General features: G+C 39.5%; 53 protein-coding genes and 1 tRNA gene (1 of these 54 running past the window's edge). 13 read left to right on the forward strand and 41 right to left on the reverse strand.

The window, feature by feature from the left end:
• The first annotated feature begins 311 nt into the window (after positions 1–311).
• Positions 312–1,724 (forward strand): hypothetical protein, encoded by a 1,413-nt coding sequence (locus EHQ52_RS00005; protein WP_135613192.1) that lies wholly within the window; start codon positions 312–314, stop codon positions 1,722–1,724.
• A gap of 17 nt (positions 1,725–1,741) precedes the next feature.
• Here the strand turns inward: EHQ52_RS00005 and EHQ52_RS00010 are convergent, their stop codons facing one another.
• From EHQ52_RS00010 to EHQ52_RS00045, 8 genes are all read right to left on the reverse strand, one after another.
• Positions 1,742–2,554 carry an NADH-quinone oxidoreductase subunit B family protein gene (locus EHQ52_RS00010; RefSeq protein ID WP_135613193.1) on the reverse strand — a complete coding sequence of 271 codons (813 nt, stop codon included), beginning with the start codon at positions 2,552–2,554 and terminating at the stop codon, positions 1,742–1,744.
• Entirely contained in the window at positions 2,551–3,969 is a 1,419-nt protein-coding gene (locus tag EHQ52_RS00015; RefSeq protein WP_135613195.1) for a hydrogenase large subunit, read from the reverse strand. Before EHQ52_RS00015 ends, EHQ52_RS00010 begins: the two co-directional genes overlap by 4 nt.
• Positions 3,966–5,189: a proton-conducting transporter transmembrane domain-containing protein gene (locus EHQ52_RS00020; RefSeq protein ID WP_135613196.1), complete on the reverse strand. Its 1,224-nt coding sequence runs from the start codon at positions 5,187–5,189 to the stop codon at positions 3,966–3,968. The genes EHQ52_RS00015 and EHQ52_RS00020 overlap by 4 nt, the downstream gene beginning before the upstream one ends.
• Positions 5,186–5,797, reverse strand: coding sequence for a formate hydrogenase (locus tag EHQ52_RS00025; RefSeq protein WP_135613198.1), 612 nt, complete (start codon positions 5,795–5,797; stop codon positions 5,186–5,188). The genes EHQ52_RS00020 and EHQ52_RS00025 overlap by 4 nt, the downstream gene beginning before the upstream one ends.
• Positions 5,798–5,799: 2 nt before the next feature.
• Complete coding sequence (locus EHQ52_RS00030; RefSeq protein WP_100711716.1) at positions 5,800–6,690, reverse strand: NADH-quinone oxidoreductase subunit H; 891 nt, start codon at positions 6,688–6,690, stop codon at positions 5,800–5,802.
• Positions 6,657–8,378 (reverse strand): proton-conducting transporter transmembrane domain-containing protein, encoded by a 1,722-nt coding sequence (locus EHQ52_RS00035; RefSeq protein WP_135613200.1) that lies wholly within the window; start codon positions 8,376–8,378, stop codon positions 6,657–6,659. Before EHQ52_RS00035 ends, EHQ52_RS00030 begins: the two co-directional genes overlap by 34 nt.
• A 13-nt stretch (positions 8,379–8,391) precedes the next feature.
• Positions 8,392–10,323 carry an alginate export family protein gene (locus tag EHQ52_RS00040; RefSeq protein ID WP_135613202.1) on the reverse strand — a complete coding sequence of 644 codons (1,932 nt, stop codon included), beginning with the start codon at positions 10,321–10,323 and terminating at the stop codon, positions 8,392–8,394.
• Positions 10,324–10,494: 171 nt separating this feature from the next.
• Entirely contained in the window at positions 10,495–11,466 is a 972-nt protein-coding gene (locus EHQ52_RS00045; RefSeq protein ID WP_135613204.1) for a sodium-dependent bicarbonate transport family permease, read from the reverse strand.
• A gap of 523 nt (positions 11,467–11,989) precedes the next feature.
• Between EHQ52_RS00045 and EHQ52_RS00050 the strand changes: the two genes are divergently transcribed.
• The gene (locus EHQ52_RS00050; protein ID WP_135613205.1) at positions 11,990–13,627 is read left to right on the forward strand and encodes a helix-turn-helix domain-containing protein; all 1,638 of its coding nucleotides are present in this window, start codon (positions 11,990–11,992) and stop codon (positions 13,625–13,627) included.
• Here the strand turns inward: EHQ52_RS00050 and ychF are convergent.
• The 3 genes from ychF to EHQ52_RS00065 all read right to left on the reverse strand — a co-directional run bounded on the left by ychF (position 13,624) and on the right by EHQ52_RS00065 (position 16,537).
• Positions 13,624–14,721 carry a redox-regulated ATPase YchF gene (gene ychF / locus EHQ52_RS00055; protein WP_135613207.1) on the reverse strand — a complete coding sequence of 366 codons (1,098 nt, stop codon included), beginning with the start codon at positions 14,719–14,721 and terminating at the stop codon, positions 13,624–13,626. The two genes, EHQ52_RS00050 and ychF, sit on opposite strands and share 4 nt — an antisense overlap.
• 68 nt (positions 14,722–14,789) lie before the next feature.
• Positions 14,790–15,872, reverse strand: coding sequence for an LIC11612 family fibronectin-binding protein (locus EHQ52_RS00060; protein WP_135613210.1), 1,083 nt, complete (start codon positions 15,870–15,872; stop codon positions 14,790–14,792).
• Complete coding sequence (locus EHQ52_RS00065; protein ID WP_135613212.1) at positions 15,869–16,537, reverse strand: hypothetical protein; 669 nt, start codon at positions 16,535–16,537, stop codon at positions 15,869–15,871. Before EHQ52_RS00065 ends, EHQ52_RS00060 begins: the two co-directional genes overlap by 4 nt.
• Positions 16,538–16,638: 101 nt before the next feature.
• Here EHQ52_RS00065 and EHQ52_RS00070 point away from each other — a divergent pair, with 101 nt between their 5' ends.
• Positions 16,639–17,547 carry a UbiA-like polyprenyltransferase gene (locus tag EHQ52_RS00070; protein ID WP_135613214.1) on the forward strand — a complete coding sequence of 303 codons (909 nt, stop codon included), beginning with the start codon at positions 16,639–16,641 and terminating at the stop codon, positions 17,545–17,547.
• Position 17,548: 1 nt separating this feature from the next.
• Positions 17,549–18,163 (forward strand): UbiX family flavin prenyltransferase, encoded by a 615-nt coding sequence (locus EHQ52_RS00075; RefSeq protein ID WP_135613216.1) that lies wholly within the window; start codon positions 17,549–17,551, stop codon positions 18,161–18,163.
• 6 nt (positions 18,164–18,169) lie between these two features.
• On the opposite strand, the gene EHQ52_RS00080 is transcribed toward EHQ52_RS00075, so the two are convergent.
• From EHQ52_RS00080 to EHQ52_RS00105, 6 genes are all read right to left on the reverse strand, one after another.
• Entirely contained in the window at positions 18,170–18,568 is a 399-nt protein-coding gene (locus EHQ52_RS00080) for a DUF3703 domain-containing protein (RefSeq protein ID WP_135613218.1), read from the reverse strand.
• Between the two features lie 66 nt (positions 18,569–18,634).
• Entirely contained in the window at positions 18,635–19,393 is a 759-nt protein-coding gene (locus EHQ52_RS00085) for a helix-turn-helix domain-containing protein (protein WP_135613220.1), read from the reverse strand.
• An 81-nt stretch (positions 19,394–19,474) separates the two neighbouring features.
• Positions 19,475–20,164: a hypothetical protein gene (locus EHQ52_RS00090; protein WP_135613221.1), complete on the reverse strand. Its 690-nt coding sequence runs from the start codon at positions 20,162–20,164 to the stop codon at positions 19,475–19,477.
• 40 nt (positions 20,165–20,204) lie between these two features.
• The gene (locus EHQ52_RS00095; protein ID WP_135613223.1) at positions 20,205–21,251 is read right to left on the reverse strand and encodes an Mrp/NBP35 family ATP-binding protein; all 1,047 of its coding nucleotides are present in this window, start codon (positions 21,249–21,251) and stop codon (positions 20,205–20,207) included.
• The gene (locus tag EHQ52_RS00100; protein WP_135613225.1) at positions 21,241–22,143 is read right to left on the reverse strand and encodes a metallophosphoesterase family protein; all 903 of its coding nucleotides are present in this window, start codon (positions 22,141–22,143) and stop codon (positions 21,241–21,243) included. Before EHQ52_RS00100 ends, EHQ52_RS00095 begins: the two co-directional genes overlap by 11 nt.
• Positions 22,140–22,400 carry a lipoyl domain-containing protein gene (locus EHQ52_RS00105; protein ID WP_135613227.1) on the reverse strand — a complete coding sequence of 87 codons (261 nt, stop codon included), beginning with the start codon at positions 22,398–22,400 and terminating at the stop codon, positions 22,140–22,142. The genes EHQ52_RS00100 and EHQ52_RS00105 overlap by 4 nt, the downstream gene beginning before the upstream one ends.
• Positions 22,401–22,469: 69 nt before the next feature.
• On the opposite strand from EHQ52_RS00105, the gene EHQ52_RS00110 reads away from it, so the two are divergent.
• Positions 22,470–23,303, forward strand: a complete 834-nt coding sequence (locus tag EHQ52_RS00110) for a hypothetical protein (RefSeq protein ID WP_135613229.1) — start codon at positions 22,470–22,472, stop codon at positions 23,301–23,303.
• A 52-nt stretch (positions 23,304–23,355) separates the two neighbouring features.
• Here EHQ52_RS00110 and hslU read toward each other — a convergent pair whose 3' ends face one another.
• From hslU to EHQ52_RS00140, 6 genes are read right to left on the reverse strand one after another with little or no spacing between them, the layout of a single operon-like run.
• On the reverse strand, positions 23,356–24,792 hold the full coding sequence (gene hslU, locus EHQ52_RS00115; protein WP_135613231.1) for an ATP-dependent protease ATPase subunit HslU: 1,437 nt from the start codon (positions 24,790–24,792) through the stop codon (positions 23,356–23,358).
• On the reverse strand, positions 24,789–25,346 hold the full coding sequence (gene hslV, locus EHQ52_RS00120) for an ATP-dependent protease subunit HslV (RefSeq protein ID WP_425269081.1): 558 nt from the start codon (positions 25,344–25,346) through the stop codon (positions 24,789–24,791). The genes hslU and hslV overlap by 4 nt, the downstream gene beginning before the upstream one ends.
• A complete protein-coding gene (locus tag EHQ52_RS00125; protein ID WP_135613233.1) occupies positions 25,321–26,274 on the reverse strand; it encodes a tyrosine recombinase XerC in 954 nt (317 codons plus the stop codon). Before EHQ52_RS00125 ends, hslV begins: the two co-directional genes overlap by 26 nt.
• A 49-nt stretch (positions 26,275–26,323) precedes the next feature.
• Entirely contained in the window at positions 26,324–26,893 is a 570-nt protein-coding gene (gene pth, locus EHQ52_RS00130; protein ID WP_135613235.1) for an aminoacyl-tRNA hydrolase, read from the reverse strand.
• Complete coding sequence (gene cimA / locus EHQ52_RS00135; protein WP_135613237.1) at positions 26,881–28,431, reverse strand: (R)-citramalate synthase CimA; 1,551 nt, start codon at positions 28,429–28,431, stop codon at positions 26,881–26,883. The genes pth and cimA overlap by 13 nt, the downstream gene beginning before the upstream one ends.
• Positions 28,432–28,749: a Smr/MutS family protein gene (locus tag EHQ52_RS00140; protein ID WP_135613239.1), complete on the reverse strand. Its 318-nt coding sequence runs from the start codon at positions 28,747–28,749 to the stop codon at positions 28,432–28,434. It lies immediately after the preceding gene.
• 125 nt (positions 28,750–28,874) lie between these two features.
• Between EHQ52_RS00140 and EHQ52_RS00145 the strand changes: the two genes are divergently transcribed.
• Complete coding sequence (locus tag EHQ52_RS00145; protein ID WP_135613241.1) at positions 28,875–30,416, forward strand: phosphatase domain-containing protein; 1,542 nt, start codon at positions 28,875–28,877, stop codon at positions 30,414–30,416.
• Here EHQ52_RS00145 and EHQ52_RS00150 read toward each other — a convergent pair.
• Positions 30,413–31,057 (reverse strand): DedA family protein, encoded by a 645-nt coding sequence (locus tag EHQ52_RS00150; protein ID WP_135613243.1) that lies wholly within the window; start codon positions 31,055–31,057, stop codon positions 30,413–30,415. The genes EHQ52_RS00145 and EHQ52_RS00150 overlap by 4 nt on opposite strands.
• Before the next feature lie 137 nt (positions 31,058–31,194).
• Here EHQ52_RS00150 and EHQ52_RS00155 point away from each other — a divergent pair, with 137 nt between their 5' ends.
• Genes EHQ52_RS00155 through EHQ52_RS00170 form a run of 4 tightly spaced genes read left to right on the forward strand, consistent with a single transcriptional unit; the run spans position 31,195 to position 34,303 of the window.
• Entirely contained in the window at positions 31,195–31,623 is a 429-nt protein-coding gene (locus tag EHQ52_RS00155; RefSeq protein WP_244244756.1) for a hypothetical protein, read from the forward strand.
• Positions 31,623–32,735 (forward strand): AI-2E family transporter, encoded by a 1,113-nt coding sequence (locus EHQ52_RS00160; RefSeq protein ID WP_135613249.1) that lies wholly within the window; start codon positions 31,623–31,625, stop codon positions 32,733–32,735. Before EHQ52_RS00155 ends, EHQ52_RS00160 begins: the two co-directional genes overlap by 1 nt.
• Positions 32,736–32,741: 6 nt before the next feature.
• Positions 32,742–34,019, forward strand: coding sequence for an exodeoxyribonuclease VII large subunit (gene xseA, locus EHQ52_RS00165; RefSeq protein WP_135613252.1), 1,278 nt, complete (start codon positions 32,742–32,744; stop codon positions 34,017–34,019).
• Positions 34,016–34,303 carry an exodeoxyribonuclease VII small subunit gene (locus EHQ52_RS00170; protein ID WP_135613255.1) on the forward strand — a complete coding sequence of 96 codons (288 nt, stop codon included), beginning with the start codon at positions 34,016–34,018 and terminating at the stop codon, positions 34,301–34,303. Before xseA ends, EHQ52_RS00170 begins: the two co-directional genes overlap by 4 nt.
• A gap of 60 nt (positions 34,304–34,363) precedes the next feature.
• On the opposite strand, the gene EHQ52_RS00175 is transcribed toward EHQ52_RS00170, so the two are convergent.
• The 4 genes from EHQ52_RS00175 to EHQ52_RS00190 all read right to left on the reverse strand — a co-directional run bounded on the left by EHQ52_RS00175 (position 34,364) and on the right by EHQ52_RS00190 (position 38,445).
• Positions 34,364–34,981, reverse strand: a complete 618-nt coding sequence (locus tag EHQ52_RS00175) for a hypothetical protein (protein ID WP_135613257.1) — start codon at positions 34,979–34,981, stop codon at positions 34,364–34,366.
• An 87-nt stretch (positions 34,982–35,068) separates the two neighbouring features.
• Positions 35,069–35,545 carry a hypothetical protein gene (locus tag EHQ52_RS00180; protein WP_135613259.1) on the reverse strand — a complete coding sequence of 159 codons (477 nt, stop codon included), beginning with the start codon at positions 35,543–35,545 and terminating at the stop codon, positions 35,069–35,071.
• 118 nt (positions 35,546–35,663) lie between these two features.
• Positions 35,664–37,883 (reverse strand): membrane dipeptidase, encoded by a 2,220-nt coding sequence (locus EHQ52_RS00185; protein WP_135613260.1) that lies wholly within the window; start codon positions 37,881–37,883, stop codon positions 35,664–35,666.
• Between the two features lie 16 nt (positions 37,884–37,899).
• Positions 37,900–38,445, reverse strand: coding sequence for a hypothetical protein (locus tag EHQ52_RS00190; RefSeq protein ID WP_135613262.1), 546 nt, complete (start codon positions 38,443–38,445; stop codon positions 37,900–37,902).
• Between the two features lie 332 nt (positions 38,446–38,777).
• Between EHQ52_RS00190 and EHQ52_RS00195 the strand changes: the two genes are divergently transcribed.
• On the forward strand, positions 38,778–40,163 hold the full coding sequence (locus EHQ52_RS00195; protein ID WP_244244757.1) for a sensor histidine kinase: 1,386 nt from the start codon (positions 38,778–38,780) through the stop codon (positions 40,161–40,163).
• Between the two features lie 33 nt (positions 40,164–40,196).
• Positions 40,197–40,904: a LytR/AlgR family response regulator transcription factor gene (locus tag EHQ52_RS00200; protein ID WP_100711685.1), complete on the forward strand. Its 708-nt coding sequence runs from the start codon at positions 40,197–40,199 to the stop codon at positions 40,902–40,904.
• A gap of 120 nt (positions 40,905–41,024) precedes the next feature.
• Here EHQ52_RS00200 and EHQ52_RS00205 read toward each other — a convergent pair whose 3' ends face one another.
• The 3 genes from EHQ52_RS00205 to EHQ52_RS00215 form a co-directional block, all read right to left on the reverse strand.
• On the reverse strand, positions 41,025–43,244 hold the full coding sequence (locus EHQ52_RS00205; RefSeq protein WP_135613266.1) for a membrane dipeptidase: 2,220 nt from the start codon (positions 43,242–43,244) through the stop codon (positions 41,025–41,027).
• Positions 43,245–43,258: 14 nt separating this feature from the next.
• Positions 43,259–43,810, reverse strand: coding sequence for a hypothetical protein (locus EHQ52_RS00210; RefSeq protein ID WP_135613268.1), 552 nt, complete (start codon positions 43,808–43,810; stop codon positions 43,259–43,261).
• Positions 43,811–44,354: 544 nt separating this feature from the next.
• Positions 44,355–44,430, reverse strand: a tRNA-Asn gene (locus tag EHQ52_RS00215).
• Positions 44,431–44,646: 216 nt separating this feature from the next.
• On the opposite strand from EHQ52_RS00215, the gene EHQ52_RS00220 reads away from it, so the two are divergent.
• Positions 44,647–48,243 carry a vitamin B12-dependent ribonucleotide reductase gene (locus EHQ52_RS00220; RefSeq protein WP_135613270.1) on the forward strand — a complete coding sequence of 1,199 codons (3,597 nt, stop codon included), beginning with the start codon at positions 44,647–44,649 and terminating at the stop codon, positions 48,241–48,243.
• A 95-nt stretch (positions 48,244–48,338) separates the two neighbouring features.
• Here EHQ52_RS00220 and gspN read toward each other — a convergent pair whose 3' ends face one another.
• The 10 genes in view from gspN to gspE are tightly spaced (at most 23 nt apart) and all read right to left on the reverse strand, a layout consistent with a single transcriptional unit that may run on beyond the window.
• The gene (gene gspN / locus EHQ52_RS00225) at positions 48,339–49,295 is read right to left on the reverse strand and encodes a type II secretion system protein GspN (RefSeq protein ID WP_135613272.1); all 957 of its coding nucleotides are present in this window, start codon (positions 49,293–49,295) and stop codon (positions 48,339–48,341) included.
• A gap of 1 nt (position 49,296) precedes the next feature.
• Positions 49,297–49,827, reverse strand: a complete 531-nt coding sequence (locus EHQ52_RS00230) for a hypothetical protein (protein WP_135613274.1) — start codon at positions 49,825–49,827, stop codon at positions 49,297–49,299.
• A 12-nt stretch (positions 49,828–49,839) separates the two neighbouring features.
• Positions 49,840–51,456, reverse strand: a complete 1,617-nt coding sequence (locus tag EHQ52_RS00235; protein WP_135613276.1) for a cell division FtsA domain-containing protein — start codon at positions 51,454–51,456, stop codon at positions 49,840–49,842.
• The gene (locus tag EHQ52_RS00240) at positions 51,456–52,586 is read right to left on the reverse strand and encodes a type II secretion system minor pseudopilin (RefSeq protein ID WP_135613278.1); all 1,131 of its coding nucleotides are present in this window, start codon (positions 52,584–52,586) and stop codon (positions 51,456–51,458) included. Before EHQ52_RS00240 ends, EHQ52_RS00235 begins: the two co-directional genes overlap by 1 nt.
• Positions 52,583–53,278, reverse strand: coding sequence for a type II secretion system protein GspJ (locus EHQ52_RS00245; protein ID WP_135613280.1), 696 nt, complete (start codon positions 53,276–53,278; stop codon positions 52,583–52,585). Before EHQ52_RS00245 ends, EHQ52_RS00240 begins: the two co-directional genes overlap by 4 nt.
• Before the next feature lies 1 nt (position 53,279).
• Complete coding sequence (locus tag EHQ52_RS00250) at positions 53,280–53,828, reverse strand: prepilin-type cleavage/methylation domain-containing protein (RefSeq protein WP_135613282.1); 549 nt, start codon at positions 53,826–53,828, stop codon at positions 53,280–53,282.
• Complete coding sequence (locus tag EHQ52_RS00255) at positions 53,809–54,378, reverse strand: type II secretion system protein (protein ID WP_135613284.1); 570 nt, start codon at positions 54,376–54,378, stop codon at positions 53,809–53,811. The genes EHQ52_RS00250 and EHQ52_RS00255 overlap by 20 nt, the downstream gene beginning before the upstream one ends.
• Positions 54,379–54,383: 5 nt before the next feature.
• Positions 54,384–54,863, reverse strand: a complete 480-nt coding sequence (gene gspG, locus EHQ52_RS00260) for a type II secretion system major pseudopilin GspG (RefSeq protein WP_086448692.1) — start codon at positions 54,861–54,863, stop codon at positions 54,384–54,386.
• A gap of 23 nt (positions 54,864–54,886) precedes the next feature.
• Positions 54,887–56,113 (reverse strand): type II secretion system F family protein, encoded by a 1,227-nt coding sequence (locus EHQ52_RS00265; RefSeq protein ID WP_135613285.1) that lies wholly within the window; start codon positions 56,111–56,113, stop codon positions 54,887–54,889.
• An 11-nt stretch (positions 56,114–56,124) separates the two neighbouring features.
• On the reverse strand, positions 56,125–57,671 hold the 3' portion of the coding sequence (gene gspE / locus EHQ52_RS00270) for a type II secretion system ATPase GspE (RefSeq protein WP_135613286.1). 127 nt of this gene lie beyond the right edge of the window; the window shows 1,547 of its 1,674 coding nt (coding positions 128–1,674); the start codon falls outside the window, past its right edge — the gene reads right to left on this strand; its stop codon occupies positions 56,125–56,127.

Here is a 57,671-nt window from a genome sequence, read left to right on the forward strand (position 1 = left end):
CCGGGCGATATCCTTCAGGCGTAAAAACCATATTAATTACGTCGCCCAACCGGTCAAACCTCTTTTGTATTTATTTCTCTGAGTTTTTATCTTTTTTTCAAACTTTTTAGGCTTAGATTTTGGATGTAAATAGGCTGAACATAAGATGAAAAACTCTAAATGCAGAGTTTACCTTTTATTCAACTTATGACCATTCTTCTGTCGCATAAATGGATTTCCAAGAGATGAGTATTTAATTATTCTGAAAATTATAAAGAGAAGTTTGCTGGATTGGGAAAGTATTCTACGGACTTAAAGATAGGAGAATTCAATTGGGACCGGCAAAAGAATACATAGATCAATATTTAAAAGAAAACATTCTACAATCGGAAACGATCCACAGAATGAAACATGTGATCCGTGAATTTAGTTTAAGAACTCCTAAAGTATTAGTCACTAAGTGTATAGACGGAAGAGTTCACGGAAGTAAGTTAAAAGGATATCCTGTTACTACGATACGTTTTGGCAGAACAGATGGAAACATTGTTTCTACTAACTTGAATAACTTTTGGTTTTGGAATCGTATTGATAGAGTCGTAAATGACGCGTTATGCAACACACCTGGGATGCCTGCGTTATTCATTGCATATATGCATAGATCCGATATTCCGGGACTCGGTTGTGCGGCACACGGTGGAAATGAAGAAGCTGCCCGTGCTGCAATCAAATCCCAAACAGAAGCAGTTCGGAAAGTTTTTCCTAAAGAACAACTTTATGTGATCGAAGGTATCACAAATACAGACATGATGTCTGAAACTCTGATATTTGATGATGGAACTATTATAGATTCTCAAGAAATAGTCGCAAATTTTGGTTTTAATGAACCTTCTGAAATATTTCATTCTGCTTTTTTAAAGTATCAAATTAAGGATCCTGCAATTTCTAAAAATGTTGGATTTAAGACTCCAGAAGAGCTGTTTTCAGGAAAGGTCCCAGATTTTTATGCGGATTTTCAAACTTCTCTTTCTCTTAAATCATTCTTGATCCGAGAAATTTCTGCGATCATTTCTGCCGGGGAAATAGAGATCCAGAAATTGATACAACCGGATCTATTCCATGCGGTTTATCAGAAACTTTCCGGGATCAAGGATCTGCCTTCTACGCTTCTTCCTAGTTTATTGTACCAGATCATCTGGAATGTGGCTTATACTCTAAACCAAAAACGTAAACTTTCTAAATTAGCTGCGGAAGAACGTTGGAAACATTTGGATCATGCAGAAGAGCTGATCTGTTATGGAGAAGGTTTCGAACTATTACAAAGAAATAAAGCGGTTCTTGTAAAAACGGGAAGAGGGGACGATACAGATGCCCTACTAGTTGCCAAAAAAGTTTTGGATAAGAATAGGCAGAATGATCCGAAGCCCTACCCTTCTATCATTCATTTGAATGTGGAGATTTCAGGAGAACTTAGAACCTGGGAAGATTTTAACGAAAATGTTTCTTCTCGAGTAAATACGATGGTTCGTAATTTGGAAACAGTATTTCAGGATCAAGAAGTGGTTATTTTGACTACTTATTCGTATTTGGATCAGAAAAGATTTTATCCGATCCATACAAAATTGGATCCAAGGATCTCTTATCCTACTGATGTGATCTCCGATATAAACGGAGAAGATAAATTTTCAGGAATTGGTTTAAAAACGAAGGAAGCGTTTTACGCAGGTGAGATGATTACTTCTACGTAAAAGCTTCCGGATGAGATTTAAGATTTAGAACGTCGTTCCGAAATGAATTTGGAGAGTTCTTCTCTAAAGGAGAACTTCTTCCTGCCCATCAAATAACGGAATGCGCTTACGATTACATCTGGTCTTGGAGGATCTCCTCCAATAAACAAATCTGGTTCTTTTGGTAATTTTCCTCTCTGGAATAATCCGCCTGAAACAGCTTCCGTTCCGCAAGCAATAAGTGCTTTCGGTCCTGGAGTTGTGTCCCAAGCAACTTGGAGAGGAATTTCCATATTTGGTCCCACAGGTCCTGCGAATACAACTGCATCTGAATGTTTTGGAGAAGCTACCACTCTTACCATACTTGCTTCACTGTCAAAAACTGCGTTAAAGCTAGCGTTGATCTCTGCTTCTGTTGCGTTATTGCCGCTTGCAGCTACTTCTCTATATTGAAAGCCAGTGTTTTTTGTGATCTTACGGAATTGTTTTACGTTTTCGGAAACTTCTTCCTCGTAAGTTGCTGGAACTCCATCTATATAACGTACTTTTAATGCTTCTCTATCTACTGAATATACGTGAATGAATCCCGAGTTTTCCAATTGCCCTGCAGAAGCTTCTACACAATGGCCGCATTGTAAACATGCACCGTAATCAAATGTCACTTCTTTAGAAGAGGAAACTTTTAATCCTCCAGTTGGACAGACCTTCTCTATAGATTTGTCTAGATGAAATCCTTTTTTGGAAGATGGAACAGGGATACCTCTTGCATTTGGATTGGTCGGTCCCATCTTCTCAAAATTTAGATTTTTTGCCGGACGGAATATATTAATGATTTCCTGGATTTGTTTCATAGATCTACTCCCACATAACTGAGGTTGAAAGATTTATTATTCAGAGGAAAATCCCCGATATTCTCCCCTCTAACTGCAAGCTCTAATGCATGCCAGTTCAGAACGGAAGGATCTCTTACATAAGCCTCTGAAATATCTCCAGAAGAATTAAGAGAGAAAGACGCTAAAACTGGACCTCTCCATCCTTCTGCAATGCCGAAATACACTCCAGATTTTGCTTTAGAGATTTTCGTTTTTTCTAAACTTTCGTATGCTTTATGAAAATTCTTTAATACTGGAATTGCTTTAGCCAACCAACGTCCGCTATTCTTCAATTCTTCATAACGAAGATAGAATCTTGCCCAAGCATCTCCTTTCATTTGGCCAGCATCTAGATCCAAATTAATGGATTCTCCAGCAAGAGAATAGCTGGTATCATGGTGGCGAAGATCTCTAGAAATACCTGTACATTTTTCGACCATTCCTACAAATCCTAGATCTTTGAGTTGTTTATGTGTAATCACTCCACAGAGCTGTAATCTTTCTCTATTTGTAGATTTGTTCGCAGCTCTTTCAAAATGACCAGCCACATCGGAAGTAACATCTTGGATCCTTTTTGCTAGATCGTTTAGGACGGATTCAGTAAGTTCTTTTTTAAGTCTTACTTTTCCAGGACTTAATGCGCCTCTTCCGAAACGAGAACCAGTTAGGGCTTCCATTACTCCGAGTGGAACTCCTCTTTGCATAGCGCATACACCCTGGAGAGGATAATAACCTACATCACCCGCAATTGCTCCCATGTCCCCAATATGGATCGCGATCCTTTCTATCTCCAGAAGAACAGTTCTTGCGAAGTTTACTTCTTCCGGAACTTGGATACCATGAGCTTCTTCGAATGCTTTACTGAATGCGATTGCATAGGCAACTGTAGAATCACCTGATATCGCTTCTGCATAAGGAGAGATAGAATCTTTGTTTAGACCTTTCATTTTTTCCAGAAGGCCTCTCTTCTGAAATCCAAGGCGAATATCCAAGTTTTGGATCTCTTCTCCTTCTACTATAAAACGAAAATGTCCAGGCTCGATCACACCCGCATGGATCGGTCCAACTGCATGTGAATAAAAAGAATTTGGAATAGGAACATTGATCCCTCTATAAACCAAATCTTTGATCCCAGATTTAGTAAGGAATTTTTCGAGAAGATGTTTTCTATCTTGCGATAGATACTTCTCGTAATCCATAGAAGAATAATCTTCTGCTCCTTGGTCAGTGCCCAAGCTATGTCTAAGGACCCAAATTGGATTGGAATGATCCTCATATAAACTTTTTTCTGCGGTTTTAGAAAGAGTTTCCTTCTCTATTCCTTCTCGAGTCAGCCAGAAACGATGAGTTTGTTTCGTTTCCGAAGTGTGAAAAATTCCGGTAACGTTTTTCATAATACACCTTGTAATAACAGGTAAAATCCCCAGCAGCCAGTGCTAAGAAGAAGTAGAAGTAGGAAAAATCCGTTGGTCATTCTGATCCTAAGAATGGTAGAAAGATCCTTTGAAAATGGTCTTCCTTTGATATTCAATAGAGGCGCGAGTTTATACAACATCACTCCGAAAAATACGATCCCAAGGATTGGAACCAAGATCACGAATGATTTTCCGCCTATTTGTCCAGCCTTGATCAGAATTATATCTGTTACGAAGATTGGGGATCCAGGCATCACAAATGCTAAGAAGAGCGCTAAGATGAATAGAGACAAGGCAGGTTTATTGATTGAATCTGCTTGTATTATTTTATGAAGTTCTCGTTTGCCGGCATCCATTCTCACGATTCCCATGCTGATGAATAAAAGTGATTTCACCACCAAGTTAGTCGCCATCATGAATAAGAAAGCGGTATCGCTTAAGTCCATCCAAAGGAAAACAGCCAAGGCTCCTGTATGGAAAAGAGCAACTTTTGCAGAAATCCTTCTGATATCGTCTCGATCATATACTGCAAAAATACTTAAGAAAATCGTTAATATTCCTAAGACTAATAGTCCATCTGCTCCGCTGAATGTATGTGGAAAAAGTTGGTGATCTAAATGAACGAAAGGTCTAAGTGCAAAACAAACCGAAACAGGAATGAATGCAGAAAGTAAGGAGGAAACCTGTGTAGGACTTTCTCCATACGTATCTTCTATCCAAACGTGATTTGGAAAAAGTCCGAGTTTGGCTGTATATCCGAAGATCGCGAGCCAAAGGCCTATCTCTACCCAGATGATCTCAGGATGAGAAGAAGAATTAGCTGCTAAAAATTCAATCGGCTGATTGATTACATGCAAAGAAGAGCGGATAAGAATGATACCTAAGAATGCAATACCGAGTCCAAAAGAGTTGATCAGCAAAAATTTCCAAGCGATTGGGAATGATTTTGCTGTTCTACTAGAAGAGATGAGCAAAGCACCTACGAATGTAGTCGCTTCTATCAAAACCCATTGTAACGTAGTGCCTTCTTCATTCCAGTCTCGGATAATCCAGACTGCAAAATTGATCGCGGCACAGATAACGAGTAATACCGACCAGAAAAGTAAGTTTGTCTGGTTCTTTGTAGGAGCTAAAACATAAGTTAGGAAAATTAAAACGAAGACTGCTGCTCCGATCCCTAAAAGAATATCGAAGTTCATCTGGAAATATCCCCCTTATATTGTTCGCTATTGATCCTAAGGGCAGCACCTGCTCCGAGAATCAAAACAGCATCCAAGAAGGATCCGAATTCGCTTCCAATCGGAACTCCTGATTTTAGAAGTAGAGTAAGTAAAAATGTTCCGTTCTCAAAAATACTGAAACATGCAATTACGCCAATCCAGTTCCTTCTAACAATAAATCCGATCACTCCGATGTATATTAGAAGAAGGACATATAATAATCCGTATTGATGGGACTTCCCGAAAAATGCAGAAACCATATCCATGAAGAAGTAACAAGCCGCTGCACCCGCGAACAAAAGTGCGAGTGTAGGAAGATAACCTACTTTTGGAAAAGTTGATTCTGGAGAATGTATCCTTCTTGCTGTCCAAAAAAGAATGATAGGGGTTAAGATCCCTTTGAACACGATCACCATTGCCGCTAAAAAGATAGAATGGAAACCGTCTCCGCTTTCTTCTTGGTATAAAGGAAGAAGTAAAAGAAAACCTTGGATACCTAAAAGGATAACTACCCTCTTAAGCCTGTTTTCTAAAAGAATGACCACGCCGGTCAGTAGAATAATAAGATAACTAACATCTGCGCTCATATTTATTTACCTAGCTTCAGAAGAATTCCCAGGATCAGCATGAAGATAAAATTCAGTCCGAGTAATTCAGGGATCCAAATCCATTTTCTTCTGGTGCTGTTTGCTTCCCAATAACCGATTAATGCGGAGAGAAGAATGGCTCCTCCGAAGGAGGCTAATTCTTTCCAGATGGGAACAGAAGAAACTCCTAAGAAAACTTCCACATGTTCTAATCCAAGTTTGGTAAGAAGAAGGAACAAAGATGCAGTTTTGAATTGGTGAGCCAGCTCGAAAAATGCTCTAGTTCTTCCGGAAGCTTCGAGTAACATTGCTTCGTGAACCATTGTGAGTTCTAAGTGAGTTCTTGGATCGTCAAATGGTGGTTTGGCGAGTTCAGAAAGAACGATCAATGTTGCCCCCAAGAAGAACAAGATCGCAAAAGAAATATGTGCGAAGTTTTCGTGGAATACAACATTAGATTCTAATACTACAAGCACTAGGATCAGGATTGGTTCCCCAAAGATGAAAAGAAGAGTTTCTCTTGCTGCTCCCATTCCACCGAAAGAAGTTCCGTTCTCTACTGCATATGCAACAGTCGCAAATCGGATCATTCCTATCAAAAATGGGATTAGTAATAAGGAAGCCCATTCAAAAGAAACCAAGGACCATAAAACGAGTCCGAAAGCAAAAGCGAATATCGCAGAACTTTCTGAGAAAAATCCAGAGAAAGGACCGTCTATCGGACTTTTTTTGATCATTCGAACGGTATCATAAAGTATCTGTAGAACAGGTGCCCCTCTTCTACCTTGGGCATAAGCCCTGATCTTCTGGAGGATACCTCCGCATAAGAAAGGAAGAGATATAAAGGCTAAAATCTGGATCAGAATGCCCAATAAGAAAGTAGCTGTGACCATATGTCTCCCTCCGCAAGACGAACGATGATGATTACGATCAAAATTGTTAATACAGTGAAAGAAGAATAAGTTAAGTCTACAGAGATGGATTCATCATCCGCTCCTCTGATCTTAGCTTTCAAAGAGGAAAGAATTCTTAATAAAATCTTAATGAACCCTTTGTCTAATCTGGAATTGCCTGCTTCATCGGCAAAATATCTGCCTAACGGAGCGGCTAGCGGATCGGAAAGAGCCGAACTTGCGATCGCTACCTCCGATCCGCCGAATAAGCCGCCACAATCCCACAGTTTTCTCTCTTTGATCTTATGTCTGAGTCCTAACAACCCTACGCTTAACAGTATAACAAGACCGATTACATTTAAGATCCCAATCCCTCTAAACCAAGAGAAATCCAACCAGTCCACTCTCACTGCATAATAGTTTGTGAGACTTAGGATGATTAAAGGTGAGATCAGTACCAAAGCGCCAGTCAAAAATAAAGAAACATTGATCGTTGTATTCTTTCCATGATCTTCGAAATTTGTGCGAGGCCTGGAAAGAACAAGTCCAAGGAAAAGTTTTAAGTGAGCAGCAGCTCCTACCGCTAAACCTGTGCAAACTAAAATGAGAAGCGGAAGAACAAGTGCTGCACTTGTATCAGTAACTTCTAAAACAGCGGATAATAATTTGATAAATGTGGATTCGGATAAGAAGCCTGTGGTACCTGGAATTGCAAGAAAACTCATGGTCCCGATCGCAGCTAAGAATGTAGGAATTCCGCTGATCCTTCCCACGCCCGTGTTTTCATCTGATGCGGATTTTCCTGATAATTTAGTAAGATATCCGAAAAATAAGAACTGAAATGTTTTGCTGATACTATGATGAACCAAAGAGATCAGGAAAAGTACTCCGAATGCCTTGCTGAGCATTCTTAAACTTTCTTGCTCACTGGATTGCCAATACGCAGAAATAAGTAAACTCAACCACAAAAAGTTCATATTCTCCACAGTGCTGTATGCAATGGACTTTTTAACTTCTCTACTGAATAATGCAGTGATACCAGCCCATAATACTCCGATTCCGGCTAACGGTATTAGAATAGTTGCATAATGGGTTCCAGGTAAAAGTGGAAGAGCAAATTTAGAAAATAATACAAGAGGTAAATTAACTAATAATCCGGAATACGCCGCAGAAGCATGAGCAGGTGCACCTGCGTGAGCTTCCGGCAGCCAGAAATGAACTCCGAAAAATGCAGATTTGATCAAAAGCCCCAGGATCAGGAAAAATAATCCAGATCTTGGATCATTCGAAAAGATCCAGAACGTAAAACAGAAGGCACCGATCCCGCCTGCAGCGACTAATGCCACAAAACTTCGGATGGAGGCGTCATTCCATTTGCCTCCGATATAAAGTAGAAAGGCGCTTATTGTGGACAATTCCCAGAAAAGGACCAGCCACAAACTTTTTCCAACCAGGTAACAAATGCCTGTGCTCAGAAAAAAAATGGCGTAGCCAAAAATGACCAACGCCTTTCTTTCTTTTTCATAACCGTATACATATACGGCTATAAAACTACCTAGTATCGCTTGGAGAGATAACCCAAGACCGATCGAACTATCTTTCCCGAAAAAATCTACTCCGAGCACATTTCCAATTAGGAAAGGTGCAAGCAGAGAAGTTATGACGGATAGATAAGCCAATACTGTCATACGTATTCCTTTTTTAGAAGCCTGCGTTTACTTGGAAGAAGAACATATGAGCCATAGAGGCCGTTCCGTTCGCTCCTGTCGCAACTCCTGTGTTTAAATGAAGACCTGCAGATTCTGTTCCAACGGCCTGAAGATTGTAATGATAGAGAGCGTTTCTCTGATTCTTAACAGCATTACCCGCAGTCAAGATACCACCACCGATCCAGATGGAAACGTAATCGTTTACAACGTACATCCAGGTGAAGTCGAACTCGTTGTATAAATTTCTTCCTGTTCCACCTACTGCTATTGTGGTTTGTCCAACACCATTACTTTCAGTAGAAGCTCCAGTGTTTGCAGAACCATTGATCGCATACCAAGCATCCTGAGTTTGAACCTTGTTATTTACGATATACGCAGCGTAGAATGTTCCGTAATGGTCAGTTTTATACGAAAAATTGAGATTATAAGAACTTAAGTTTTTAGTATCAATATTTTCAGAAAGACCAGACACGTTATTCCAATAAGGAAATACTCCGAAACGAGGCCCAGGAAGAGTTTGGAAAGTTCCGCTACTTCCATCCGTACGATTATTATCTCCGGAAGCGTAAGTGTATTGAAAACCAGCTCTTAATTTTTCGAAGAAGGTGTAACCTGCCTGTAAAACGTGGAAGGAACCGGAATATCTTTGTGCTTGTGTGCCGTAACTGTGACCGGAAAGTCCCGCAACATTATTCTGCACATAAGAATCCAAAAGTGGATCTTTTGCGGTTCTTTCTCCAGTAGCTCCAGTCTGCCATGCGCTTTCTATCGCCCAATCTAAAGCTCCCCAGAATCCATCTTTAGGAAGGTTGTTATTTGCAGTTCTGTTAGTAAGTCTGAATCCTGTTGTGATCAGATCACTTTGTTGTTTTGCCCAAGAGTTATTATAAAGATCTAAATCTGATTTAGCTCCAGCTATTGCAGTCTTTTTTGTTAAAAGTCCGATGGAGTAAACGTCTAGAGTAAACCAGTCTTTTGCAGTTACTGAGTTATAAGTACCTACAATGTACTGATCAGGTTGCCCAGGATTTACTACTGTAGCTTTTTTAGTAACTGGGTCAGTAATAGTCACCGGTGCATTAGCCGAAACTACTCCGTTCACGCCGTTTTGGTTGGCTGCAATTTTAGTTCCAAAAAAATGGATCTTATAATTGTCCTGGTCGAACATGATCCTAGCTCCGTCGTAGGCGAGACCGTTGATCGTCCAGTTGGCACCACCCAACATTCTTTGGTCTCCGTATGCTAGAATTTGCCTTCCGACTTGGACTTTAGCATCCAATGGAAGTTTCTTTAACATTATGAAGGCTTCCCTGATAGTAGTTTGGCTGGGGATCGTAGTGCCTGAAGCAGCTGCCGGATTACTCGTGCTGGTAGTTCCTACTGCGTCGAATGTATTCGCACGAACGTCTCCTACACTCGCAGGAGTTTCTCCTCCCCATACTCTTGCATCTTGGAAGGTAACTTTTGCAGAAAAATAAGGACTTGGATCGATAATGAAAAATACCTGAGAGGTTTGCATTGCTCTGGAGGTATAACCTTTATTCGATTTATCGAATGCTAGGTTGTATCTGTCTTCATATCTAGGACGAACATAGGCTCCAACCCTGATCCAATCGTTCAACCATGCTTTTTTATGGTTCGCGACTTTTTTCCCCAATTCAGGCTCGAAGAACATACTTCTAGTGTAATCAGGGGTCAGGCCGCTAGTCTTCATGGGAGAAACATAACTGTCTTCTTCCTCTGCTGCCGACTTTTGTGGAGTCGCAGTGACAGGTGCTGGACTAGGTTCTGCTGTTACTGTGCCTTTGTTTGGGGCTTGAGCAAATACGCTTGGGGAACCTACGGTCAAAAATAGTAGAACTAGACTAAATTTACCAATCGGTCGGATTTGGTGGATTGTTTTAAAAAATCGAAACACTTTCATATTGGTACTCCGTGTTTTAGTAGATTCGAATATTAGGAAATTCTCCTAAAATTAGAAACCGGATACAAAAATCCGAAGTTTCGGTTCGGATTTTGTCCAAAGAATTTTACATTTTTTTATATTAAGCAAAAATAATCCCTCCGAGATTTCGTCCCGGAGGGGGAAAATACCCTACATGATAGCTTTAACTAAGTAGTGATACAATGGGATCCCGAGGATGATATTGATCGGGAATACGATGGATAATGCCACCGTAAGATAGATACTCGGATTTGCTTCCGGGATCATATCCTTCATTGCCGCAGGAACTGCGATATAAGAAGCGGAAGCGCAAAGAACTACGAACATCAATGCATCCCCTTCTGGCATATGAATTACTTTAGTAAGTAATAATCCGATACCTGCGTTGATCACCATTAATATGATTGCTGCAGCGATTAGGAAGAAACCTACGTGAGTAAGTTCTTTGAATCTTTTTGCTGCAGAGATTCCCATATCTAAAAGGAAGAATGTTAGGATTCCTTTGAATAAGTCTTCAGTAAACGGTTTCTCAGCATTCCAGCCGCTGTCTCCAGTCAAGTAACCTACGATCAAGGCACCTACTAAAAGATAGATAGAAGATCCAAATAATGCTTCATGAAGAAGAGCTTTCCAGTTGATAGATCCGCCGCCGTTTGCTTTGTTCTTAGAAAGTCTGTCTAGGATAACTGCGATTACAATCGCTGGGGATTCCATAAGAGCCATACCAGCTACGATAAAACCACCATATTCAATGTTTAGATTATGAAGATACGCGCCTGCAGTTACAAAGGTTACTGCGCTAATCGATCCAAACGATCCTGCCAAGGCCGCAGCGTTATGTTTCTCTAATTTGATTTTTAGAATATAATATGCATAGATTGGTACCAAAGTCGCCATTACGCTACATGCTAATAGAGTTAGCGCATGCTCGGAGCTAAAAGGAGTTTTGAAAAGCTCATGGCCTCCCTTGAATCCAATTGCGAAAAGTAGATACATCGAAAAGAATTTCGATAAAGCCTCAGGGATCACCAAATCAGATTTGAAGATGATGACTCCCATTCCTAAAAAGAAGAACAATACCGGTGGGTTAAGTATGTTCTGTATAATCGCCGAATCTGCCATTTGGTTTTTTCTCCTCGGGTTTTGTGTCCAGGTTTCCCGACTTTTTTGTTCTATTCCTTAATAGAGGACGAACTTATTTAATACAAGACCTTCCAAACTTATAAAATTGGACACTAAAAAATTCTGGTTTAGGAAAAATTTTCTAAGATTTAAACCTTTGGACATTTAGTGCTGAATTAATGAGCAGAAGAATTGGAATTTGCGGAGTTAATGACAGCCTGGCATCATACTTTAGGACTAATATGTGAATGGAAATTGAATTAGTTTTTTCTATATCAGTCCTGGGAAAATGAAGTCAAAATCTTTCCATTCTAAGATACTTTTCCTCTTTGAAGCTGCGCCGGAACAATGGGGGTCCAGAATTCCAAGATTATAAATTTAGATAGGTGAGTTTAGATTTTTGGAATTTCTTAGAATTTTGAACTATATTCGACCTGGGTATTAAATTAGGCAAAAAATAGGATGACTCGGGAAAAATACCTGGTATCCTACTTGGAAAAGGATTCACTGGTATTAGGCTTAAATGAAACAACCCAGCTCAAGAATCCGAAATACTTTCCCTACTAATATCTATTTTCGATTTCTGATCTTATTCTTCCTGGGCATTCTTATTGGAGCAAATTTTTTAAGCGCAGCCCCTACTCTTCCTAACGCAGATATTATTCGATTAAACCCTTCTTCCCCTGTGGAAAATATTAGTTCTAAAATGGAATATAGGTATAGGGGATACCAATTTCGACACTGTAAACCCGAAACAATATCTTCCCTTCATCAGTTGGAATGGCATCATAATGCAGGGAATGTTTTACGTTTAAAAAGAAGCCAATCCGGAAATTGGCTTAGATTTAGACTCGCTAATGACGGAACTGAACAACTTCACAGGACTTTGGCTTTGCTATGGTTAAATGTTCCGGACGCTGAACTTTGTTCCGTGGATTCTAAGGGAAAATTTGAGGCAGGATTTGCTGGTTACGACTTGGATCCTATTTGGAACGATTTTATCTCCCCTCTTCCCCACTTCAATATTCGTTTAGAACCTAAGGAAGAAAGGACATTCTACCTTTACGTATTGTCCAACGAAGACATCAATTTTCCGGTAAGATTATTATCTGAAGATGACTATATGGTGATCGTAAGATTGCGGTCTGTTCTGTTTTTGAGCGTTGGGTTTGTACTATTCTTAGCTTTCGGATATAATTTATATCTATACTATAAATCTAGAAAAGTTTTGTTTTTGGCCTTACCTATTCATTTGATCTCAGTGGGAGCCACACTGTATTTTCTACATGGAAAGGAATTTGCATCCATCGTAGGAAATGAGAACAATCTATTTCGTCATAACTACTTCCTATTTCTTGGAATCACTCATATCGCCTTCTTCTTCTATTTGGCTGCATGGAATAAGGAAAATTCAGGCCTAGTCTATAGATCTCCGTTCTTTTGGTTAGTCTGCTTTGCAGGGATCTTATACCCTCTTATCCCTCTTTATCAATTCTGGTATGATCATAGGATATTAGTTTTAGTACTCAATTACGGATGTATGTTATTCTATTTTGGGAAAACCCATATTTCTTCCATACGGAATAATACAGTCTACGAAATGTTCTTTATCTCTGTTTGGGGAATCTTCCTACTTCTGGATCTCTACAAAACAATTTTCCATTTCGATTTCTATCCTTATAACAGGATGGCGGTCTATGGAGTATTGTATTACCTTCCTCCTTTGACTGTATTCGTGTCATTATTATCCAGGGAAATTTTGAGAAGAAAAGAAGAAGAAGGTTCCAATCGTAAAAGCCATCTTTCTTCCTTGGATGTGAAAGACTTTGTGATTAAGATAGGATCCTTGCTGGAAAAAGAAAAAATTTATCTGACCAAGTCTTTAAAAGAAGAACATATGGCTAAGGAGCTTGGTATCACGATCCATCAGCTTTCTGAGTTGATCAATACTGAGTTCAAAACAAATTTCCCATCTCTCATCAATCAGTACAGGGTAGAAGAAGCAAAAGTGTTGTTGAATGAGTTCCCGGATGAGAATACTACAGAGATTGGTGCAAAGGCTGGATTTAGTTCCAGATCGGCATTCTATCTGGAATTTAAAAAGTTAACTGGAACTAATCCGAATTCTTATCGTAAAGAAAGTAGCGGCAAACGTTCTTAAGCGTTTACTCTGAAGAATATAACGTCTCCGTCTTGGACGATATATTCTTTTCCTTCTATCTTTAGTTTACCTTCTTCTTTTACTTTGTTAGGGCTTCCTGTTCTATCCAAGTCTTCGAACTTCATTACTTCTGCGCGAACGAATCCTTTTTCGAAGTCTGAATGGATTACAGATGCTGCAATTGGTCCTGTACTTCCTACACCAGTAGTCCAAGCTCTTGCTTCTACTTCTCCAGCTGTGAAGAATGTTACAAGTCCCAGAAGTTTATATGCAGCCTGGATCATTCTATCTAATCCGCTGCTTGTCTCTCCGATCTCACTTAAGAATTCTAATTGTTCTTCTTTGCTTAGGCCAGAAATTTCTTCTTCAAATTTTCCACAGAGAGTAACTACTTCTGCTCCTTCTGCAAGTGCCATTTTTTTTACGGATTCAACGATTGGATTTTCTTTCGCGATTGCCGCTTTATCAGTGATATTCGCTACGTATAAAACGGGTTTGGAAGTAATCAGGTTAAATGTTTTAACTAGTTTTTGTTCTTCCGGTTTGATATCCGCAAGTCTTGCAGGTTTTCCTTCTTTCAAAACCGCCATAATTTTATCTAAAACTGCTGCAGCTTCTTGTGCTTCTTTATTTCCCGCTTTTGCGTTTCTAGAAATTTTTTGGTACTGCTTTTCTACTGATTCAAGATCAGCAAAAATAAGTTCCATCGTAACTACTTGTGCGTCTTCTACCGGATCAATTTTTCCGTGAACATGAGTGATATTTTCGTCTTCAAATGCGCGGACAACATGGCAGATCGCATCTACTTCACGTATATGAGAAAGAAATTTATTTCCAAGCCCTTCCCCTTGGCTTGCACCTTTTACAAGTCCTGCGATATCCACAAATTCCATGATTGCGGGAACTTTCTTTTGGGGCTTATAAAGTTCTACGAGCCTGTCCAATCTTACATCTGGAACTTCAACGATTCCCTTGTTCGGTTCGATTGTACAAAATGGATAATTTTGCATTTCGGCACCGGCCTTGGTCAATGCGTTAAATATGGTTGATTTTCCTACGTTTGGAAGTCCTACGATCCCGCAATTCAAGCTCATACAGTCAATTTTTGGAAGAAAGAGAATCTGTAAATTCGTTTAGATTTATAGTTTAGAATAAGAAGTCTTTATTCTAAGATCCAGGACTTGTTTGATTCTTTAGAATTTAAGGTTTGGACTTCTTCGTTGATCCGGATCAGTCTTCCATTTCTAAAGAATAACTCTAAAACACTGATCTTTAAGGAATCAGGGGTTGCTCCACATCCAAAACTATATTCTCCATTAAAGAAACGCAAAGCTCTTGGAGAAGGTAGAAGAACGATAGAAGGTAATGTATCTGAAAGTTCTTTTTTAAAATTGGACAATCCTTCGGCGATTGGATTCGAATCTTCTTTTGGTTTTTCGCTCGGATCTTGCGCTAGTAAAAAGTGGAATATCTGAGATTCGAATGTTTTAGAGAACTGGCTTTTAAAATCTGTCATCCAGTGAGATTGTCTTTTTTCATCTTCTTGTAGCGATTCAAGAGAAGGAGAATAGAATACAAAGTTTAATCCAGCTTCTTCCTTCACTGTTAAAATCCCAGGTGGGATCACTGGTTGTGTTTTAGTGGAAAGTTTGGGCGCCTTCTTCTTTCCTTTCTTCTTTGAGGAAACTTTCGGTTTTGCTTCCGAAGTTTGGTCCTTAGGCTTAGATTCAGAAGTCTCTTCCTGTGGTTTTGGATCTTCCTGTTTTACAGGAGTTAATTTTTCAGATTGTTCTGGATTGGTTTTAGTTTCTGTAGCAGGTTTCTTTTTCTTTTTTGTGATCTTCTTCTTTTTACCTTTTTTATCAGAAGGTTTTACAGTTTCCTTTTTAGGAATAACGGAATGATGACCTGTGAATATGATCTCAGCGCCCAGACTTTTTTTCAGTCTTTCAATTTCGTTTGAAGTTTTAGGCAAATGAGGAGCGGAAACAAGTAGAATTGCTCCTCCTCCTTCTTGGATCTTTTGTTGTTTATACCTTTTGTACCAAATGCCCAAGGTTCTTTCGAAATCAAATGGTGTTTCCTTTTCTGATTGCAGAGGGCAATAAACCACGAGTCCGATCGGAGAATCTTTTCTTTCCGAGGAAGAAGACTGGGTTTGGAGAGAAGGTCCTAAAAGAACTAGACCGACTAAAACAATCAGGGCGCCTAGTTTTTTGATCTCGAATTTTGGAATAAAATTCATTTGGTTAAAGAGTATTGAAAAACTTCTTTTCTTAAATTTTGAAAGTACTTTTGGAAAAGTTTTTGTTCTTTTTCTCTGAATTCTAATGTTCTGGATTCGAATTTAGGATCCATTTCAGAAAGTTTAAAATCCATTTCGGAAAGATGTGATTCTTCTTCTTTGATGATACCTTTTATGGAAATCCCAATATTCTTTTGGTCCAAAATTTGGTCGTATGTTTCGTAGACCAAACCTGCTCTTTCTTCTATTAATTTTGTAACATATAGATAACAGAGAAATGATTTAGTATTTTTAGGAAAGTTTTCTGCGTTAAAGGATCTCTCTACTGAAAGATCTAATTTTTGGAAATAGGAAACTGCAGAAAATCCACAGAGCAAAGAATCCTTTTCAAAATTTTCAGTGGTGGCCGGTTTTACTTTTAATGCCAATTTTTTAAAGTAAGCGGCATGTCTTGCTTCTTCTGAAGCATGTCTTAAAACCATTTCGGAGAGTAATGGGCCTGATTGGCTGGTATGGATTTTACGAGCGCCTATATGTTCCAAAAGAGAAAGAGTATTTAACCATTTAAAATGTAGTTCAGTAGAAGATACGATCTCCGTTAATAAAGAATCAATTTCCTCAGAAGAAACGTTTGGATTTGGCTTGGTATCCGTGTTTTGGATCATAGATACGAGGATTTCTTCAGGAGGTCAAAAAATCATCCATTTTCGTTTTGGTTCTAAAAAATCTGCTTTCTAACTAACAGTATTCTATAAGACTTCCTCTGATGGCTTCCAATACTCTTGCTGCTCTAGGCAAATACGGTCGTTTTATAAAATTCTCCCATACTTTATTCGCTCTTCCATTTGCAGGGATCGCATTCGTTCTTGCGATCTTACAAGAGCCGAGTCTTCCTCTTCTTGTAATTGGCCAAAAATTGATTTGGATCTTGGTCTGTATGGTGGGCGCAAGAAGTGCTGCCATGGGCTTTAATAGATGGGCGGATCGTAAGATAGACGCTAAAAATCCAAGGACTGCAAATAGAGAGATCCCAAGCGGTCAGATCTCAGATTTTATGGCAGTGATTTTTATCATAGGATCTTCTTTAGTGTTTTTTATAGGAAGTTGGTTTTTAAATCCACTTTCCTTTTATCTTTCTTTCCCTACTCTATTTCTTCTATTAACTTATTCTTATACAAAACGTTTTACTTTTTTATGCCATTTCTATCTTGGATTAACGATTGGTCTGGCTCCTCTTGCAACTTGGATCGCTATCAGAGAGGAATTTTCCTGGATCGCAGGATTTTGGACTTTGGGGCTTGCATTCAATTTGGCTGGATTTGATATTTTATATGCTTTGCAAGACAGAGAATTTGATAAAAAAGAAGGACTACATTCAGTCCCTGCGAGCTTTGGAGAAAAAAAATCTTTTATAATATCAAGAATTTCTCATATTCTTTCTATTTCCTTCCTTGCTGTAGCTGCTTGGAATGCCGGTTTTCAGGGAGCCTTCTGGGCTTTCTTAATATTTGTAGCATATTTATTGTTTAGAGAACAAAAGATTGCCTCTGAAAACAAGGACGGAAATTTTCCACCTAGTTTCTATCAGATCCATTCTTGGATCTCTCTTGTGATCTTTTTAGGAATTTTGGCAGAAACTGGTCCTAGTTTAGTTTCTCTATTTTCCAGGTTTTAAGATGAGTGATGAAAAACCTTTAAGACTGGTACTTGCAATGGCTGGGGCTAGCGGCTCCATTTACGCTGCCAGATTTTTAAGAGCTCTTATGGAAATTCCTGGTGAGACCTGGTTTGTTCCAAGTCCTGCTTCTATCCGAGTTTTTAGAGAAGAGTATGAGACAAATGTTCAAACCGGAGAAGATATCCTAGAATTTGTACGTAAAAAATGGAATCCGAAACAAGTCCATAAATTTCATCTTAGAAAATTCGAGGACATAGGAGCCGATATAGCTTCTGGATCTAATATTTGGGATGGGATGGTGGTTCTTCCCTGCTCCATGAAAACTGTTGCAGCAATCAGAACAGGGATCACTGAAAATTTAATTGAAAGAGCGGCTGACGTAACCTTAAAGGAAAGAAGAAAACTTATCTTAGTTCCTAGAGAAACTCCTTATAATCGAATTCATTTGGAAAATATGTTAGCTCTTCATGATGCAGGCGCGATCATCGCACCTGCTTCTCCTGGTTTTTACCAAATGCCTAAAAGTTTAGAAGATCTGGGTGATTTTATGGCAACTAGGATTTTCAGACTTTTAGGAAGAGAAATAGATCTATATCCTCGTTGGAATCCTTAATAAAATTTAAGTTCGAGTTTTAAATCCGGACAAACCTTTTGCTTCTTGGTCAGCGTTCGAAAGTAGATCCAATAGATCTTTCGGGATCGGCATTGGCTGCATGATCGGCACATTTGCTCCGCCAGTATTTCCCACTGGAATTCGATTGAGCCAAGAGCCCAACCAACCTAAAGAAATTCTTAATAACTGCCCTAAGATCTCTTTTGTGTCTTTTTGACCAATTGCGAATAATAACATTCTGAAATGAATTCCAGTATGAGGGATTGGATAATACTGTCCGATTAAATGGGCTCTTTCTAAATATCTCCAGGCTTCTGGAAGATTTCCTTCTTCTTTGTATTTTTGAGAAAGATCTAATTCCTTTCTATATCTGATTTTCCAATCCTTGGGCATGATCCAATTCATTTGATTCTCTCCGGATTTATAAGAAGAAGGTAACGTACTTCCGGAAAGATATCTTGAATTTTGGGGCTAGTCCGGAAAAAATCTAGGCGCAAAATTTTCTTCTTTTTGGAAAAAGTCGGAGGGTCGAAGTCCAAATGAATTTTTGAAGATCCTCGTAAAATGTGCCTGGTCAGCAAATCCACCTTCCAGAGCCGCTTGCACTAATTGTGGCTGAGTGGATAAATACAAAATTGCTTTTCTGATCTTTGTCCAAATTTTATATTCTGAAAAAGTAATCCCCGTTTCTTCTCTAAACAAATGTCTAAATCTACTTTGTGATAATCCATATCCTTTGGCAATTTCAGTGAGCGAAAACTCTTCTGCAGAAATTTTGGACAAAGAATTTTGGATCCTTGGATCCATTACTTTATGTTTTTGAGAGGATCTTACCGAATCTAAAAGTTCTAAGATACGTTTTCGAGTATGGTTTGGATCCCCTTCCTTAAATGTATTTCGGATTTCCTGCACAGGAATTTGATCTCCGACTTCCAGTCCAGGTTCTCCCTTTTGTATTTTTAGATTTCTGAATATACCTTTTCCAATTCCTAATGGATCCACGAGAAGTATGATAAATTTTTCAGAAGTTTGTTCCGTTCTATGAGATACTCTGGAAGGAACGAATACTGTTTCGTATTCTTTCCATTCTCCATCACTTCCTTGGAGACGGACCGGTCCTTCGTTTAGAGTGCAGCAGATTTGGGAGAAAAAATGGCTATGTCTGACTGTGGAAAAAGATTCTCCACAGTACAAACCTAGATCAGGCCAGATATAAAATTCTTTTCCCATGAGGAATTATAAGAAGTAAAATGCCAAGGAATGGCAAGTAACAAATAGGGGAAATATCCGGGACCGAATGGCCCCGAATATTTAAGGACTAACTGATTCTATTGCTTGGATCTTTTTATTTAGATCGGAAGCATCTTCGTATCTTTCGTAAGAGATGGCGTTGAATTTTTGAAGATACAAACCAACTAATTCTTCTCCGGTTTGGCCTGGAACTTCCAAGGCTTTGCGGAAATTATGAAGATCGAATTCAGGGTGTTTTCCTGAAAAAGTCTCAACCAATCTTTCCATATGAAGAAGAGAAGCTTCTCTTGCGATACCGCTTGAGCGTCTTACTTTTAGAGAAAGATTTGCTAAGGCATCCAGATAATCTCTAACACCTTCTGGTTCTTTTTCCTGAACAGGGAAAGTTCCACCTTCTCTATTCTTACATAGTTCTACATATCTAATGACTACGTTTTCGAAATGATCCATTCTTTCTTTGATATAAGAATTGGAATCTTCTTGGCCTGCAGGCATTTCGAAGTCTTTGATCTTTACCACATCATACTTGTCGTAATGATCTGTTATGATCCTTTTTAGGTCTTCGTAACTGTCTAGGGAGACTGGAGGAAATGTTACAACAGGAAAGTTTTCTCCGATTCGGAGGAAACTAACCACTACGTTGGAAGCGATAATTTTGCCGCCCGGAAATAGCGGATTTTCTCCAACAACGTTGCAATATACTATGAGGTTTCCGGATGGATTCTTCTCTGTGCCTTTTTCGAACTTCACGGTTTGCCTCCCTCTGTACTAACTGACTGGCCCCAGAGTATTATTCCCACTTTTTTATCTCTTCAGCCAGGTTTTGGAGTATGTTTTTATAGGATTTTGCGATAATTCCGTCAGGTTCTTGAAAAACCAGCGGTTTTCCTGCTTCTCCTGCGCTCATTACATCCATAGTAAGTGGGACCCCTCCCAGGAATTTTGTATCGGCAGAATCAGCTAATTTTTGACCTCCGCCATGGGAAAAAATCGCGGAAGCATGCCCACAATTTGGACACACAAATTCACTCATATTCTCCACTACACCTAGTATCGGTACTTTGACTTGTTGGAACATAGATGCGGCTCTGTTTGCATCTAAAAGTGCTACTGTTTGTGGTGTGGTTACCAAAATTGCTCCGTCTAAATCTATGAGCTGAGCAAGAGATAATTGTACATCTCCTGTTCCTGGTGGAAGATCTATAAATAAGAAGTCTAGTTCTCCCCAGACGATATCATACAGAAACTGTTCTACCGCCTTCCCTAACATTGGACCCCGCCACACTACAGGTTGTTTCTCTTCTATTAAAAAAGAGAAGGAGATGATCTTTAGTCCGTCTTTTTCTAATGGATAAATTTTATCTTCTTCTGCTTTGAGAGCTACCTTACCGTTTACTCCGAACATTTTTCCAATAGAAGGTCCGTAGATATCTGCATCCATCACTCCCACTTTGTATCCCATTGCAGCAGCTGCAGACGCAAGGTTTACTGTTACTGTGGATTTTCCAACCCCACCTTTTCCGGAGCCGATCGCGATTACCTTTTTGACTCCAAGGATCTTATTGGAATCATCCAAGGTCATTTTAGGATCTACTTCGAACTTAATCTTAACTTTTCCGACTCCTTCTTTTTTAGAAAGTGTCTGGCGGATCTGTGCTTCTAATCCGATTTGGACTCTTCTGTCTTGGTTAGGAGTTTTGACTAGGATACTTGTTTCTTCTTCTCCGATTTCAAGAGAACCGATCATTCCTAGAGACACGATGTCTTTCTTAAGCTCAGGATGTTTGATCTTTGTGAGTTCTCTTTGGATATCGATTGGTTGGAGTTTACCGGCCATTTGTTTCCTTTTCTTGGTATGAGATCGTTTGTGTTTCTGTGAATTCCCCTTCTTCATTAGAAAAAGAGAATCTTTTAATATTCAATTTTGTTTCGTTCCATTCCATTAAATGGAAACCACTTTGGTGTTTTTGGTCTGAGATCCTGGTACTGGATGCGGAATTGATCACGTAGTATGGTTTTTGTGGATCCGGATATTTGACCCAGTTCGTATGTACATGACCATGCAAATAGGCTAAAGGTGGCCTTTTTTTCAGAAGTTCCGCGATTTCTTCCCTGTTTTTCATTTTATGACCGGAGCTTTCCTGGCGTTCCGGAGGATTCCAGATAGGATGATGGCAGATTAGAATGTACTGATCCAGTTTTTCTTTTTCCAAGTATTCCAATGTAGAATGTACTATATCTTCTTTTATATATCCGTACGCGTTTAGTACGGAGAGTGGCATATTAGAGTCCCAGCCTACGAGTGCTAGTTTTCCTATTTTTTTGATCCTAAGATATCCATTTTGAAGCGGGATACTTTCTCCCATCCAAGGAGAGAAAAATTTTTCGTAATAAGGAAGATCTGGTCCTTCTTTTCCTGCGGCAATATCAGTATAACGGTCATGATTTCCGGGGATCATAAATGTTTTGTCCCCGAGTACAGGTTCTAGGATTTTTTTGGACTCGTCGTATTCTTTCCAATGAGAGACATTTGTGATGTCTCCTGAGATAACGATCGCATCTGGATTTAAGGTTTTTACTTTTCGAACAATTGCATTCCAGAGAGAGATCGGATATTTTTTCCTACGCCGAAAGGTATAGTTTAAATATCCCGGGATCATCTTACCTTTCAGACTAGTGAAAGGAAGTGCTACGGGAAAATGCAGGTCCGATAAATGGACCAATTTCACTCGGAAACATTCCTCCGGATCATTCCCAAAATTTCTCCTTTTTTGATGATGGAACCTTTCTCTCTGTCGATTCTCGCAAGTATTCCGTTAATCGGAGATTCCATCGGAAAGGAAGCTTTGTCTGTGACTAATTCGCAGACTTCTGATCCTTCATTGATTTGATCCCCCAACTGAAAATTCCATCGAACTAGTTCAATTTTGTCGGTGTCTCCCAAGTCGGGAGTGATCAGTTCGAAATCTTCGGTTTTTGATGCCATCTTTCTAAAACCAGCTTGCCGTATAGAGTCCACAAGCCAACCTGTACTAAATTTTCTAAGTTCCCTCCTATGGCAAACCAGAAATCTGTCCTCAAAGGGGCTCAAATCCTCCAAAATATAGAAGAACTCAAGCAGAGAAGATTCTTCCATTTAGAACTCAAAGGTCTGACTAAACCAACCAGAGATATTCTTTCCGAACTCGTTAACGGTCTTTTAGAAGAGATCGGTGCCAATCCTCTCGCTGCATTTCATCTTTTCAGCGGACTCATGGAGGCATTATTAAACGCGATCAAAGGAAATATCCGCCATATTATTTTCAGAGATGAACTTCTGAAAAAAATAGAAAAGCTTGGTGAGACTCAAGAAGAAGCGGAAGAACTACTTGAGATCATTATGGATACTTCTCCTCTACGTGATGCGATGCATCGATATGTAGTTCCGGATAAGATCAAAAAACAGGTCCAGAGTATTCTTCAATTAGAAGATAGGATCCGTGCTAAAAAGCAGATCTTAAAAGACGAAGAGAAAGAATTCCTGACTGATATACGTTTTAAACTTAAGAAAAACAGAATGCGAATTTCTGTTAAGATCAAGATTACCAAAGACGAACTGAATTTCAGGATACGTAACGATTCTCCGATCCATAATATGGATTTTGGAAGAATAGAAGAATCACGTATTCGTCATAAGGAATTGTTCGACCAAGGAAATTCTGCAGATTTCTTCCGTCCTGAGTTTTTGGACGAAAAAGAAAGTGCAGGTTTTGGTATTGCTATGATCGACGAAGGTTATTATACTATGGGTCTGAATCCTTTGGATCTTCTGACCATTACATCTGGTAGCCGTACTACTACTGTGTATATGAGATATCCTTTAACTGCGCTTCGCGAAATGGCATTTTAGGGCGCAGAGTTAAAAGAGACACTGAGGTTTTGGCACGCAGAGGCGCGGAGCCTCAGAGGATATAGCGGCTTAGGTCTTTGTCTTCAACGATCCCTTTGAGTTTGGATTCTACTGCTTTTTGATCTATTGTTAGGCTTCTTTGGTTTTCCGGTAAGTCTGGGCCTTCGAAGCTTAGATCTTCTAAAAGTCTTTCCATGATCGTGTTTAATCTGCGAGCGCCTATGTTTTCATGTTTTTCGTTCATGTCATAGGCCATCTTTGCGATCTCTTTGATCCCGTCTAGAGCAAATTCTATTTTGATCCCATCTGTTTCGAGTAATGCTTGGTACTGTTTTACTAGGGAAGATCTAGGAGCAGTTAAGATCTTTTCGAAATCGTCCATGGATAATTTTTCGAGTTCCACTCTGATCGGAAAACGTCCCTGTAATTCTGGGATAAGATCAGAAGGTTTAGACATATGGAATGCACCTGCTGCGATAAACAGAATATGATCCGTTACTATCGGGCCGATCTTAGTGTTTACAGTTGCACCTTCTACGATTGGAAGTAAGTCTCTTTGTACACCTTCTCTGGAAACATCTGCTCCAGCTCTTCCCTCTCTGCTTGCGATCTTGTCTATCTCGTCTAAGAATACGATGCCCATTTCTTCTACTCGTTTTTGGGCTTCTCTTTGTAACTTGTCTGGATCTAAAAGTTTTTCGGCTTCTGCTTCTTCTAAAATTTTGAGAGCTTCTGGGATCGGTAATTTTCTTTTTTTCTGTTTTTTAGGCATTAGATCGCCCAAAACATTTTGTATATGATTATCTAGATCTTCCATATTTCCTGCTCCGAATACTTGCAGCATAGGAAGTCCTTGCGGGCCTGCTTGAGGAATATCTATCTCTATAATTTGTTCGTTTAGTTTTCCAGACTTGAGCTTCTTTCTCATAGTCTCTCTGGTTTCTATAAATCTTTTTTCTCTTTCTTCTTCCGCTTCATTTGTGGAGAAGCCGATAGACGGCGGATGAGGATCTGCGATAGAAGTTTTAGCTGGGAAAGGGAGTAGGATATCCAACAGAGCTTCTTCTGCTCTTTCCTTTGCTTTTGCCTCTACTTCTTTTCTGAATTCTTGTTTGACTAGATTCAGTGAAACCATTGCAAGATCTCTGATAATACTTTCTACGTCCCGACCTACATAACCTACTTCTGTAAATTTTGTACTTTCTACTTTTAAGAAAGGAGCTCCGCAGAGTTTGGAAAGTCTTCTTGCGATTTCCGTTTTTCCAACTCCAGTGGGGCCGATCATAATTATGTTTTTAGGATAAATTTCTTCTCTAAGTTCTGGATCTAGTTTTCTGCGTCTAGTTCTGTTTCGAAGAGCGATCGCCACTGCTTTTTTGGCGTTTTTCTGTCCTATGATATGTTCGTCTAGTTTAGAAACGATCTGTCTAGGAGTGAGTTCATCATCCCCTAATTTGATTTCATTTGTTTGGGGAAGGAATTCGCTCATTGTCCGATTTCCTCTACTATTATATTATGATTTGTGTATATACAAATATCTGCGGCTATGTTCATGGCTTCTTTTACTATCTGAGAAGGTTCCAAATTTGTATGATTGTACAATGCTCTTGCTGCGGAGAGTGCGTAATTTCCACCGGAACCGATCGCTAATATTCCGTCATCAGGTGAGATTACATCTCCAGTTCCGGAAACTAAAAAGGATTCGTCCTTATCGGCCACGATCAGCATCGCTTCTAATCTTCGGAGCGCTCTGTCCGATCTCCATTCTCTGGCAAGTTCGACCGCGGATCTGGAAAGACTTCCTCCGAATTCCTGCACTTTTTTTTCGAATAATTCGAATAGAGTGAATGCGTCCGCTGCAGAACCTGCAAAGCCGGACACAATTTTATCAGAGTAAAGTTTACGAACTTTTCTTGCGGTGTTTTTCATGACGGTGTTTCCGAAAGAAACCTGTCCGTCACCTGCGATCGCTACTTTGCCGCCTTTGCGAACGCAGAGTATCGTAGTTGCATGAATTTTATTTGGATTTATCGAGTCTTGCATGTGGGTGAGCCTTTCGGTAGACCTCTTTGATCTTTTCCTTACTCACGCTCAGGTAAACCTGGGTGGTGGATAGAGAGGAATGCCCCAAAAGCTCTTGGACTGCGCGGATATCTGCGCCGGCATCGAGTAAGTCCGTTGCGAACGTGTGACGGAATTTATGGGGGGTAATGGGTTTGTCCCATCCCATTCTTTTCCTTCTCTCGTTCAAAATATAACGAACCCCTCTGGTCGTCAGTTTATTTCCCTTTTGATTCAGAAAAATTTCATCAGATCTGGGACGGAATCTAGGACGCACATCTAAATATTCATTTAGACTTTTGATGGCTTCTTTTCCTAAATATACGTATCTTTCTTTTCTTCTTTTACCCAAAACTTTTAAGATCGTATGATCTGCAGATAATTGTACTAGAGTCGCATCGACTAATTCGAAAACCCTGAGCCCAGAAGAATATAAAACTTCTAAAATTGCTTTATCTCTGATATTTAGGATTTCGGAAGCGTTTTCATTCTCGTATTCGTACTCTAAAATACTTTCGGTCTCTTCTATCCTGAAATTTTTAGGAACTTGTTTTCTTGTTTTAGGAAAATTAACGGAAAGTATCGGGTTTCCCGGAACCAAATTATCTTTTAATAATACTTTGTAGAATGTCCTAAGGCTAGAAAGTTTTCTACTTTGGGTCCTTCTGTCCAAACCTTGGTTTTTAGAAAGGAATGCAAAATAAGAACGAACATCCACTGATTCTAATTGGTAGATTTCTATCTGTTCTTGTAGGCAAAATTCAAAGAATGATTTTAGATCTAAAAGATAAGCGTTAAGAGTGTTTTGGGAATAATTTTTTTCCACTCTCAGATATTCATAAAAACGAGTAGCGGCAGAATTCAGGATGTCAGAAGGAAAAGAAGGAAGTTTGACCGCGTATTCGCTCACAGGTTTCTCCGGAGTAAAATCCCCGGAGTCGAAGCCTATCCGGGATAGTTTATTTATCGGAGGCTTTTGAAAAAATGATCTGTCTTTCCCGGACCCAATCCTTGATTTTTTGTTTTGCCTGGTCGAATAATTCTGGCAATTTGCTCATTTCTTCCTGGTTGAAATTGGATAGAACATGTCCTGCAGTAAGAGCACTGTCTCCAGGTTTTCCCACTCCAAATCTGAGTCTAAAAAAATCAGGTGATCCCAATTTTTCGGAGATGTCCTTGATCCCATTATGACCACCGTTTCCGCCACTCTGTTTGAATTTGAGTTTGGAAAATGGAAAATCTACTTCGTCATGAATGACTAAAATATTTTCGGGAGGGATCCCATTTTTGCGAGAAAGCTCGCTAACTGCTTTTCCGGAAAGATTCATATATTCCAAAGGTTTTAGAAAATAGTAAGAAACTCCTTCCTTATCTATTTTTCCTTTTTCTTCTTTGGTGGAACGGTTTAGATCTACTCCCCAATCTTTTGCAAGATCGTCTAGGACTAGAAAGCCAATATTATGACGGTTTCTTTCGTATTTTTGGCCAGGATTGCCCAGGCCAACGATCATCAGTTTTAAGTTTGCCATGTAGGAAGAATTAAGTTCAGCATTTTTTCTGTAGCTAATACTGCAGCTACTGTTTGGTCGCAGTGAATTCCCATGGTTTTGAAATTTTCTTCTTCATGATTTTCCTGTGCTTTATTCCAGGTGATCATTGTTTCCACGAGTGCATCCGTTTTTCCACCAGGAGGGATCCGAACCTCGTAGTCGACTAGTCTTGGAATAGAAAGACCTGCTTTAGAAGCGATACTAGTCAGAGCAGACATGAATGCGTCATAACCTCCGTCACCTTCCCCTTCCTCAGAATATTTTTTACCTTGGTATTCTAATTCTAAACTTGCTTTTGGACGAATTCCAATTCCTGAGTTGATCTTACATCCCAGTATCTTGATTGCTTGTACACTCGAATTTCCGGAAACATCTGCGATGATAAATGGAAGATCTTCCGGTGTGATTGTTTTGTTTTGATCACCTAGCTCTATTACTTTTTCCAAAACCTTTTTTTCTATTTCAGGAGAAAGTACAAGGCCAAGTTGTTTTAGATTTTCGGAGATGCTTGCTTTTCCTGCAAGTTTGCCAAGTGCGTAACTTCTTTTTCGACCAAAACGTTCAGGCAGAATTGGATTCGCGTATAAATTCCCTTTTTTGTCTCCATCAGCGTGAACTCCTGCAGTTTGGGTGAATACATCTTCTCCCACGACTGGGCGGTTTGCAGAGATCCTTTTTCCGCTGAAAACTTCCACAAGTCGGCTTGCTTCAGAGATAGATTTTTCGTCCACATCCGTGCATACGCCCACTTTATCGTGAAGTGCTGTGATTACTGCTTCGAGTGGAGAATTTCCTGCTCTTTCTCCCAATCCATTTACGCTAACGTGTAAACCTTTTGCTCCCGCTTTGACTGCAAATAAACAGTTTGCTACGGAAAGATCGTAATCGTTATGTCCATGGAATTCAAAATGTAGTTCAGGATGTTTTTGGGTAAGAAGTGAAATGCCTGAAAATGTTTCGTCAGGAGAAAGGACTCCCAATGTATCCGGGAGGAAAATTTTGCCTAATGGTTCTTTAGAAAGATGAGAAACAAAATCCAAAACATATTCTTTGCTGTTTAAATATCCATTGGACCAATCTTCCAAATAAATATTCACTTCCAGTCCATTTTTCTTGGCGTATTGAATGGTTTCGGATACTTCTTCAAAATGTTCTTTTGGAGTTTTTTTGAGCTGTCCTTCTAAATGTTTGAGAGAACCTTTAGTGAGTAGATTTAAGGTTTTAGCTCCGGAAGCAAGGATCCAATCCACACTTTTGTGAGAATCTACGAATCCTAAAATTTCGATCCGTTTTTCTAAACCTTCGGAAGCTGCCCAGGACATGATCCCACGGACACTTTCCAATTCTCCCTGAGAGACTCTGGCGGATGCGATCTCTACTCTATCTACTTTCAGATTTTGTAATAGAAATTTTGCGATATTTAGTTTTTCGGAAGCTGAGAAACTTACACCTCTGGTTTGCTCTCCATCTCTGAGAGTTACATCCAGGATTTGGACTTTTGGTATTGTGTTTCCCATTTATTTTAAATACTTTTTTAGATCTTCCGAAGATGGGCCCATGATCTCCACAAGTGTGGAACCTGGGTTATTTGCCAGGTGAAGTCCCCCATCTTCTAAAATTTTTAGAAAGGAATGTGCTTTGATATAGTCGTCAGTCATTTTTTTCAAAATTCCCTCGCCTATACCGTGTACAACTTCTACCAGGGTTTCCCCTTTCATGAATGCGGCTTGGATTTCCCGGTCCAAGAGCCGATATGCCTCTTCATATCTCATTTTACGGATATAAATTGACTTGGGGCCTTTTCGGTTCCCGTCCGAATGTTTCCCTCTCGCCATTCTAAGACCATCCTAGGCGGACCTTTTCTCTCGAAAACAAAGAAATTGGATTTTTGCTTTCCCTTTAGAAGCCCCATGTTAGAGTTTTCCTTTCCCAAAATGTTTAAAAGGAATCCTACAAGCTTGTGACGGAAGAAACAGAACGCAAAATTTCCAAGAATACGGAAAAACGTAGGGCCGCAATTTGCGGAGGAACTCTCGGAAGAGAAAACCGTTATTATATCCGAGGCCAAGTAGTAGATATCTCCGTCAGCGAAGAAATGACGGATCCTAAAAAATGGGACCTTCTTACAGGACTCTTCCAAGGACAAGAAAAAGAGATCACTCCGTTTTTAGACTACGGACTTGAGTCAGTTCGTAAACCTATCCTTGTAGCGGAAATTGTGGACCAGTCCGGAAAAGTGTTACATCGTTCTCCTGAGATCAGAGGTGACGAAAGCGGATTTTTCTTTCATGAGTTTACCTTTCCTTTAGCTCCAGGAAATTATACATTTCATATTCATTTCTTAAAACCTGATTCTTACAGACAGTTTGGAAAGGACCTTGCATACTTAAACACTCCTGGCAAACATGAGTTAGTCTCCCAGAGTTTGATCGGAATGGGTGCATTACGTATTTTATCTGAAGAATATACCGGGATCGTAACTACTTCTGATATTGACCAGACTTACCTTGCTACAGATATCCATTCCAATAAGGGAAAAATTTCCACATTATTCGAAACACCTGAGCAGAAATTACCTTTGCCTGGGATGCCTACTTTATTCAAAGAATTGAGAGAGGCTACGACTGATTCTCCACTTTGTTTTATTTCTGCGAGTCCTCATTTTTTTAGAAGGACCCTGCTTTCTACATTTAGAACCCAAGGTGTTAAAACAGAATCTCTTCATTTAAAGTATTTAGAAGGTACTTTGAAAGGAATGGTGGATAAGTTTTGGGATACTCTTTCTCATCCAACTCGATTTTTGACAGAAGGTCTTTGGGGAGCAGTAGAAAGAGTTCGTAAATTTGCTGGATCTTCTTTCCAAAGTTTATTTGATCAATTGGCGTATAAACTTACGATCCTTTTGAGAGATAGGATCTATCTTCCTACAAACTCTAGGGAAATTTTGCTCGGAGATAATACTGAAAGTGATTATCTGATCTTTACTTTGTATCAGTTCATTCTGACTGGAGCATTACAAGGCAAAGAATTAGAAGATTATCTATACAAGCTTAACTTTTTAGGAAGAGATGCAATTACGCGAGATAATGCAAAATTGATCCGAGAACTTGCAGAAGAAAATCGTAGGATCCACGGTGATATCAATCCAGTTCAGTTAGTTCTTATTAATAAAACCGAATTAGGTCCTCCTTCCGATGAAATGAAATGGAATGTAAGAAGTGCGCTTCCTACAGGTTTAGATCCATGGAAGACAGAAGGAATTGTACCTTATATTCCTACAGATGGTGCTTTAGGTTTCGCTCTTGTGATGGTAGAAAGAGAAATTTTAGATCTTTCTTCTGTTTTGAAAATTTCAGGTGATATGGCCGGGCAATGGTTCGAAGGAAAAGTGATTGAACCGAATGTTTTACTGGAACTGGCTAAAAAATTAGAACTTCCTGTAGAAACAGAATCTATTCATAAAAAGTTTGTAAAAACTTTAAAAGAAGTATTGGAAGCCTAGGCCTCCTTTCTTTTTTCTAAAAACTTTTTATAAATTATAAATCCAAGAACTGCGGTCACGAAGAAGCCTGTAAAAATTTTATTATACAGAGCTAAAAATTCTAAAACCTTCTCCCAATGAGATCCTAGATAAAATCCTCCGTAGATCAATATCCCGCACCAGATAGTAACTGCTAATGTGAATGCGGAGAAAAACAAGATCGGTTTCATCTCCACCATTCCCGCAACAATAGAAACAAAAAATCGTATCCCTGCGGAGAATCTGGAAAAGATCACTACTACTATTCCGTTTCTGGAAAACCAATCCAAGGTCTTTTGTATGGATTCTTCGTTATAAAGTTCTGATTTGAATGGGAAGTTTTTAGTTTTCAGCCAATCCAGCAACTTATGACCGAATGCATACATCACCCAGGCGCCTGCAAGATTTCCAACTAAGGTACTAGAGACTAGCTCCCAAAAACTTAAAGCGCCTCTTGCGAGCAAAAATCCTCCGAATGCAGTGACAGTATCACCTGGCCAAGGAGGGAAAACGTTTTCAGTAAAATTGGAAAATGCGAAAAAAAACCAGACCAGGGCGCTGGGCAGACCGGATACCCAATCCAATAGAGTTTGGATATAAAAATCGAATCCGGCGAATTGCATCTAGAAAAGGATTGTCAAGGGGGAAGCGGTAGATTCAACTAAATTTCGTGGAAGGCCGTAGTTTCTCGCAAGTCCTCGGTTCGGTTTTAGTATTTTTACTGATCGGGAATTTTTCTCTTTTTGCTCAGGATACCAAATTGCCCGATTTGATGAGTCCTGATCCTGTAAAAACTAAAAAGGTCAAGGACAGACCTAAAATTTTCAGGCATAACCAGCTCACTATAGTGGAAAAGCCATATAAGGCACCTTCTTCCATTCCAAGTAATTTTGTTCCGGATGATTCAGAGGTATTATTTTTTACCGAATTAAAAGCGGATCGCCTTCTGGATAATAAAGAAGCGGTCGTAGTTTTTAAAACTTCTCTTCCAAAAACTACAATGGAGAGATATTACGAATATCTGATCTCCAGTTTTGGTCATAAAATTTTACAAAGCCAAAAATCTGAGCAGAAAAGTTTGTATTTAGTGGATGTTCTTAGGCATAAGATACTCGCGATCACCATCCATCCCGAAGAAAAAGGAAGTATTGTAAAATTATTCCAGAAAACCACGAACGGAGGATTTTGATGTCCCCTAAAGAAGGACAAGAAACCAACCGAAAACTTTTTAACCTGATCCTAGGTGTATTCTGCATCGGGACAGGATTTCTACTCTTTGTAGTTTTAAGGCCTTATTTTTATTCTGCACTTGTCGCTTTGATCTTATACTTAGCCACTCGCAAACAATATAAACAATTAAGAAGATTGGTAGGTCCTAAGTTCGAGCCTCTGGCTCCTTGGATCATGATCGGTTCTGTTTGTATGATCGTAATTTTGCCTTCTTATTTTATGATCCGCACTTTGATCGAAGAATCTCTATCTATTCTATTTAAGATAAGGATCTCTCTTTCTGAAGACAAGATCATAGATACGATCATGAGTTTGAATATACTCACTGACCTTTTTACAGATAACCCATTTTTCTGGGTGAAACTTCCTGAAATTTATGGAGATTTCGCTAAGAACTATATAGATATTCTGAACTTGGATAGCTTATACGCTGTTTTAAGTAATGCTTCCTCTTTTATTTTGGGTTCCATTGATCTTCCTGCTGGGATTATCATGAATCTATTCTTCTCACTTTTACTTTTGTTTTTCTTCTACCAAGATGGAAGAAAGATGGAAAGATTCATTTTGGACAATTTACCATTTTCTACTGAGGTAGAAGAGCAAGTGGGAAGAAAAATCGCTTCTGCTGTACAAACTGTATTTAAAGGAAATCTAATTGTTTCCATTATGCAGGGAGCTGGAGTTTATATTCTTCTTTTATTTGCAAAAATTTCCAACCCCTTCTTATACGCGAGCCTTGCTGCATTTTTCTCTTTGATCCCCGTGATTGGAACCTCGGTGGTTTGGTTGCCGATCGGTCTTTATTTGATGTTCATTGAGAATAATATTATTGGTGCGAGCTTATTCATGGTAATGGGCCTCACCTTATATATTGTTTTAGAGAATGTTGTAAAACCTAAGATGCTGGATAAAAAGCTTAGGATACATCCTTTGCTGATATTTTTGTCATTGATCGGTGGTATCCAAGAGTTCGGCATCATGGGACTGGTGCTCGGGCCAGTTGCAGTCACAATGGTTGTGATCCTTTGGGACTTCTGGAAATTATACAGAAAAGATTTTTTTGCCAGCTAAGTTCGGATGGAAGAAACAAAAACATATTCCGTTTCGGAAATCAATTCTATCGTTAAACAACTTCTGACAGGTCCTGACATTCTTAGAAATATCTGGATCCAGGGAGAGATCTCTAATTATTCCAAATCCCACCAAGGCCATATTTATTTTAACTTAAAAGATCCCAAATCTCTTATCGCATGTACTTTTTTCTCTTATAGTAATGGAAGATATAAAGGAAAACCTTTAGAAAACGGAATGGAGATTAAAGCATTTGGTGCAATCTCCGTATACGAACCAAGAGGACAATATAATTTAAATATTTCTAAAATAGAGGAACTGGGCCAGGGGGACCTTCTACTCCAGATAGAAGAATTAAAAAGAAAACTTGCTGCCCAAGGGTTGTTTGATCCGGAAAGAAAAAGGAAACTTCCTGCATTCCCATGGAGAATTGGTGTTGCTACTTCACCCACCGGGGCAGCCATCGAAGATATTATCCGTATTTCTAAACAAAGATTTCCTAATATAGATATTTTAATCTCCCCTTGTCTTGTGCAAGGAGATGGAGCTCCAGATTCTATTATTTCTGCGATTAAAGAGTTAAATGATCCTAAGTGGGATGTAGATTTGATTATCGTCGGCAGAGGTGGCGGAAGCACAGAAGATCTAATGGCTTTTAACGACGAAAAAGTGGTTCTCGCATTTGCCGGGAGTCGTGTTCCTATTATTTCTGCGGTTGGTCACCAGATTGATTCTGTTCTTTCTGATTTAGCAGCAGACCATTTTGCTCCAACTCCTACGGCCGCAGCAGAAATGGCTGTACCTGAAATGGAACTTATAGAATCAGGACTTGCAGAATTTGAAATCCGACTTAAGACAGCTTTAAAAAATCAAGCAAACAATTTGAAAGAAAAGTTTAGGATACTCACAAATAAAAAAGCATTCTTAGATCCTAGATCCATGTTGAATGATAGGATCTTACAATTAGATGAGATCAATTCCAGGATACATTTATTGGGCAAAAATTATCTAATGAGCGCCCAGAGCAAATTTAACCCTGTATCAACTGGACTTTTAACTTCTTTCAAATCCCAGTTGGAAAGGAAGAAGAAGGAGTTCCAACTTCTATCTGGAAAGTTAGAAGGTTTTTCCCCTTTAGGAACCTTAAAAAGAGGATATTCTGTGGTTCGTAAGAAAGGAAAAAAAGTCGTTACATCTCCGGCACAATTGGAGAAAGAGGAAGAACTAGAAGTCATATTGGCGGAAGGTAGGATTCGGGTTTCTTACCAAGGTGAAATACAATGAGCAAAAAAACAGAAATCAGTTTTGAACAGGCCTTAACCGAATTAGAGCAAATCGCTGAAAATTTGGAAAGGGGGCAATTAACCCTAGAAGAATCCATCAAATCTTATGAAAGAGGAATGGAGCTTAGAACTCTTTGCCAATCTATCTTAGCAGAAGCAGAAGGAAAAATAGAATATCTTTCCAAATCAGGAAGTAGTGAAACCCAAAAGAAAACAGCAAGCCCTAAGTCTGAAACTTCTACCAGAGCTGCTACTCCTCCTGCAGATGATGATGAGTTATTTTAGATAAAATTAATTTATTAGTTTGTAAAAAAGGCACCGGTTTCGGTGCCTTTTTTATTGGGATTATAATTCTGCTTCTTTTGTTAAGGTATTGTAGATATATCCGTTAGAAGAGATCATAATTGGCATAAAAGTTATACTGATCACAAACATTATTAAATATACTAGATATTGACTGATTAGACCAGCTATATAGCTAAGAATAAAGGCAGCTATCACTATACTAAGTACTAACGCAAGCGAGCCTAAGAATATAGTCCATTTTTTGCCATAGGTGATTTCATTGCTTTTTTTAATTGCTTGGATTGGATCGTAACCCTTATCAAATAATAGGGAAGTAGCCTGTCCCCACGCAACAGCGATTACGTATGACGGGATAATGAAAAATAGTAAACCCGCATAAAATCCCATTATCAAAAAGCCGATCGTTAGAAAATATTCACCTATATACTTTCTATTTTCTTTATTAAAAATATCAGTAGGTGAAAAAGACTCTCCTCTTCCAATTTTGATTGGAATTAAGATAAATAACCCGATAGATGTTCCTACATTTAGATAAGGGATCCATGCTGTTATGAACCAAAGAATGAAAGCAATAAGCAGGGATAAAAAATTTCTTAATCCTAATTCTACACTATTCTTAATGATACCTACTATGCTAAGTGGTTCGCTTGTTGACATCCGTTTTGCTCCTTACTGGATTCTGAGAACGGAAAGATAAGCTTAAAAAAGCGGTTGTCAATTATTTATTGGAAGTCCTTTGCGGGATCACTGAACGGATAGAGTAATCGTTCCGGCATCTGTGACTGGAATGACCAAACAACGGGTGGAACCGTTTGTAGTGCTTACTCCAGAATAGGATTCAGTCCCAATATTTTCACTTCTAAATTCTACCTGACTGAAATCTGTTGGGATTAGTGCTGAGTTTTCTGTTCCGATCCACAAGTCGGCTTCCCCACTTGTAAAAGTAACATTGAAGGTATTTGTTCCACCATTTCCGGTGAAGGAATAGAAATAATAATAATAGCTAATTCCTGAAAATGTATTAGATCCGCCGGTAACTATAGTAGGAACAGCTGAGTCTGCGCATCCTGCAGACGGCATTGGGGTGAAGCTTGCTCCGTATGCTGAGTAAAGTAAGCTTGCGGCAGTATCATCCGTAGAATCTGTGTCTCCGTTGGAACAAGCTACAGTAAGTAAGAGGAATAAGGATACTAGAGTCTTAGGGTTCAATAGAAGCCTCATGGAAAATAAGCTCTTTTTATCTTAGAACCTATTCTTCACTTTTAGTTCCAAAGACCAAATATTTTATTTTGGATAGCAGATACAAAAAGGCCCGCTTGCTTGCGGGCCTTGGTTTAAGTTACTGAATACTTCCACCTCTATTTACCGCGTTCTGCCACATTGTAGTGAAGAAGTCTGCGGATCTATAGACCGGTTCCAGATCGGAACGTTTCATTCCCTGTTGTCTTAAGTCTTCAAAGAAGTCTGGCATGAGCCCTATATGGGACGCACCTTCTGTATTGAAGTCGAATGTCCTATTCCCGAAGGAGTATTTTCCAAGAGAAGGGTTCGCTGCAAGAGTTGCTGCTAATCTAATCGAAGAATCCGGAGAGAATGGATATCCTACTTTAGAAGCCTCAGGCTGTGCGATTGTAGACACTCCTCCTGGACAAGCACGAGTTCCATAACGAGGTCCAGGCATATGAGCAAATCCGTTAAAATCTGTTCCGATAGCTATCCTTCCATCATAAGCTGGATCACCTATTAGATTTTTAAGATATTGGTAAGACTGAGCGAATGTTTGGCTAGTTCCACCGCAAGCATGTGCGATATAAGAGCCGTCACTATTCTGTCTCCACTCACCTACTTCGTCCAGATTTCCTTGGCCAGTAATAAGCCCGATCATTCCACCGAGTGTGCTGATACGTTTGAGTGCAGCGCCTGTCGGGTTTGCCTCATGACGATTTCCTTTATTCGCCATATCATATACACCAGTGTGACCAGTCACGATACCTGGATAAGATTGTTGTTCAGCGAATGTAATCGCTCCGTCCAGAGATTTTGCTGACATGTGACCCACGTCGATGATCATTCCTTTTTTCATCAACTCTCGTAGGACTTTTTGTCCATAAGTGGTTAAACCTGCGGTATTACAATCTTGTCCGTAGTGTTTACAGTCATACTTAGTTCCACTTCCAAGAATATTGTATAGACCTGCTCCACCGAATCCGTTGGTTTTCAAGTGGATCGGGAACACATAACGTAATCCAAGATCATACAACTCTTGTACACCTTGCGTGATCATTGAATCGTTACAGTTGCTTCCCGTACAATCTACTAGATAGTCTACTTCTGCACCTAAAACCACTGCAAGTTTACCTCCAGAGATAACACTTTGTGCTTCTGCAGGAGTTTTTACGATACGAAACCAACCTTGTCCTGGACCGCCACTTTGTGAATCGATCCAAGCTTGCATATCATACACTGCTTGGGTTTGTCTACGTAAAGTGTTCATGTCATTCAGGTCATAAACTGGATCAGTAGCGATCGCAATTCCTTTGATAATGTCCGGAAGTCCGTTATCTGTAGCTCCAAACATATAATCACCATTGACTGCGAGTACTACCATGGCTCTCATCCCGCCTTCATAGGCGCGTTTGATCCATTCATAATACATTGTTTGGTGAGTGTAACTATTGTTTGCAGGCCAATAAGGGAAACCTGCATATCCTCTATTATCATGACGAGCAGTTCCGAGTAAGGCTCCGATAATATCATCTTGAACGATAGCTTCTACTCTAGAGTGTCCTGCCGAATGTCCTTCGCTAGACATACTTGGACAATCTGCGAGCGCAGTTGCTGCTGGTCCGAATGGAGATCCATGGAAGATCACTCCACCAAAACCTAAATTTGCCATTGGGTGAGTATGAAGATCTACATAACCTGGAAGAGTTCCAGTTCTCTTGAGAGAATCGTTAGCTCCTCTATTATAAGCTTGGGGAGCAGACTCACAACTTGAATCAGAAACATACCATTCTCCCCACATTCCAGTGGCTCCACCTGTGTTCACACATCTATGAGGTGTTGTATATGTTTTACCTGCGATAGTAAGAGGCAATTTTGCGCAGGCTTCTTCCCAGCTTATTCCTACTACGTTCCATATACGGGAAGAATACTTTCTTTTACCCGCGTAAGTACCAGAGGATTGGCAACCATCATTCTTATGTGTCCAATTATAACCACCACCGTCATCTGTTGCTGCCCAGTTCGCCTCGCAAGAATCTTCGATTAGATCGAATTCTCCCCACATATTGAATCCGGTATTCTTACAACGACTTGGTTTAGTGAATACTTGGCCATTAATAGTTGCTCCCATATTTGCACAGGTAGTTTCCCAACTCTGTCCTGATGGAATCCCGTAAAGGATCGCTGAATATTGACGTTTTCCAGGAAAAATTGCAGTGCAACCATCCTTCTTAAATGTTCCCCAATATGGATCGCCAAAAATAGACGTACTCGTAGCAAAAACAGCCAGGAATACGACGCCTAACGCAGGCCCTCGCAAAGACCGACTTTTCATACGTATCTCTCCCTACTTAATTGTTTGTATGTTTTTTGTATTCTTCGGTTACGTTTTTCAGCTTTTTGCCGTACAGTTCTTTGCCGGCTAAGATCATTCTGCGTTTTTCGTCATCAAGGCGCTCTGGATATCTTTCTTCCATTAAGCGCAGTAACTCCAGTTGGTCTTCCTGGAGTTTTATTTGTGCTGTATAATATTGGTCGATTTCTTTGCGGGTTGCTTTTCCGGAATAAATTTTTCCGTACAATGTAGCCCAGCTTTCTAAAAGTTCTTCTTGTGCTTTTTTTTCTCCAGCATCTTGGGGAGTAGCAACAGCCACCCAGTATAGATTGTCTGGAGTTTCGCTTTTTAATAAAGCGGCAGATACAACTGCGTTATCTTCATTATAAGTAGAAGAAGAAGGTCCAGAACCTATAAATCCGGAGAAGATAGAGAATCCTTCTGAAAAAATATTTTTGGAAGAAGCTTGAGAAGCTCCGGCCTGATTTCTAGTAAAAATAAAAATGAGAACAACTACAACAAAAGCAGCAGAGATCAGTAATGCGTTTTTCTTAGAGAGCATCGGCCAAACAGTATATTACATTATGCTCCTTTATGCAAATTCTTTGTAACTATTTATTAGAAAAATGTTATAAATATTTGGAAACATGCTCTAGTAGTTTTTGCAAAGCAAAAGAAGAATAAAAATCGGTACTTAAGTCATAAAATTATAAACTAGAACAGGTAGTACTATGATAATTGCTTGTATTCTTGGAGATGAGTACAATCTTTTTTCTGGAATTTATGGCTTTTCTAATTCATCTTTTTGACAAAGTTTTTTCACTAGTTTTCCTAAATCGAATGATTGGACAAAAAAGGGAGTATTTTAAAAGGGAAAGGGATAAATTTGGAAATATGCAGGCGTTACTTCGGTTTCTTTTCGGGCTTAATTATCGTTTTGCACTCAGGCAGTATCGAAAGGCAAAGATACTTTCTTCCGTAAACTTTGCTCCTGTATTCACAAGGAACGCCTACCTCGAAATTCTGATCGTGCTCAGATACGTTTATCTGATCCTTCCTATCATCATTCTACCATTTGCATTTTATGATCTGGTAGATGCATTTTCGGATGCTAAGGACAATTCATTCGTTCTATTCGACCTGGTCTTTTATTCGGTTTTTCTCACCATGAACGTTCTTTTGAATTCGGGCCGTTTGCACAGGGCAGATCTAGACCGGATCAAATTGTTTTGTAGGCTTGGAGTACTTCTTCTTTCCTTAACCGGGACTTGTATCACAGTTGTTGTATTTCCGAGACTCCCTGAGATCTCGCTCTTCTCCACCGCAATGTTCAGTGTTGCGATCATGTTCAGGTTTCCGGACCATACCAAATATTTTATCTATACGATCAATTATGCAATTCTATACAGTTTCATTTATTATAGTGGGAATAGAGAACCCGTACTTATACAAAACCCTCTTGTGACCCTGTTTTTAATCCTGATCTTTGATCGTGTCTCCTTCTTAACTTTGGCGAATACTTATCTTAAAACCCAAAGGATCATTCGTTTGAATGAAAGGTTGAGGGAAGAAGATACAAACAAAAGTGATATGATCAGTATCGCAGTTCATGATCTTAAAAGCCCACTTTCCGGGATCATGAGTATTAGTACGATACTACGCAAAAACCTAAAATCATTTTCAGATAAGGAGAAAAAAGAGATCCTCTCCGATATAGAAAGTTCTTCCAGGAAAATCCTAGGGCATATTGATGATCTTGTTGGGATCGCAGCTTCCGGTTTTGAGAATATTAAGATAGATTATGATATTTTTAATCTAAATTCTTATATAAGATCTACTATCCAAAACTTTGATTACCAAGCTTCTCTCAAAAGAATAAAGTTCCATACTCAATTTGATAAGGAAGATCTAAAGATCCGTTCGGATAGAAAGGCAGTCGCGAGTATTTTAGATAATTTGGTTTCAAATGCGGTAAAATATTCTCCACCAGGCGGTTCTATATTCATTCATTCTAAATTGATAAAAGATAATGGTGATTTTATACAGATCCAGATCAGGGATGAAGGAAAAGGATTTACTGATGAGGATAAGAAACTTTTATTCTCCAGATTCACTCGACTCTCTGCTAAACCTACTGGCAATGAACCTTCTACAGGTGTAGGGCTGTATGCAGTTCATAGATTAGTAGAACTATTAAATGCAAAGATCAGTTTAGAGAGTAAACCCGGACAAGGAGCAACATTCATACTTCTATTTTCTAGAATGAAAATTTCAGATTGACCATTTGAGAATTTTTTATAGAACTCGCTAAGCATGGTGAGAGCTGTTCTAGTTGAGGATGATAAGCTGATGGCAAGGACCATCCAGCATTATTGCAGAGAGGCATTTGGAAAAAGCCTAGTCTCTCTCAAAACATTCGATGAATTGACTCCTGCTCTTTATAGTATCAAAGAAAATCCTATCGATCTTCTTCTTTTGGATATTAATCTAAAAGGACAATCTGGTTATGAGATACTAAAGCTACCTGAAAAAGATTCATTCTATACAATAGTGATTTCTTCTGATAAACAAAATGCAGTAAGCGCATTTGATTTTGGTGTTTTGGACTTTGTGGCAAAACCATTCACGAGGGAAAGATTTATTGCTGCAATTGATCGTATGAAGTCTGCGTCCGCTTCTAAAGCAGATTCTATGCGTAAGAATAGCATTTCCTTAAAAAAGGATGGAATGATAGAGGTGATCCGTTTTCAGGACATTCTATATTTAGAAGCCTCAGGTAATTTTACTGAGATCCATCTTAAGTCTGGTAGAAAAGAACTGATCCGTAAAACAATGGAATCTGTTCTAGCTGAACTCAATTCAGATTTTTTCCGTTCTCATCGATCCTTTATTATCAATCTATCCGAAGTAAAAAAGATCCTACATGGCAAAGGAAATCATTTTAAAGTCCTTCTAGGCGATTCCGCAGAAGTTGCCTTATCTAGATCAAATTATAACACTCTGAAAGATATGCTGGGTTAAGAAACTCTCACTCGCTCCCACAGGCTCCTCCTGGTTTTACAAATTCTCTCACTTTCAAGTAGGCAAAAAAAAAGCCCGCAGGGTTTGGCGGGCTAATAAAATCTATTTCGTTAGATTTCTTTATTGGATGCTTGCACCTCTTGTGACTGCATTCGCCCACATAGTAGTGAAGAAGTCAGCAGAACGATACACTGGTTCCAGATCGGAACGTTTGAGTCCTTGCTGTCTTAAATCTTCAAAGAAGTCAGGCATAAGTCCAATATGAGAAGCTCCTTCTGTATTGAAGTCGAAAGTCCTGTTCCCGAATGTATATTTTCCAAGAGAAGGTAAAGCTGAAAGAGTTGCAGCTTTTCTAATGGAAGCATCCGGAGCAAAAGGATATCCTACTTTAGCAGAATCAGGTTGAGCGATTGTAGACACTCCTCCTGGACATGCACGAGTTCCGTAACGAGGTCCTGGCATATGAGCGAATCCGTTAAAGTCTGTTCCGACTGAAATTCTTCCGTCATAAGCTTGGTCTCCGATCAGATTTCTAAGATACTGATAAGATTGTGCAAATGTCTGGGTGGTTCCTCCACAAGCGTGAGAGATATAAGAACCATCAGAGTTTTGTCTCCACTCTCCTACTTCATCCAGATTTCCTTGTCCTGGGATAAGTCCGATCATTCCACCGAGTGCAATGATACGTTTGAGAGCAGCGCCTGTCGGATTTGCCTCATGACGATTTGCTTTATTCGCCATATCATATACACCAGTGTGACCGGTTACAATACCTGGATAAGCTTGTTGTTCTGCATAAGTCAAAGCTCCTTCCAAGGATCTTGCGGACATGTGTCCCACGTCTATGATCATACCTTTTTGCATTAGGGCTTTCATGATCTTAGGTCCGTAAGAAGTTAAACCTGCTACGTTACAATCTTGTCCGTAATGTTTACAGTCATACTTTGTTCCACTTCCAAGGATATTATAGAGTCCAGCTCCACCGAATCCGTTGGTTTTTAAGTGGATTGGGAATATATAACGTAAACCTGCGTCATACATTGCTTGGACACCTTGGGTGATCATCGAATCAGTACAAGTTGTTGTAGTACAATCTACTAGGTAATCTACTTCTGCACCTAAAACCACTGCAAGTTTACCAGCAGCGATCACACTTTGTGCTTCTGCAGGAGTTTTTACGATACGGAACCATCCGAGTCCCGCTCCACCGCTCTTCTGATCGATCCAAGTCTGCATATCATATACTGCTTGGGTCTGACGACGTAAAGTGTTCATGTCGTTTAGATCATAAACAGGATCAGTTGCAATTGCGATACCTTTGATAATATCCGGAAGACCATTGTCTGTTGCTCCGAACATATAATCACCGTTTACAGCAAGAACAACCATAGTTCGTAGGCCACCTTCATAGGCACGTTTGATCCACTCATAATACATTGTTTGGTGAGTGTAACTATTGTTTGCAGGCCAATAGGGGAAACTTGCGTATCCTCTATTATCATGTTTTGCTGTAGAAAGTAGAGCTCCAATAATATCATCTTGAACGATTGCTTCTACTCTGGAGTGTCCTGCAGAGTGGCCTTCGTTAGACATACTAGGGCAATCTGCGAGTGCAGTTGCTGGTTCTCCATAAGGAGCACCATGGAAGATCACTCCTCCAAAACCTAGGTGAGCCATTGGGTGAGTATGAAGATCCACATAACCTGAAAGAGTTCCTGATCTTTTGAGAGAATCCTGAGTTCCTCTTGCATACGCTTTTGGAGCGGACTCACAACTTGAATCTGCAACATACCATTCTCCCCACATTCCTGTGGTGCCGGTATTCACACATTTTGTAGGAGTTGTATAAGTTTTACCTGCGATAGTAATAGGTAATTGTGCACAAGCTGCTTCCCAGGTGACACCTACTACGTTCCAAATACGGGAAGAATATTTTCTTTTGCCCGCGTAAGTTCCAGAGGTTTGGCAACCGTCATTCTTATGAGTCCAGTTATATCCACCGCCATCATCTGTAGCTGACCAGTTTGCTTCGCAGGAATCATCGATTAGATCGAATTCTCCCCACATATTCAAACCAGTGTTCTTACAACGACTAGGCTTAGTAAATACTTGGCCGTTAATGGTTGCTCCCATATTCGCGCAGGTAGTTTCCCAACTCTGGCCCGAAGGGATCCCGTAAAGGATTGCTGAATACTGACGTTTTCCAGGGAAAATTGACGTACAGCTGTCCTTCTTGAATGTTCCCCAATAAGGATCCGCAAACAAGGATGCGCTTCCTGCGAAAAACATCGTACATACTACGAAGCTGAATACAGACCTTCGTACTGACCGATAATTCATAATTCTCTCCAAATCTATTTTTGGTTTATGTGTTTTTCATATTCATCTTTTACGTTTTTTAACTTTTTAGCATATAATTCCTTACCGGCCAGGATCATTCTTCTGGAATCGTCGTTTAAACGTTCCGGATATCTATCCTCCATGATCTTCAATAATTCTAATTGATCTTCATGTAGTTTGATTTGAGCCGTAAAATACTCATCTATCTCTTTGCGAGTTGCTTTGTTAGAGTAAATCTTTCCGTAAAGAGCTGCCCAATCTTCTCTTAGCTCATTTTGGGCTTTCATTTCTGCTGCATCTCTTGGAGTTGCTACAGCTACCCAGTATAAATTGTCAGGCGTTTCGTTTCTTAAGAGAGAAGCAGGTATAAGTCCTTCTTCATCATTGGAAGAAGAGGAGGAGCCGAGGCCTAGTATATTAGAAAATGAGGACAAACCTTCCGAAAAAACATTTTTTCCCGAATTAGAAACGGCAGCATTCTTAGAAGAAGAAGGTACTAGTAATAAGAGTAAAATACCTGCGACAACAAATGATGAAACCAGGATAGTTATTTTCTTAAATGACATAGGAAGGAAAATACTAGGTTTCTAAGCCCTATGCAATGAGTTTGGGATGAAAGTGTATCTAAGTATGATGAACGGAAAAATTCTTATTAAACCCTTATATAAGGGAGATCTTTATATTCTATTTGTTGTTATATAAAAAACTCTGCCTTTTTATCTGAAAAACTAGCGGTTTTGGCACGCAGAGACGCGAAGCCGCAGAGTTTTCTTTTATGCGATTTATAGATTTCTCTCCGCGACTTTGGCCTCTGCGTGCAAATCTGTAGTATCTTCTACACTTAGCGACAGTGATGCGAAGGGCTTTAGTCCAAGCAAAGCTTGGATGAGCACGAATGTGCGAACCCGTAGCAGCACGTTCCGAGCATTATAAAGATAGTTTGGTAATACTAGGATTTATTTGCGAGGAGTCGCCCGAAGCTTTCTTTAGATTTTTCTAAAAATAACGAGAATACTATTAAAAAGACTAAACAAATGTGGATCTACGGGGTCTATTAAGAAGATCGTAAATATACCGAAATTTGGTAAGATTGGAAGGAAAGTAAAAGATTGGCTCCCCCTGCAGGGCTCGAACCTGCGACCCAGTGATTAACAGTCACTTGCTCTACCGACTGAGCTAAAGGGGAGTGTCTGGTAGCAGAATCCAGTTTTTAGAAATGAGGCAGGCTGGCAATGAAAAATCTTCGAGACATAGGTATTTTCTGATCGGATCTACATACAATTTTCCGGCAAAAACCAAACAGCATTTGGAAAAAGTACTATGGGAAAATTTGAAAGCTATAGTAGCGTGACATAATCCAAAAACGCACTATATTTTGCCGGAGTTTCATAAGGAGAATGCTATGAAGCTAAATAAACATTTCACTTCACCTGAGAAGGGGTTTTCTAAGGACCTAAACTGGGTTAAAAGGAATTCTAAGATTTCCAACCCTGACGGATCCGTCGTTTTCGAAGCTAAGGACATTCTTGTTCCGGACCAATGGTCTCAAGTTGCAGTAGATATTCTTGCCCAGAAGTATTTCAGACGCAAAGGAGTGCCAAAATACTTAAAAAAAGTAGATGAAAAAGGCATTCCAGAATGGTTACAACGCTCTGAACCAGACACTGAAAAACTTTCTTCTTTAAAAGCAGAAGATCGTTTTGGTGGAGAGGCTTCCGCGCAGGAAGTTTTCCATCGTTTAGCGGGCTGTTGGACCTATTGGGGATATAAATACGGTTATTTTTCAGACGAAGAAAGCGCTAAAACTTTCTATGAAGAAGTCTCTTTCATGCTGGCTTCTCAAATGTCCGCTCCTAACTCCCCTCAGTGGTTCAATACTGGATTACATTGGGCGTATGGGATCGACGGCAAATCCCAAGGACATTTCTATGTGGATCCTACCAGTGGAAAATTGGTAAAATCTGCTTCTGCATACGAACATCCACAACCTCATGCATGTTTTATTCAAAGTGTAGACGATGATTTAGTGAATGAAGGTGGTATCATGGATCTTTGGGTCCGTGAGGCTCGCCTATTCAAATATGGTTCCGGAACTGGAACCAACTTCTCTAACCTGAGAGCGGAAAACGAATCCCTTTCTGGCGGAGGAAAAAGTTCCGGTTTAATGAGTTTCTTAAAGATCGGAGACCGTGCAGCTGGTGCGATCAAGTCTGGTGGAACCACTCGTCGTGCAGCTAAAATGGTATGTTTGGATGTAGATCATCCAGATATCGATCGTTTTGTAGATTGGAAAGTGGAAGAAGAGAAGAAAGTAGCTTCTCTTGTAACTGGATCCATTCTGAACAACAGACATCTAAATGCGATCATGAAAGCTTGTTACGAAATGGAAGGAGAGGATCGTTTCGAACCTAAAAAGAATGCCGCTCTTAAAAAGACAATCGTAGAAGCTAAGAAAGTTTTAATTCCTGATAATTATATCAAGAGAGTGATTGATCTTGCGAGACAAGGTTATAAAGAACTCATTTTCGAAGAATTAACCACAGACTGGCAATCAGAAGCGTATAATACTGTTTCTGGACAGAACAGCAATAACTCAGTTCGTCTTCCGAATGAGTTCATGACTGCGGTTGAACAAGATCTTCCTTGGCATTTATATAACAGAACTGAAAAGGAAAAAGCTCTCAAAGAAAAAAGAGCTGCTAAACCTGCAAAAACCATCAGAGCAAGAGATCTTTGGGATAGAATTTCTTTTGCAGCTTGGTCTTCTGCTGACCCAGGAACACAATATCATACTACCATCAACGAATGGCATACCTGCCCTGAAGATGGAAATATCAACGCTTCCAACCCATGTTCAGAGTATATGTTCTTGGACAATACTGCATGTAACCTGGCTTCTGCAAACTTACAGAAATTTGTAGATCCTGAAACTCTGGTTTTCGATGTAGAAAGTTTCCGTTATCTTTGCCGTCTTTGGACAATTATCTTAGAGATTTCTGTAACCATGGCTCAGTTCCCATCTAAAGAGATCGCAGAACTTTCTTATAAGTTCAGAACTCTTGGACTCGGATATGCAAACCTTGGTTCTGCATTGATGATTATGGGAATTCCTTATGATTCAAAAGAAGCAATGGCGATCACTGGTGCCATCACTTCTATCATGCATATGACAGCTTATGCTACTTCTGCGGAAATGGCAAAAGAGCTGGGACCATTCCCTGGTTATGAGAAGAATAAAAAGCATATGCTTAGAGTTCTAAGAAACCATAAAAGAGCGGCATATAATGTTCCTTCTGAAGATTACGAAGGTCTGACTATCACTCCTGTGGGAATTGATCCTGCATACTGCCCTTCTTACCTTTTGAAAGCTGCTCAGGAAGATTCTGATAATGCAGTTTCTTTAGGAGAAGCTCATGGATACAGAAACGCACAAGTTACAGTAATCGCACCAACAGGAACGATCGGTCTTGTAATGGATTGTGATACTACCGGTATCGAGCCTGATTTTGCTTTGGTGAAATTCAAAAAATTAGCGGGTGGTGGTTATTTCAAAATTATCAACCAATCAGTTCCTTTGGCTCTTCGTAAACTTGGATACTCCCCTTCTGAGATCGAATCTATCGTGAATTATTGTAAAGGACATGCTACCTTAAACGGAGCTCCTGTAATCAATACTCAAAGCCTGAAAGAAAAAGGTTTCACGAACGAGATTTTGGAAAAAGTAGAATCTTCTCTTCCTTATGCGTTCGATATCAATTTTGCATTCAATAAGTTTAACTTAGGTGAGAATTTCTTACAAAAGAACTTAGGGATCGCAAAAGAAACGTATGATTCTTTCACATTCAATCTTCTTGAACATTTAGGTTTTTCTAAAGATGAGATCAATAAAGCAAACGACTATGTTTGTGGAACAATGACCATCGAGAACGCACCTTATTTAAAGGAGAAAGATTACCCTGTATTCGATTGCGCGAACAAATGTGGTAAATACGGAAAACGTTATCTTTCCTATGAGTCTCATATCCGCACTATGGCTGCAGCTCAGCCATTCATCAGCGGTGCGATCTCTAAGACAATTAACCTTCCGGAAGATGCAACTATTGAAGATATCAAAAACGCATACTATATCTCTTGGAAGATGATGGTAAAAGCGAATGCTCTTTATCGCGACGGATCTAAACTTTCTCAACCTTTGAATTCTGTATTGGAACTTCTAAACGGAATCGAATTAGAAGAACAAGAAGAGATCGCAGAAGCTGCGGTTGCTAAAGATCCTTCTCAATTTGCGGAAAAAATCGTTTATAAGTATATCTCTCACAGACGTAAACTTCCTAACAGAAGAGCTGGTTATACTCAAAAAGCAGTCGTTGGCGGTCACAAAGTTTATTTAAGAACTGGTGAATACGAAGACGGACAACTCGGAGAGATCTTCGTGGATATGCACAAAGAAGGTGCTGCGTTCAGAAGTTTGATGAACGCATTTGCGATTTCCGTGTCTTTAGGCCTACAACATGGAGTTCCATTAGAAGAGTTTGTAGATGCATTCACATTCTTCAAATTCGAGCCGAATGGTATCGTGACCGGAAACAAACATATCAAAATGAGTACTTCCGTAATCGATTTTATCTTCAGAGAACTTGCGATCACTTATCTGGGAAGATATGATCTTGGCCAAGTAGCTCCAGAAGATCTAAGAGGAGACGAGATCGGATCCAGAAAATCTTCTGAGTCCATCCAGCAGCCTAAAGCGGCTTCTCAACCGGTGGCTTCTGCGGTAGTGGAAACTGCTCCTGCTTCTGAGCCGGAAACTATTTCCTACTCTCAGATGATCATTAAAGAGAAGCCTACCTCAGGAATTGCTCTTATGGAAGAGATCAAAATGGCAAGGATCAAAGGTTATACCGGAGATTCCTGCACAGAATGTGGATCTTTCGAAATGGTAAGGAACGGTTCTTGTTTGAAATGTATGTCCTGCGGTGCAACCACTGGATGCTCTTGATCTAAAGAGCACCAGCTCGCGTTGATAATAAAAAAACCTCAGGTGGGATCAACACTTGAGGTTTTTTTATGCATTGAGAAAAGTTTAGAAATTCTTTAAGGTGCTGGGCTGCCAGGTAAACCAGCAGGAGAGTTCAAACCTGGAATTTTGAATTCAGGTCTTTGGAAACTTCCTGTAATTGGGATACATTTCCCATTTCCACCTTTTTCTAAAAGATCCAAGGACCCTACAATGATCTGGTTTTCTGCAGCAGAGGCGAAATTCCTTTCTAACTCGAAACAAACTTTTAGATTTAATTGAGAATTGGGAAATGAATCTGAAAGTCTGATATTTCCGTGAAGATCCAATCTTGCAACGGATGTATCTATTACAAATTCTTCGAACTCTACCATTCCTTGGTCAATTCTGGAAGTGATTAGTATCTTATTTATGAAAAAGTTTTCTATTTTTCCTATAAAAGGAAAATCAGGAAGATTCGGAAAAGATCCGAATTTTCCTTCCGGCATTTTAAGAGAGAATGCTCCGCCAAATCTGCTAGCTGGGACAACCAGAGAGTCTAATTGCAGGTGACCTTCTAACTCTCCTATGGTCCCTAGAGTTTGATTGTCATAGTCTATTTCTAAATCTTCTATCTCGAAATCACCGTTTACCTTTTTTCGTAGTAAAGAAAAAAGTCCAGCTTTGATATGGGCATTCTTGGATCTAATCTTGAATGATTGTCCCATGATCTCCATCGATTCGACGGAAACTTTTCCGAGCAGAACTGAGACTGAGAGTTCGTTAAAAAATATACTGCTTGGTTGTCCGGAAGAAGAATTCATTAATTGGCGGACAATATTTTCGTACGGGAATAATAGGATCAAAAAAAGAAGAAAGGAACTAAGCCCACTTCCTATTAAGATTAGTTTTTGTTTGAGGGAGAATCTAGGAGTATCCTCCTCTTCTAATCCGTCTGGAGGTAATTCCTCCAATTCCATGGTGAGGAATTCTTCTTCCTCATTGGAAATTAGTTCATCCTCTTCTTCTATTTCTATCTTTTTTGGGCGTGCCATCTTATTTTCCAGAAGCGACGCTATAGGCCGCAATTTTCATGTTCACGTCGTAGGTATTTCTATCTTGGTAAGGTTTGTTGGTCTGGAAATATTCGACCCTTGCATTTACCTTATTACCCTTATCTATATCAAATAATAAGGCCATAACGTTTTCTAGAGGAACACCTCTTAAATTCACTTCAAAAACGATTACTTGGTATTTTCCTTTGTCGATCGTTTTCGCGGGGATAGGTCTCATCGATGAAATTCTATCCTTTACTCCATTCTCAGAAAAGATCCTTTCCAACTTTGCTGCAAATGCACTTTGATCATTCTCCCCAGTATTTACATTCTCCAGAGATCTGAAAAATAAATAATCTGAGATTGTTTTGTCTAACTGTGCGACTAATCCAGGTGTATTATTAACTGTCTCAGATAGATCTGTCCTGAGCCTATAAATTTTACGGACTACTAAGAATACGAGCAGTGCCAGAATTAGTCCTGCTGCGATCAGTAATAAAAATTTTTCCCTAGGTTGTAATTTTTGCCACATAGACGATCCCTCTTAATCGTTTTCTTCGATTTTAGAGGACACCTCCATTTTAATCACAAAGGAAACTTTATACGTTTTGAGTCCGAAGTTCGGGCGGTTACTTTCTAATTTTACGGTTTTGAACATTGACGATCGGGCCAAAGAATCTTGTACTTTTCCGATTTCTGAAATTTCGTTTACTGCGCCTTGGATAGAAACCGTGCCGTTATCGTAAGTTATACTTTGGAATAAGAAAGGTTGCATTCCTGGATCAGGAAACTTTAAAGAAATCTCATGTAGTACGTCCAACACACTCGGCTTAGATAGATACTTTCTATAAAGTTCGGTTTTTCTTTCTGCGCCATCTCTTAGGCTTTTTGCAAATTCTATAGGATCTCTATTAGAAGGTACACTGGACCCAGTGCTAGATTTTACTTTTTCAGCTAGGATCTTATTGGCTGCGGCAAGTTTTCTTTTATCAGAAATAATTCCTAAGAAAAATACTCCGATCAAAAGTACAAAAGAGACTGAACCTAAGATAATATGAGGTTTGAATATACTTATATCGAATAAGTTCTTGTTTAGCCTTTTTACATAAGGAGTTTCTAAAAAATCTATTTTAGTTTTTTTAGATTGGATTAGATGATAGGCCATCCCATAGCAGGTGGCGAATCTGTCCGGATCTGCGCTTAAGAAATCGTATCTTCGGGCTTGGATCCCAAGATTTTCTCCAATAAAGGATTCTAAGTCTCTAACCTTACTTCCTTCTCCAGAAAGATAAACTACTTCAGGTCTTTCAGTTTCTTCTAATGAAAGGAAACTTCTGCGAACTTCTTCGCTTAAGGATGTGAAAAATTCTTGAGCGATTGCAAATGCCTTTTTGATATCTGCAACTTTGAGTTTGTATTCTTTTGCGAATAAGTTCAAGCCGTCTTCAGGCGAATGAAATGGTTCGAATTGTATGCTAGTCTTTAAAGCTTCTGCTTTATCTTTAGGGATCTTTAAGGCTTTCGAAATTTCTTCAGTAAGAGTATCTCCACCTACGGAAAGAAAACGTGTATGCGCTATCTTTCCATCCTTGGTTACGTTCAAGATGGATTTTTTACCACCTATGTCTAACTGAGCAATATTCGCGAACTGTATCTCTTTATGTAAATGTTTGGAAATAACAGAACCCAAACATACTGAATCAACGAAGATCCCGCGGAACACTAGGCTGGATTCTAAAAAAGGATAAGCTAATGTATCAAACTCTGAATGATGAGAAGTATAAGTAATTACGTCTGACTTGTCTTGGTCTATTCTCCAAACTGAGCCTAGGACCTCTACAGTTTCCATTGGGAAAGGAACTCTACTTTCTATTTCGAAAGGAATTACTTCTCTAACTGCTTTTTCCGTAGTTAATGGAATGGAGATCTCTCTTACAAAAAGTCGATCTAGGGAAAGAGAAAGTACGATTGCATGTTCTTCTGCGAAATATGTGTTAATAAAACGAAGTATATTTGTTTCATACTCCTTTTCTTCCATTCTGGAGATGGGCATGGTCTCTGCTCGAAGCAAAGTTAGGTTCCCTGCCACTCTTTGGAACAGAACACCTTTTACAGAATTTGTACCGTAATCTACGGTTAAAAACTTTTCGTATAAGAACATTAATCTTCTCTATAATATAGCATCAGGTTATTGGTCAGGTCAAAAATTCCGGTGATCCTACGAACAATCTTAGGTCCTTTCATAACATCGGAAGTTTTTTTACTATTATAGTTTCTTTCTACTTCCCCGACGGCGCTGATCCGAAATATTTCGCCCTTTGTTTTGATCCTTCCACCGGAGACATCGGTTCCTTCTCCCGCTAATTCTTTGTAAAGAGAAAGCCCGCCTACGGAAGGTACCTGGAATTCTGGGATGGTTTCCAGATCCTTAATTTCTTTCAGGTAACCGCCCTTTTTGATCTTCATTTTCATGATCTGAAGAACGGATTGGCGGTTCATAAAATCGGATAGAGACATTAAAACGAAGTACGGTGCGGCGTTCAAGTTGATTCTATCGTCATAGTTCCTTTGGAAAGGCACAAACGCGGTCAGATTATTTGCCAAAACGAAATCAGACTCTCCAATCAGACTTTTTTCCTCGTCGGACATAAAATCTTTGGAATACTTTTGTTCATAGTCAGGAGGTTTTTGGGAGCCATAGACTAATTTAGGATCGAATCCCTTCACAGAGGTTAGCTCTGAAAGAGAATACATATATGCGTTTTTGATCTTTCTGGGAGGAGTCAGTTTTTCATAATATGAAATTTCAAAATTTCCCTGGCTATCATCGTCCAACCAATCTATCACCGGGTTGAAAAGATCCCTTTTCATTCCCAAACGTTCCAGAAGTCTTTGAGCCATTTCTTGGTTTCTTAAATTCAGTTCTTTTGTATCTGCATTGAAGATAGAATTTAAATTAATTTTTCCGTCTTCACCCTGGATCTTATAATAGATCCATCCTCCTCCCATTGGAACTGGAGGCGGGTTCAAACCTATTCCAGATTGGTATAATTGTTCTTCCGGAATTTTCCTAAGTGCTGCCAAGGCTCCTTGGAATCCTGCCTTTGCTAAAAGAGAAGCCTTGAATCCAGACATTTCTCCTTGTGAAATTTTATATTCTGCCATGGATCTTTCTGCAAAATCCAAGGTGGTAGTTAGAGCGGCTACACCAATGCCTCCGACTAGGAGCATTACAATTGCTCCTCTTCTTCTGGAGAATCTTCTGCCTTTTAGACCAAGACCTGAATTCATTTCAGAAGAATCCCTGGGAATGCAAGAGTTTCAAAACGTCTTTCCTTGTTTCCCATATTTGCGATGATCTCTATTCGGATAAGACGAGGAATACTTTTCCTTTGGAAGGAATCCCATTCTTCTTCCCATTCTTTTCCTGTTTTGGAAAATTTAAAAGAGAGAGATTTTACGTTATCTAATAGCTCGTATTCTTGTCCTCCAACGAATGGATAACGATCTACTATCTCATCTTCTCTTCTCATTAATTTATAATAATCAGTGCCGTCTTTTTGTTTTAAGTAATATTCTACTTCTCTTACTTCTGGAAGTGCAACTTCTTCCGAGTTAGGATGGACTGCTGCAAATACTATAAAATGATCTTTAGTACTTTCTCCGGGATGTCTCGGTCCATCTTCTGATTTGCGTGATTTTCTACTTACGAAGACCAGATTTTTTTCTGTTTGAAAATAGTAAGCCATGGTCAAAGTACTTCGAATATTTTCGATGACTGAGATCGCTTTTTCTCTATCTACACCATCTGAGCCTGAAGTAGGACGAGTTACTTTTAAGATGGTAGCATAAGTCCCGAATACCATTCCGAGTAAAACTCCAAGTAATGCTGCTACGATCGTTAATTCTATGAGTGTAAATCCGGACCTTCTTCTTTTGCGAAGATATATAAGGGAAATTGAATGTTGAGAAGAGGTTCTCATATTAATTCATCCTTGCCTTATAGGTCTCTATAGTGTATTGTTCCTTTACTGGAATTCCTTGGTTATCTCTTCCGCCCGTTGGATATTCTATAGTTACATAAATGTGAAATACTGCGATAAGTCCGCCCGTTGCAGAACCTTGGTTATTACCGGTTCTTTTTGCAATGAGTTGATTCATACTGGAGTTCGTTCCTCCAAGCAAATCTTCAGGTTTTTTACCGCTTTCTTTTCCTGCCATTTTAAGAAGATCCAAATTCTCTTCTTTGATGATTGTAGTAAATCTCCAGTCTTGGTAACCTGGGATATCCCCGGAACTAGTATCTGCTTGCAGAATAGTGGCAGAGTCTATCTGAGCCATTTTAATTTTTGCTAAATGAGTAGCTTCCATTTGGAGTGCTGCAACTTTTTTGAGTCGTATTCCTTCTGAAACCACCATGAGTACATAGAGAAGCCAACCTGCGGCGAGTGCGAAAGCCAAGGTCATTTCCAAAATAGTAAAACCCTGTCTCTTTTTAAGAGGGTTTTTTCTTTTAAAACTTACTCGTACCATATTGCTCGCTACGTTTGTATTCTTCCAATTGTTCCTTGGAAACGGTCACTTCCCCGTCTTCTATATCAGATTTTCCACCATAACGTTTGATAATTAGTGTTCTTTTAATTTCAGGATCTGGACCTAAGTGAATATAAAAATCTTCGGCCACAGCCATCGGAGAAAACGGAATTCGGATCTTTCCTGTATTATATCTATAACCTCTTCCGTCCATCACATCTATAATGGAAGAAGAGCTCGGAAGTTCCCTGTCTTTGAATACTGGAACTTCCTTTAGACCAGTCTCGTCTCTTTCCATATCTATGACTGTATAAGTTTCAGTATCTACGTTTAGCTGAAGATAGACTGTTCTTTGATTGATCTTTGCCCTTCTGAAACAGAAGTTCACAACGTCATGTAATAACATTGCTTCTTCTTGGGCGCCTGGTGTGAATAAACTAGCTAAGGAAGGAAGCACAAGAGCGAACATCACTCCAATCAGGAATACTGCGACTCCCAATTCGATCAATGTGAAGCCAGAACGGATCCGGCCTTTCGCTCTCGGGCTCATTGGATTTACTTTTTAGTGCCGGCAGAAGTGAATTGGGCAGGATACTGTTCTTCTTTAGTAATATCGAAGTCTGAATTCAAACCTTCTCCACCTTCTACTTTATCCTGACCAAAAGTGATGATCTGGATCTCGCCTGCGCCATCATATCTAAGTTTGTATGGATTTTTCCAAGGATCATTAATAGCATCTTTACTATTCATCATTGGAGTCCAGGTCTCAGGGATATCTCCAGTAGTTGGTTTTTCTACTAATGCGTCTAAGCCTTGCTCTTCACTAGGATAAGTTCCAAATTTAGAAGCATATCTTTCCAAATGCATTCTAAGTTCCTGTCTGTCTTTTTTGATCTTCATCTTCGCAGTTTCGTTGGTTACAGTTCCGAAATCTACGTTAACAAGGATGATCGCCATAAGCGCTCCCAAAATAGCAACGACGATCGCTAATTCTATAAGAGTGAATCCTTTTCTCCGTTTGTTTCCCGTTTTCAAAGTCGGTTCTCCTATTTCTATTGTTATATACCTTGTAAGTTTTGGGTCAAGCTGAACATCGGAACGATGATCGCCGCCATAATGATACCAATCGCAAAACCCATAAAAACGAGCATTAACGGCTCGATTGCCTGGGTCGCATTTTTAAGAGATGAATCCACTTCTTGGTCGTAGATTTCTGCTAGTTTGTTCAACATCTCAGGAACCCTATCCGAAACTTCTCCGGCAGACATCATACCTAAGACGAGTTGGGGCAATATCTCTGACCCAGTGAATGATGCAGAAAGTTTCTCTCCTTCTCGAATTCTATCGCATGCATTTCTGATTTCTTGTCCAAAAACTGTATGATCTACGATCTGTTCTACAATTTGGAGAGAAATAATCAGAGGTACTCTATTTGTGAGAAGTATTCCTAGGTTCCTTGCAAAATTGGATATAAGTACTTTTTTATTGAGAGTTCGAATGATTGGAATATTCAAAACGAACTTTTCCCATTTTTCCTTACCTTCCGGAGTGGATTTATAAAAGAAGAAGCCCAAAACTCCGCTAGCTATCAATGGGAAGATCAAGAACCAATATCCTGTCAGAAGTCTGGAACTTCCGATCACGATCTGAGTGATCATAGGAAGTGTAGCATTAAATTCTATGAATAGATGCTCAATCTGAGGAACTACTGTTGTAAGTAGGAATATGATCACGATCTGCAAAAGACAAAAAATAATTCCAGGATAAACAAGTGCGGTGGTGACCTTACTTTTTAACTGCATGTTTTTTTCTTCCATCTCAGCTAAACGCATGAGTGCAGTTTCATAATCACCTGTTCTTTCTCCTACGGAAACAAGAGAAGGATACTGATTCGGAAAAATGTCTGGATGCTTCCTCATCGAATCAGATAAGGAAGTCCCTTCAGTAATGTCTGCCTGCATTGCGATCACTACTTTTCTAAAAACTTCATGATCAGTCTGTTCAATGATACTAGAAAGAGATTTATCTAAAGGAATTCCAGCGCCTAAAAGAGTTCCAAGTTGTCTGGAAAAAAGACCAATGATCTTTTTCGGAACTCTATAAAAAAGTTTAGCTAAGAATGGAAAAAGTTCTCTGTCCTTTCTTTCCGCGTCTTCGGAAATCTGGCGAACGTATAAACCTTTTCCTTTAAGTTTTGCTCTTGCGGATTGGATATTAGGGGCATCTATAATCCCCTTCTCTTCCTTTCCTTTTTTGTTAAATGCAATGTAAGTATAGAGTGCCATGGAAGGAAAACTTAAGTAACCCTTAGAACTTCGTCCGGGGTGGTGATTCCATCCAATACTTTTCGGATACCGTAATCTCTCATTGTGGCAAATCCATTTTCTAAGGCGATATCATTGATCGTATTTGTATCCGACCCTGCAAGTATTGCATTTTTGATCGGAGTACTTATGATCAGAAGTTCATAAACTCCTGTTCTTCCTTTAAACCCAGTGTTCATACAATGAGAACATCCTTTTCCTTTGTATAAAACTCCTCCTTTTAGATCTTTTTTGGAAATACCTAAGGACTCTAATTCCTGAGGTGTAGGTTTATAAGAAATTTTACATTCTTTGCATATAGTTCTTACAAGTCGTTGGGCCATAAATCCTAACACCGTAGAAGTGATAAGATAAGGTTCAATTCCCATATCCACAAGTCTTGTGGCAGCGGAAGCGGCATCATTCGTGTGCAAAGTGGAGAACACTAAGTGACCCGTTAAGGAAGCTTGGATCGCGATCCTTGCTGTTTCCTCATCCCGGATCTCCCCCACCATGATCACGTCCGGGTCTTGACGAAGAATAGCACGTAGGCCGGTAGCAAATGTGAGCCCGATCTTCTCCTGCATTTGCATTTGAGAAACACCATCTATCTGGTATTCCACTGGGTCTTCACAGGTGATGATATTTCTTTCTTCCGTATTCAATTCTGTGAGAGCAGAATATAATGTGGTGGATTTACCGGATCCAGTAGGACCAGTTACTAAGATGATACCATGAGGTTCATAGATAAGAGTTCTAAGTGTTTTAACAAGATCAGGATAGAACCCCATTGTTTCCAAAGAATATTTCTGGTCGGTTTTATTCAAGAGACGCATAACGATACGTTCTCCGAACTGACAAGGAATTGTAGAAACCCGGATATCCACATCCTTTCCTGCAAGCCTGAGTTTGATCCTACCGTCTTGAGGTAATCTGTTCTCTGCGATGTTCAGATTGGACATGATCTTAATACGAGAAGTAATTCCCGCATGATAAGACTTAGGAGGAGTTAATACATTATGAAGAATACCATCTATCCTGTATCGGACCACTAGGCTTTTTTCGTATGGTTCTACGTGAATATCCGAAGCTCTTTCATTTACTGCCTGAGAAAGGATCACGTTCACCATTTTGATGATTGGAGCGTCGTCAGAGAGATCTATTGTTTCATTATCGAAACCTTCTGCAAGTTCCGAAAAACTACCTTCCATTTCATTCAACATATCTTTCGCTGCGGCGGAAGTATTGTCGAACTGGGAATGGATGAGCCTCATTACTTCAGGCTCGGGCGCGAGTATAAATTCTATTTTAAATTCTTTTAATGCGGAACGAACGTCGTCCATCGGGTGAAGATCCGTTGGATCTGACACTGCAATTTTAACGTTCTTCTTATTAAGTTCGAATGGGACTATTTTACTTTTTTGGATAAGTTTAAGAGGGATACGGTCGTAAACTTCTTCCATTCCCTTGAAATCCAGTTTTTCCCTGAATTCCATTTTGTATAGGCGGGCCATCGCCTTGAGAACGTCTACTTCTCCTG

This window comes from Leptospira koniambonensis, assembly GCF_004769555.1.
GTDB lineage: Bacteria > Spirochaetota > Leptospiria > Leptospirales > Leptospiraceae > Leptospira_B > Leptospira_B koniambonensis.

Excerpts from the sequence above, each read along its gene's own strand:
- EHQ52_RS00010 (WP_135613193.1), bottom strand. The coding sequence starts at position 2,554 with ATGAAACAAATCCAGGAAATCATTAATATATTCCGTCCGGCAAAAAAT.
- EHQ52_RS00015 (WP_135613195.1), bottom strand. The coding sequence starts at position 3,969 with ATGAAAAACGTTACCGGAATTTTTCACACTTCGGAAACGAAACAAACT.
- EHQ52_RS00020 (WP_135613196.1), bottom strand. The coding sequence starts at position 5,189 with ATGAACTTCGATATTCTTTTAGGGATCGGAGCAGCAGTCTTCGTTTTA.
- EHQ52_RS00025 (WP_135613198.1), bottom strand. The coding sequence starts at position 5,797 with ATGAGCGCAGATGTTAGTTATCTTATTATTCTACTGACCGGCGTGGTC.
- EHQ52_RS00030 (WP_100711716.1), bottom strand. The coding sequence starts at position 6,690 with ATGGTCACAGCTACTTTCTTATTGGGCATTCTGATCCAGATTTTAGCC.
- EHQ52_RS00035 (WP_135613200.1), bottom strand. The coding sequence starts at position 8,378 with ATGACAGTATTGGCTTATCTATCCGTCATAACTTCTCTGCTTGCACCT.
- EHQ52_RS00040 (WP_135613202.1), bottom strand. The coding sequence starts at position 10,323 with ATGAAAGTGTTTCGATTTTTTAAAACAATCCACCAAATCCGACCGATT.
- EHQ52_RS00045 (WP_135613204.1), bottom strand. The coding sequence starts at position 11,466 with ATGGCAGATTCGGCGATTATACAGAACATACTTAACCCACCGGTATTG.
- EHQ52_RS00050 (WP_135613205.1), top strand. The coding sequence starts at position 11,990 with ATGAAACAACCCAGCTCAAGAATCCGAAATACTTTCCCTACTAATATC.
- ychF (WP_135613207.1), bottom strand. The coding sequence starts at position 14,721 with ATGAGCTTGAATTGCGGGATCGTAGGACTTCCAAACGTAGGAAAATCA.
- EHQ52_RS00060 (WP_135613210.1), bottom strand. The coding sequence starts at position 15,872 with ATGAATTTTATTCCAAAATTCGAGATCAAAAAACTAGGCGCCCTGATT.
- EHQ52_RS00065 (WP_135613212.1), bottom strand. The coding sequence starts at position 16,537 with ATGATCCAAAACACGGATACCAAGCCAAATCCAAACGTTTCTTCTGAG.
- EHQ52_RS00070 (WP_135613214.1), top strand. The coding sequence starts at position 16,639 with ATGGCTTCCAATACTCTTGCTGCTCTAGGCAAATACGGTCGTTTTATA.
- EHQ52_RS00075 (WP_135613216.1), top strand. The coding sequence starts at position 17,549 with ATGAGTGATGAAAAACCTTTAAGACTGGTACTTGCAATGGCTGGGGCT.
- EHQ52_RS00080 (WP_135613218.1), bottom strand. The coding sequence starts at position 18,568 with ATGAATTGGATCATGCCCAAGGATTGGAAAATCAGATATAGAAAGGAA.
- EHQ52_RS00085 (WP_135613220.1), bottom strand. The coding sequence starts at position 19,393 with ATGGGAAAAGAATTTTATATCTGGCCTGATCTAGGTTTGTACTGTGGA.
- EHQ52_RS00095 (WP_135613223.1), bottom strand. The coding sequence starts at position 21,251 with ATGGCCGGTAAACTCCAACCAATCGATATCCAAAGAGAACTCACAAAG.
- EHQ52_RS00105 (WP_135613227.1), bottom strand. The coding sequence starts at position 22,400 with ATGGCATCAAAAACCGAAGATTTCGAACTGATCACTCCCGACTTGGGA.
- EHQ52_RS00110 (WP_135613229.1), top strand. The coding sequence starts at position 22,470 with ATGGCAAACCAGAAATCTGTCCTCAAAGGGGCTCAAATCCTCCAAAAT.
- hslU (WP_135613231.1), bottom strand. The coding sequence starts at position 24,792 with ATGAGCGAATTCCTTCCCCAAACAAATGAAATCAAATTAGGGGATGAT.
- hslV (WP_425269081.1), bottom strand. The coding sequence starts at position 25,346 with ATGCAAGACTCGATAAATCCAAATAAAATTCATGCAACTACGATACTC.
- pth (WP_135613235.1), bottom strand. The coding sequence starts at position 26,893 with ATGGCAAACTTAAAACTGATGATCGTTGGCCTGGGCAATCCTGGCCAA.
- cimA (WP_135613237.1), bottom strand. The coding sequence starts at position 28,431 with ATGGGAAACACAATACCAAAAGTCCAAATCCTGGATGTAACTCTCAGA.
- EHQ52_RS00140 (WP_135613239.1), bottom strand. The coding sequence starts at position 28,749 with ATGGCGAGAGGGAAACATTCGGACGGGAACCGAAAAGGCCCCAAGTCA.
- EHQ52_RS00150 (WP_135613243.1), bottom strand. The coding sequence starts at position 31,057 with ATGCAATTCGCCGGATTCGATTTTTATATCCAAACTCTATTGGATTGG.
- EHQ52_RS00160 (WP_135613249.1), top strand. The coding sequence starts at position 31,623 with ATGTCCCCTAAAGAAGGACAAGAAACCAACCGAAAACTTTTTAACCTG.
- xseA (WP_135613252.1), top strand. The coding sequence starts at position 32,742 with ATGGAAGAAACAAAAACATATTCCGTTTCGGAAATCAATTCTATCGTT.
- EHQ52_RS00170 (WP_135613255.1), top strand. The coding sequence starts at position 34,016 with ATGAGCAAAAAAACAGAAATCAGTTTTGAACAGGCCTTAACCGAATTA.
- EHQ52_RS00175 (WP_135613257.1), bottom strand. The coding sequence starts at position 34,981 with ATGTCAACAAGCGAACCACTTAGCATAGTAGGTATCATTAAGAATAGT.
- EHQ52_RS00180 (WP_135613259.1), bottom strand. The coding sequence starts at position 35,545 with ATGAGGCTTCTATTGAACCCTAAGACTCTAGTATCCTTATTCCTCTTA.
- EHQ52_RS00185 (WP_135613260.1), bottom strand. The coding sequence starts at position 37,883 with ATGAAAAGTCGGTCTTTGCGAGGGCCTGCGTTAGGCGTCGTATTCCTG.
- EHQ52_RS00190 (WP_135613262.1), bottom strand. The coding sequence starts at position 38,445 with ATGCTCTCTAAGAAAAACGCATTACTGATCTCTGCTGCTTTTGTTGTA.
- EHQ52_RS00195 (WP_244244757.1), top strand. The coding sequence starts at position 38,778 with ATGCAGGCGTTACTTCGGTTTCTTTTCGGGCTTAATTATCGTTTTGCA.
- EHQ52_RS00200 (WP_100711685.1), top strand. The coding sequence starts at position 40,197 with ATGGTGAGAGCTGTTCTAGTTGAGGATGATAAGCTGATGGCAAGGACC.
- EHQ52_RS00205 (WP_135613266.1), bottom strand. The coding sequence starts at position 43,244 with ATGAATTATCGGTCAGTACGAAGGTCTGTATTCAGCTTCGTAGTATGT.
- EHQ52_RS00210 (WP_135613268.1), bottom strand. The coding sequence starts at position 43,810 with ATGTCATTTAAGAAAATAACTATCCTGGTTTCATCATTTGTTGTCGCA.
- EHQ52_RS00220 (WP_135613270.1), top strand. The coding sequence starts at position 44,647 with ATGAAGCTAAATAAACATTTCACTTCACCTGAGAAGGGGTTTTCTAAG.
- gspN (WP_135613272.1), bottom strand. The coding sequence starts at position 49,295 with ATGGCACGCCCAAAAAAGATAGAAATAGAAGAAGAGGATGAACTAATT.
- EHQ52_RS00230 (WP_135613274.1), bottom strand. The coding sequence starts at position 49,827 with ATGTGGCAAAAATTACAACCTAGGGAAAAATTTTTATTACTGATCGCA.
- EHQ52_RS00235 (WP_135613276.1), bottom strand. The coding sequence starts at position 51,456 with ATGTTCTTATACGAAAAGTTTTTAACCGTAGATTACGGTACAAATTCT.
- EHQ52_RS00240 (WP_135613278.1), bottom strand. The coding sequence starts at position 52,586 with ATGAATTCAGGTCTTGGTCTAAAAGGCAGAAGATTCTCCAGAAGAAGA.
- EHQ52_RS00245 (WP_135613280.1), bottom strand. The coding sequence starts at position 53,278 with ATGAGAACCTCTTCTCAACATTCAATTTCCCTTATATATCTTCGCAAA.
- EHQ52_RS00250 (WP_135613282.1), bottom strand. The coding sequence starts at position 53,828 with ATGGTACGAGTAAGTTTTAAAAGAAAAAACCCTCTTAAAAAGAGACAG.
- EHQ52_RS00255 (WP_135613284.1), bottom strand. The coding sequence starts at position 54,378 with ATGAGCCCGAGAGCGAAAGGCCGGATCCGTTCTGGCTTCACATTGATC.
- EHQ52_RS00265 (WP_135613285.1), bottom strand. The coding sequence starts at position 56,113 with ATGGCACTCTATACTTACATTGCATTTAACAAAAAAGGAAAGGAAGAG.